Annotated in this window: 41 protein-coding genes and 1 riboswitch (2 of these 42 running past the window's edge); of the genes, 17 read left to right on the forward strand and 24 right to left on the reverse strand. The window is 42.0% G+C overall.

What is annotated here, in order from left to right; genetic code table 11:
* Together hemB and HCZ11_RS09005 are read left to right on the forward strand one after the other, a co-directional pair.
* Nucleotides 1-59: the 3' end of a porphobilinogen synthase gene (gene hemB / locus HCZ11_RS09000; RefSeq protein WP_130050243.1), read on the forward strand. Its footprint begins 952 nt before the window's first position; the window shows 59 of its 1,011 coding nt (coding positions 953-1,011); its start codon lies beyond the left edge, outside the window; it ends in the stop codon at nucleotides 57-59.
* Between the two features lie 132 nt (nucleotides 60-191).
* Nucleotides 192-2,960, forward strand: a complete 2,769-nt coding sequence (locus HCZ11_RS09005) for an ExeM/NucH family extracellular endonuclease (protein ID WP_130050242.1) — start codon at nucleotides 192-194, stop codon at nucleotides 2,958-2,960.
* 51 nt (nucleotides 2,961-3,011) lie between these two features.
* On the opposite strand, the gene HCZ11_RS09010 is transcribed toward HCZ11_RS09005, so the two are convergent.
* The 13 genes from HCZ11_RS09010 to HCZ11_RS09070 all read right to left on the reverse strand — a co-directional run bounded on the left by HCZ11_RS09010 (nucleotide 3,012) and on the right by HCZ11_RS09070 (nucleotide 17,791).
* Complete coding sequence (locus HCZ11_RS09010; protein ID WP_130050241.1) at nucleotides 3,012-3,410, reverse strand: hypothetical protein; 399 nt, start codon at nucleotides 3,408-3,410, stop codon at nucleotides 3,012-3,014.
* 566 nt (nucleotides 3,411-3,976) lie between these two features.
* Nucleotides 3,977-6,064, reverse strand: a complete 2,088-nt coding sequence (gene fusA, locus HCZ11_RS09015) for an elongation factor G (protein ID WP_130050239.1) — start codon at nucleotides 6,062-6,064, stop codon at nucleotides 3,977-3,979.
* A gap of 209 nt (nucleotides 6,065-6,273) precedes the next feature.
* A complete protein-coding gene (locus tag HCZ11_RS09020) occupies nucleotides 6,274-7,002 on the reverse strand; it encodes a response regulator (protein WP_166341214.1) in 729 nt (242 codons plus the stop codon).
* Between the two features lie 37 nt (nucleotides 7,003-7,039).
* A complete protein-coding gene (locus HCZ11_RS09025) occupies nucleotides 7,040-8,662 on the reverse strand; it encodes a sensor histidine kinase (protein WP_130050237.1) in 1,623 nt (540 codons plus the stop codon).
* Between the two features lie 14 nt (nucleotides 8,663-8,676).
* Nucleotides 8,677-10,215, reverse strand: coding sequence for a tripartite tricarboxylate transporter permease (locus HCZ11_RS09030; RefSeq protein ID WP_167658247.1), 1,539 nt, complete (start codon nucleotides 10,213-10,215; stop codon nucleotides 8,677-8,679).
* Nucleotides 10,216-10,218: 3 nt separating this feature from the next.
* Nucleotides 10,219-10,683: a tripartite tricarboxylate transporter TctB family protein gene (locus HCZ11_RS09035; protein WP_063700962.1), complete on the reverse strand. Its 465-nt coding sequence runs from the start codon at nucleotides 10,681-10,683 to the stop codon at nucleotides 10,219-10,221.
* A 9-nt stretch (nucleotides 10,684-10,692) separates the two neighbouring features.
* On the reverse strand, nucleotides 10,693-11,658 hold the full coding sequence (locus HCZ11_RS09040; protein ID WP_130050235.1) for a tripartite tricarboxylate transporter substrate binding protein: 966 nt from the start codon (nucleotides 11,656-11,658) through the stop codon (nucleotides 10,693-10,695).
* Nucleotides 11,659-11,670: 12 nt separating this feature from the next.
* Nucleotides 11,671-12,912: an OprO/OprP family phosphate-selective porin gene (locus tag HCZ11_RS09045; protein ID WP_167658248.1), complete on the reverse strand. Its 1,242-nt coding sequence runs from the start codon at nucleotides 12,910-12,912 to the stop codon at nucleotides 11,671-11,673.
* Between the two features lie 226 nt (nucleotides 12,913-13,138).
* Complete coding sequence (locus tag HCZ11_RS09050) at nucleotides 13,139-13,798, reverse strand: 3-oxoacid CoA-transferase subunit B (protein ID WP_130050233.1); 660 nt, start codon at nucleotides 13,796-13,798, stop codon at nucleotides 13,139-13,141.
* An 11-nt stretch (nucleotides 13,799-13,809) separates the two neighbouring features.
* Nucleotides 13,810-14,517, reverse strand: a complete 708-nt coding sequence (locus HCZ11_RS09055) for a CoA transferase subunit A (protein ID WP_130050232.1) — start codon at nucleotides 14,515-14,517, stop codon at nucleotides 13,810-13,812.
* 9 nt (nucleotides 14,518-14,526) lie between these two features.
* Nucleotides 14,527-15,288: a 3-hydroxybutyrate dehydrogenase gene (locus tag HCZ11_RS09060; RefSeq protein ID WP_130050231.1), complete on the reverse strand. Its 762-nt coding sequence runs from the start codon at nucleotides 15,286-15,288 to the stop codon at nucleotides 14,527-14,529.
* A gap of 4 nt (nucleotides 15,289-15,292) precedes the next feature.
* Nucleotides 15,293-16,480, reverse strand: a complete 1,188-nt coding sequence (locus HCZ11_RS09065) for a homoserine O-acetyltransferase (protein ID WP_167658249.1) — start codon at nucleotides 16,478-16,480, stop codon at nucleotides 15,293-15,295.
* A 9-nt stretch (nucleotides 16,481-16,489) separates the two neighbouring features.
* Nucleotides 16,490-17,791, reverse strand: a complete 1,302-nt coding sequence (locus HCZ11_RS09070) for a GntP family permease (RefSeq protein WP_130050229.1) — start codon at nucleotides 17,789-17,791, stop codon at nucleotides 16,490-16,492.
* Between the two features lie 294 nt (nucleotides 17,792-18,085).
* On the opposite strand from HCZ11_RS09070, the gene HCZ11_RS09075 reads away from it, so the two are divergent.
* From HCZ11_RS09075 to HCZ11_RS09125, 11 genes are all read left to right on the forward strand, one after another.
* Entirely contained in the window at nucleotides 18,086-20,377 is a 2,292-nt protein-coding gene (locus HCZ11_RS09075) for a TonB-dependent receptor (protein ID WP_130050228.1), read from the forward strand.
* 112 nt (nucleotides 20,378-20,489) lie between these two features.
* Nucleotides 20,490-21,152: a response regulator transcription factor gene (locus tag HCZ11_RS09080; RefSeq protein WP_130050227.1), complete on the forward strand. Its 663-nt coding sequence runs from the start codon at nucleotides 20,490-20,492 to the stop codon at nucleotides 21,150-21,152.
* A 161-nt stretch (nucleotides 21,153-21,313) separates the two neighbouring features.
* Nucleotides 21,314-22,819 carry a serine hydrolase gene (locus tag HCZ11_RS09085; RefSeq protein ID WP_167658250.1) on the forward strand — a complete coding sequence of 502 codons (1,506 nt, stop codon included), beginning with the start codon at nucleotides 21,314-21,316 and terminating at the stop codon, nucleotides 22,817-22,819.
* Nucleotides 22,820-22,980: 161 nt separating this feature from the next.
* A complete protein-coding gene (locus HCZ11_RS09090) occupies nucleotides 22,981-24,258 on the forward strand; it encodes an efflux RND transporter periplasmic adaptor subunit (protein ID WP_167658251.1) in 1,278 nt (425 codons plus the stop codon).
* Nucleotides 24,255-25,007 (forward strand): ABC transporter ATP-binding protein, encoded by a 753-nt coding sequence (locus HCZ11_RS09095; protein ID WP_130050224.1) that lies wholly within the window; start codon nucleotides 24,255-24,257, stop codon nucleotides 25,005-25,007. Before HCZ11_RS09090 ends, HCZ11_RS09095 begins: the two co-directional genes overlap by 4 nt.
* Nucleotides 25,007-27,457, forward strand: coding sequence for an ABC transporter permease (locus HCZ11_RS09100; RefSeq protein WP_167658252.1), 2,451 nt, complete (start codon nucleotides 25,007-25,009; stop codon nucleotides 27,455-27,457). Before HCZ11_RS09095 ends, HCZ11_RS09100 begins: the two co-directional genes overlap by 1 nt.
* A gap of 57 nt (nucleotides 27,458-27,514) precedes the next feature.
* Nucleotides 27,515-28,891, forward strand: coding sequence for a sigma-54 dependent transcriptional regulator (locus tag HCZ11_RS09105; RefSeq protein ID WP_167658253.1), 1,377 nt, complete (start codon nucleotides 27,515-27,517; stop codon nucleotides 28,889-28,891).
* On the forward strand, nucleotides 28,892-30,172 hold the full coding sequence (locus HCZ11_RS09110; RefSeq protein ID WP_167658254.1) for a PAS domain-containing sensor histidine kinase: 1,281 nt from the start codon (nucleotides 28,892-28,894) through the stop codon (nucleotides 30,170-30,172).
* Between the two features lie 100 nt (nucleotides 30,173-30,272).
* Entirely contained in the window at nucleotides 30,273-31,442 is a 1,170-nt protein-coding gene (locus tag HCZ11_RS09115) for a DUF547 domain-containing protein (RefSeq protein ID WP_167658255.1), read from the forward strand.
* A gap of 181 nt (nucleotides 31,443-31,623) precedes the next feature.
* Nucleotides 31,624-32,790 carry a DUF547 domain-containing protein gene (locus HCZ11_RS09120; RefSeq protein WP_167658256.1) on the forward strand — a complete coding sequence of 389 codons (1,167 nt, stop codon included), beginning with the start codon at nucleotides 31,624-31,626 and terminating at the stop codon, nucleotides 32,788-32,790.
* A 144-nt stretch (nucleotides 32,791-32,934) separates the two neighbouring features.
* Nucleotides 32,935-35,907, forward strand: a complete 2,973-nt coding sequence (locus tag HCZ11_RS09125; protein WP_167658257.1) for a DUF3857 domain-containing transglutaminase family protein — start codon at nucleotides 32,935-32,937, stop codon at nucleotides 35,905-35,907.
* Here HCZ11_RS09125 and HCZ11_RS09130 read toward each other — a convergent pair.
* From HCZ11_RS09130 to HCZ11_RS09150, 5 genes are all read right to left on the reverse strand, one after another.
* Nucleotides 35,904-39,353 carry a PAS-domain containing protein gene (locus HCZ11_RS09130; protein WP_130050218.1) on the reverse strand — a complete coding sequence of 1,150 codons (3,450 nt, stop codon included), beginning with the start codon at nucleotides 39,351-39,353 and terminating at the stop codon, nucleotides 35,904-35,906. The genes HCZ11_RS09125 and HCZ11_RS09130 overlap by 4 nt on opposite strands.
* A gap of 416 nt (nucleotides 39,354-39,769) precedes the next feature.
* On the reverse strand, nucleotides 39,770-40,723 hold the full coding sequence (gene ylqF / locus HCZ11_RS09135; RefSeq protein ID WP_138558098.1) for a ribosome biogenesis GTPase YlqF: 954 nt from the start codon (nucleotides 40,721-40,723) through the stop codon (nucleotides 39,770-39,772).
* Nucleotides 40,724-40,831: 108 nt separating this feature from the next.
* Nucleotides 40,832-42,058 (reverse strand): HAMP domain-containing sensor histidine kinase, encoded by a 1,227-nt coding sequence (locus tag HCZ11_RS09140; RefSeq protein WP_175580415.1) that lies wholly within the window; start codon nucleotides 42,056-42,058, stop codon nucleotides 40,832-40,834.
* Nucleotides 42,058-42,735, reverse strand: coding sequence for a response regulator transcription factor (locus HCZ11_RS09145; RefSeq protein WP_205987940.1), 678 nt, complete (start codon nucleotides 42,733-42,735; stop codon nucleotides 42,058-42,060). Before HCZ11_RS09145 ends, HCZ11_RS09140 begins: the two co-directional genes overlap by 1 nt.
* 36 nt (nucleotides 42,736-42,771) lie before the next feature.
* Entirely contained in the window at nucleotides 42,772-45,156 is a 2,385-nt protein-coding gene (locus tag HCZ11_RS09150; RefSeq protein WP_167658258.1) for a TonB-dependent receptor, read from the reverse strand.
* Nucleotides 45,157-45,428: 272 nt separating this feature from the next.
* Between HCZ11_RS09150 and HCZ11_RS09155 the strand changes: the two genes are divergently transcribed.
* Both HCZ11_RS09155 and HCZ11_RS09160 read left to right on the forward strand, forming a co-directional pair.
* Nucleotides 45,429-45,965, forward strand: a complete 537-nt coding sequence (locus HCZ11_RS09155) for a YaeQ family protein (protein WP_138558096.1) — start codon at nucleotides 45,429-45,431, stop codon at nucleotides 45,963-45,965.
* An 8-nt stretch (nucleotides 45,966-45,973) separates the two neighbouring features.
* Complete coding sequence (locus HCZ11_RS09160; RefSeq protein WP_130050212.1) at nucleotides 45,974-46,579, forward strand: alpha/beta hydrolase; 606 nt, start codon at nucleotides 45,974-45,976, stop codon at nucleotides 46,577-46,579.
* A gap of 4 nt (nucleotides 46,580-46,583) precedes the next feature.
* Here the strand turns inward: HCZ11_RS09160 and HCZ11_RS09165 are convergent, their stop codons facing one another.
* Nucleotides 46,584-46,793: a hypothetical protein gene (locus tag HCZ11_RS09165; RefSeq protein WP_054562952.1), complete on the reverse strand. Its 210-nt coding sequence runs from the start codon at nucleotides 46,791-46,793 to the stop codon at nucleotides 46,584-46,586.
* A 364-nt stretch (nucleotides 46,794-47,157) separates the two neighbouring features.
* Between HCZ11_RS09165 and HCZ11_RS09170 the strand changes: the two genes are divergently transcribed.
* Nucleotides 47,158-47,631 (forward strand): Dps family protein, encoded by a 474-nt coding sequence (locus tag HCZ11_RS09170; RefSeq protein WP_167658259.1) that lies wholly within the window; start codon nucleotides 47,158-47,160, stop codon nucleotides 47,629-47,631.
* Between the two features lie 58 nt (nucleotides 47,632-47,689).
* On the opposite strand, the gene HCZ11_RS09175 is transcribed toward HCZ11_RS09170, so the two are convergent.
* The 5 genes from HCZ11_RS09175 to HCZ11_RS09195 all read right to left on the reverse strand — a co-directional run bounded on the left by HCZ11_RS09175 (nucleotide 47,690) and on the right by HCZ11_RS09195 (nucleotide 55,726).
* Nucleotides 47,690-48,091 carry a hypothetical protein gene (locus tag HCZ11_RS09175; protein WP_167658260.1) on the reverse strand — a complete coding sequence of 134 codons (402 nt, stop codon included), beginning with the start codon at nucleotides 48,089-48,091 and terminating at the stop codon, nucleotides 47,690-47,692.
* 67 nt (nucleotides 48,092-48,158) lie between these two features.
* On the reverse strand, nucleotides 48,159-50,237 hold the full coding sequence (locus tag HCZ11_RS09180) for a S9 family peptidase (protein ID WP_130050209.1): 2,079 nt from the start codon (nucleotides 50,235-50,237) through the stop codon (nucleotides 48,159-48,161).
* A 275-nt stretch (nucleotides 50,238-50,512) separates the two neighbouring features.
* Nucleotides 50,513-51,082, reverse strand: a complete 570-nt coding sequence (locus tag HCZ11_RS09185) for a chitin-binding protein (RefSeq protein ID WP_167658261.1) — start codon at nucleotides 51,080-51,082, stop codon at nucleotides 50,513-50,515.
* 105 nt (nucleotides 51,083-51,187) lie between these two features.
* Nucleotides 51,188-51,271, reverse strand: a riboswitch (cyclic di-GMP riboswitch).
* A gap of 135 nt (nucleotides 51,272-51,406) precedes the next feature.
* The gene (locus tag HCZ11_RS09190) at nucleotides 51,407-54,544 is read right to left on the reverse strand and encodes an efflux RND transporter permease subunit (protein WP_167658262.1); all 3,138 of its coding nucleotides are present in this window, start codon (nucleotides 54,542-54,544) and stop codon (nucleotides 51,407-51,409) included.
* A 9-nt stretch (nucleotides 54,545-54,553) separates the two neighbouring features.
* On the reverse strand, nucleotides 54,554-55,726 hold the full coding sequence (locus HCZ11_RS09195; protein WP_167658263.1) for an efflux RND transporter periplasmic adaptor subunit: 1,173 nt from the start codon (nucleotides 55,724-55,726) through the stop codon (nucleotides 54,554-54,556).
* A 265-nt stretch (nucleotides 55,727-55,991) separates the two neighbouring features.
* On the opposite strand from HCZ11_RS09195, the gene HCZ11_RS09200 reads away from it, so the two are divergent.
* On the forward strand, nucleotides 55,992-57,671 hold the 5' portion of the coding sequence (locus HCZ11_RS09200) for a zinc-dependent metalloprotease (protein ID WP_167658264.1). Its footprint extends 831 nt past the window's final position; 1,680 of the gene's 2,511 nt are visible here — the first part of the coding sequence; its start codon is at nucleotides 55,992-55,994; its stop codon lies beyond the right edge, outside the window.

The following is a 57,671-nucleotide window of genomic DNA, read 5'->3' on the forward strand; positions in this document are numbered from 1 at the left end:
CAGATGGCATCCTAACTTATTTTGCAAAACAAGCAGCAGTTTGGTTAAAAAATAACTAATCTAAAGTAAATGTTCTAAAAATTGGAAATTATTCCTATTTTATTAACATTTTGCATTTAATTTGTCATAGATTTTTCTTAAAGTACTGTGTCCCATATTGGGACTTTAAAAATACATACACGGGAAAAATAATGATAAATACAAAATTAACGCCGCTCGCGCTTGTTATTGCAAGCCTGAGCGCGCCTGCTTCTGCCAACCTAATCATCTCTGAATACGTTGAAGGAAGCTCCAACAATAAAGCGGTAGAACTTTACAACAACTCTGGCGCTGAACTATCGCTTGATGGTTACACTATCTCTTTATACTCAAATGGTAATGGAGACCTAGCAGATCCAAACAACAGCTTAGCTTTAACAGGTACACTTGCAGCAAATGCGACCTACGTTATTGTTAACGCTGGTTCTGTTGATGAATTGAAGACAAAAGCCGATATAGAATCAACAATTACTTACTTCAACGGTGATGACGCGCTAGTCCTAACTAAAGACGGTGAAATAGTTGATAGCTTTGGTCAACTAGGTGTTGATCCTGGTTCAGCATGGGATGAAGGTGGTGTAACAACAGCCAATAAAACACTACGTCGCAAAACGACTGTGACTTCAGGTCGTACTGATGCAACATCAGCATTTAACCCTAGCGAAGAGTGGGAACAATTCGACCAAAATGATTTTAGCAATATTGGTCAATACGGTGAAAGCACAGAACCAACTCCTGAGCCAGAGCCAGTTACTCCGCTTGAGTGTGGAGCAACAAAAACATTAATCAACGCAATTCAAGGTGAAGGCGGCGACAGCCCACTTATTGACACTGAAGTTGAAGTTGAAGGTGTAGTGACCGCAGACTTCCAAGGTGATGATCAGCTCAAAGGCTTCTTTATTAGCTCACTTGCTGCTGATGCTGATACAAACCCACTTACTTCTGAAGGTGTATTTGTTTATTTCGCAGATACTAATGTTGACGTTGGTGATCATGTACGTGTTAAAGGTAGCGTAGCTGAATACTACAGCGCGACACAGCTAGGTGATGTAAGCCAAGTTGAAATCTGTGCTACAGGCCTATCTACAGATCCAACCGTTGTTACTTTACCAGTTGCTGAAGTTGCAGACCTTGAAGCCTATGAAGGTATGTTAGTAACCATAGATCAACCTTTAGTTGTCAATAACAACTACGGTCTTGGCCGTTATGGTGAGGTTGACTTAGGTACTGAGCGTTTATACCAAGGTACTCAAATTGCACTACCGGGTGATGCAGCAAATGCTGTTGAAGCTGAAAACCTGAAAAAACAAATCTTACTCGACGATGGTTCAACAAAACAAAACCTTGATCCAATCGCCTACCCAGGCACAGGTCTTGATGCCTATAACACATTACGTTTGGGTGACACAGTAAACACTGTTACAGGTGTGATGGGTTACAGTTTCAACCGTTACCGCATTCACCCTACAGTGCAACCTGAGTTTACAGCAACAAACCCACGTACCGATGCGCCAGAGCTTAACGAAGATGCAGATCTTCGTGTAGCGAGCTTCAACGTATTAAACTATTTCAATGGTGATGGCCAAGGCGCAGGTTTCCCAACTAGCCGTGGTGCAGACAGCGAAGAAGAGTTTATTCGTCAGCAAGCAAAAATTGTCAGTGCAATTACAGCTATCAATGCTGATGTCATTGGCTTAATGGAAATCGAAAACGATGGTTTCGGTGAAAACAGTGCTATTGCAAGCCTAGTTTCAGCACTTAATGACGAAGATGCAGAAAACACTTACGCATTTGTTGATTTTGATGTTGAAAAAATTGGTACTGATCAAATCACAACAGCTTTAATTTATCGCTCAAATAAAGTATCAGAAGTCGGTAAGGCAGCTCATACAACTGCTGAACCTTTTGATTACAGCAATCGTCCGCCTATTGCCCAAAGCTTCCAATCTCTTGAAAGCGAAGAAATCTTCACAGTTGCAGTTGCCCACTTAAAATCTAAAGGTGGCTGTGGCAGCGCTGAGGGTAATAATGCTGACTTAGGCGATGGTCAAGCCTGTTGGAATGAAATCCGTGTTGCGGGTGCTAATGCTTATGCAGATTGGTTAGCAACTTACCCAACTGAAGTTGAAGATGAAGATATCATCCTAGTGGGTGACATGAACTCTTACGCGATGGAAGATCCTATTCGTGCATTTGCAGACAAAGGTCTTAAGAGTGCGGTTGCTGAACTAGACGGTGATACATTAGGTTACTCTTATAGCTTCTCTGGCCGTATTGGTAGTCTTGACCACGCGCTAGTAACTGAATCTATGCTTGATAAAGTTGTTGCTGCGACTGATTGGCATATCAATGCCGATGAGCCAATCAGCCTAGACTACAACCTTGAGTATAAGTCAGCAACACAACAAGCAGGCCTTTATGCAGATAATGCATATCGTGCATCTGATCACGATCCTGTGATTATTGATATTCAATCTGCAGAGCCTATTCCTGAGCAACAAGCACCTATAATCGAAGCAGATCAAACATTCGAAATCGTAGAAAACAGTGAAATTGGCGCAGTTATAGGCCAATTAGTTTTCTCTGATGGCGATGCTGATTACACACCTGTAGTAAGTTTTAGTATTGTTGGTGAGCATGCAGATGCGATTGCAATCAGTGCCGCAGGTGAAATCACAGTTGCTAAAGAGCTAGATTTCGAAGAAGAAGACAAGCTTACGCTGATGATCCGTGCACAGGATAGCGCAGGCAACTTATCAGAAGCGCAACTGCTATACATCAACATTACTAACGATGAAGCAGATGATGTAACTGAAGAAGATGAAGCAGAGAAAGAGTCTAAAGATGATGATTCTGGTTCACTTGCTTGGTTAAGCTTACTAGCTTTACCATTTGCACTGCGTCGTCGTCTAAAGAAATAAACGACACAATATGAATAAATGGCCGCTTTCGCGGCCATTTTATTTGTATCGTTAAGCGATTTGTTCTTCTTTATTGTCAGGTTGGTAAAGTGCTGTTATCGAGCCCTGTTGCTGCTCATCAATTTGCCAATTAATAAACCTTAATACTTTGCCATTTTTAAGGAAAACCCTAAAAACAGTCAAAAATGCCACCGATTTAAACTCAATTTCCTTAATGTCCTCAGCATTTATATAACGCTTTCCTAAGCCTAATGAGTAACATATCCCTGCCTTATAACAATATAAAGAGCGCATCCCTAAATAGCTCAGCACAAGAAATATAAGTAATACAGGCAAAATAATAATTAATAATGATGTTCCAAAGGAGTTGGCAACTAATGCAATAAGCATAGCCAACGCGATCTTGATTCCTTGTAAAATCCAGTTTGGACTTAACTTGATCATTTTCATAAATATAAATCTTAATTTGATAGCTTTAGAAAATTAATACTAAATAACTAAAAATGGTTGTTATCACGATTCTACATTGCTGAAAATAGGTACACAAGTGAATAAAAATACTTTATAAGTGCATTTCAATATTTGGATTGCAACCTGCTAAAAACACAGTCTTTTATGAAATATTAATTTTGTATGAAAATAACACTTAAAAAACCAACACCAAGACTTTAAGCTTAATGTTAGAGATATATAGATACTAAAGAATGAGATTATTGGATTGCGACAATTAATACCAATCCGCTTAATTAAGTAGTCTATTTTGAGGCAATTAAACCTCGTTGATAACAAGGCAAAAATTTCGTTATTTAGTTGTTCTAAATGAGAAATTTTTAACGCAGTTAGCGACAGGTTTAATCCCTCAAAATGATTAAGTATTATTGCGGGTTGGTATAAGAAGGACTGAACAAAAATCAACCATTTACATTGAATAGTTTTGTTTATATCAATTAAATATCTTTTTAGAATATAAAAAACCCGCAACTAGTGCGGGTTTTTTCAAAGAATTAAAAGGCTAATTACTTAGCAGCTTTTTTCTCTTTTTCTGCAGCGATTACTGTTTCAGCAACGTTTGCAGGACATGGTGCGTAGTGTGAGAACTCCATAGAGAACTGACCACGACCTGACGTGATTGTACGTAAGTGGCCGATGTAACCGAACATTTCAGAAAGTGGTACATCACCCTTGATGCGAACGCCCATTGCGCCAGCTTCTTGGTCTTTGATCATACCACGACGACGGTTAAGGTCACCGATTACGTCACCTACGTTGTCTTCCGGAGTGAATACGTCAACTTTCATGATTGGCTCAAGAAGTTGTGCACCCGCTTTAGGGATAGACTGACGGAAAGCGCCTTTAGCAGCGATTTCGAACGCGATTGCTGATGAGTCAACTGCGTGGAAAGCACCGTCGAAAAGTTCAACTTCAACGTCTAATACTGGGAAGCCAGCTAGAACACCTTCTTGCATCATTGATGCGAAGCCTTTCTCAACTGCAGGCCAGAATTCTTTAGGTACGTTACCACCAACAACTGATGAAGAGAACGTGAAGCCTGAGTTTTGCTCGCCTGGCTTGATGCGGTAATCGATCTTACCGAATTGACCAGAACCACCAGATTGTTTCTTATGCGTGTAGCTATCTTCGATTTCTTTCGTGATAGTTTCACGGTAAGCAACCTGAGGTTGACCAACAACTAGGTCTACGCCGTAAGTACGCTTAAGGATATCTACTTTGATATCTAAGTGAAGCTCACCCATACCTTTAAGGATGGTTTCGCCTGAATCTTCGTCAGTTTCAACTTGGAATGAAGGATCTTCTGCAACCATCTTACCGATCGCGATACCCATCTTCTCGTTACCGCCTTTGTCTTTAGGAGCAACAGCGATTGAGATTACTGGATCAGGGAAGATCATCGCTTCAAGTGTACATTCGTGCTTAGGATCACAAAGAGTGTGACCAGTTTGAACGTTCTTCATACCAACAACAGCGATGATGTCACCCGCTTGTGCTTCAGTAAGTTCGTTACGCTCGTCAGCTTGCATCTCAACCATACGGCCGATACGCTCTGTTTTACCAGTTGCTGAGTTAAGGATTGTGTCACCTTTCTTCATGCGACCAGCGTAGATACGGATGAACGTAAGTGCACCGAAACGGTCGTCCATGATTTTGAACGCTAACGCTTTAAGTGGCTCATCTGCAGAAACAGTTGCTACTTCACCAGTAGGCTCACCTGTTTCAGGATCAGTTAGAGGTTGTGGGTCAACTTCTGTAGGCGAAGGTAGGTAATCTACAACCGCGTCTAGTACTAACTGCATACCTTTGTTTTTGAATGCAGAACCACAGTATGTTGGGAAGAACGCAAGATCACGAGTACCTTTACGGATACAACGTTTGATGTCTTCTAGAGAAGGCTCTTCACCTTCCATGTAAGCCATCATTAGGTCTTCGTCTTGCTCAACAGCAGACTCAACAAGCATTTCATGGTATTCATCAACTTTGTCTACCATGTCAGCTGGAACGTCTTGTACTTCGTAGTTTTCAGGAAGACCAGTCTCGTCCCAAACGTATGCTTTTTTCTCAAGTACGTCTACAACACCACAAAATTGGTCTTCGATACCGATTGGTAAAGTCATAACTAGTGGGTTAGCACCTAGTACTTTCTCAACTTGACCTACAACGCGGTAGAAATCAGCACCCATACGGTCTAATTTGTTTACGAAGATTACACGTGCAACTTCTGATTCGTTCGCATAACGCCAGTTAGTTTCTGACTGCGGCTCAACACCACCAGAACCACAGAATACACCGATACCACCGTCTAGTACTTTAAGTGAACGGTATACTTCTACTGTGAAGTCAACGTGTCCCGGAGTATCGATAACGTTTAAGCGGTGGCCTTTCCACTCACAAGTTACAGCTGCTGATTGGATTGTAATACCGCGCTCAGCTTCTTGTTCCATGAAGTCAGTAGTAGACTCACCGTCGTGTACCTCACCAGTCTTATGAATTTTACCCGTAAGCTTAAGGATACGCTCAGTGGTGGTAGTTTTACCCGCGTCAACGTGGGCGAAAATACCAATATTTCTGTACTTCGATAAATCTGCCATTATTTTACTCTTAATAAAGTCGAAAAATTATTCGGCGGGAGTATAGCATTACTTAAAGCGAACATCACCATCGAAGTCGCTTAAAATGCAATCAATTTTATAAAATTTTTCTATGCTCAGGATAAGCGGCACTTTTTAACGTGCCGAACAGTGAGTTTATGCTACTAAAATCGCTAATTTAGAGCTGATTTGGCAATTAAATGATGCGATTAGCTGCTTGTCATTTTATAACAGCGCTCAGGTCGCCCGATACTTCCGTAGCTCTGATCAGCACTGACTTGCTCAGCTTCAAGCAAGTATTCGAGGTAACGACGGGCTGTTGAGCGGCTTACGCCCACTAAATCCCCCATTTGCTGAGCAGTAAAAGCCGTGCCAATATTCGCTTTAAAAGCTTTTAAGATCTTTTGCAAAGTAAGCTGATCCACCCCTTTTGGTAGCCTTACTGGCGTTTTTAACTGTTCTTGCGATCCAAATAAAGTATCGACCATAGATTGGGTTACTTCATCGGCATCTGACAAACATTGCTGCCTTGCTTCAAATCGCGCTAGCGCTTGATCTAAGCGATTTAGCATTAATGGTTTGACTAAGAAGTCACAGGCACCAAGCTGCATGGCTTTTTCCAGTGTTTCTACTTCTTTTGCTGCGGTTAACAGCATTACTTCGCTTTTCATTTCTTCGCGGCGTAATTCATTAAGTAAATCAAGGCCATTACCATCGGGTAAATGAATATCAAGCAAAATTAAATCGGCATTAATAGCCGATAATAGCGCTTTTGCAGTGGCAAGATTGCCTGCAATACCCACAACCTGATATTGCCCCTGACGCAGTGTTTGCCGCGCCCCTTGTTGGCCAGCAACGCCATGAGGAAGTAATAAGTATTGCGCCAATAATTGGGCTACTTCAACTTCGTCTTCAACAATGACAACTGAGTAAGTCATGTTCTTTACCTTTTATTTATAGGCTGATCATTTTTTATTATTTTGGAATGTAGACACTTAAGCGTGCCCCCATCAGATCAGACTCACCTATTTCTAAACTACCACGACACGAATCTAAGTTGGTTTTAACTAAATAAAGGCCGATACCATGCTCAGCCCCTGACTTAGAACTGTATTGTGGTGTAAATATCACATCCTTGTCATCGCCTAAACCAAAACCACTGTCTTCAACATCAAACAATAATGTTTTACTGGTTTCATCAACCGTAACACGAACCTTAGGGGTACGTGTATCGCTAGCTCGAATAGCGGCTTCAATTGCGTTATCAATCAAATTGCCAAGTATCGAGACAACCCGTTCCAGCATATCTTTACGGGTGATTGATCCCAATAAGCTATCTGGATTAAGCTCAAGTATTACGTTTAATTCACGGGCTTTATGGTATTTACCAACAAGTAACCCAGCAAGTACCGGATCTTGGATCCTTTCGAGTAAATGATGGATCTGTGCTTGCGAGCCCTTGCTTTCTTGTCCAATTAACTCAATAGCCTGCTCAGTTTGTCCCATTTGAATTAATGCACCAATCAAGTTTAGCTTGTTTGAGTAATCATGAGTTTGTACTCGTAATAGCTCAGCAAAAGCTTGCACTTTAGTTAATTGCTGCGATAAATACTCAAGCTCATCCGCTGGGCGCATACTCAATAAAATCCCATCAGCCTGATCTTGCACTTGCAGTGCATATCGCGACAACACAATGCGTTTATCTGCAGCAAATAATTCAAAACCTACAATCGGACGCTGTTGGTTATGCATCAAAAACTCAGTATGTTCAGGAAGTAAATCTTCAAGCTTAAGTGGCTGATGAATGCAGCTGATCGGTTTACCAAGGATTTCGCAAGCACGTTGGTTTAAGTTACGCACGTTACCTTCTGGATCGAGGGCGATAATGCCGCTACGAACAGTATTCAAAATAGCATCTTGCTCTGAGAACAGCCTTGCAATTTCGTCAGGTTGTAAACCAAAAATAGCATTACGAACCCGTTGCCCGATATACACCGCAGCCAAAATACTTAAACCGACTAACAACAAGCCCCAAAGCATGATTTCAGCACTACGAGCACGAATGAGCGGTTCAATTGATTGTACTAAAAAGCCAACCGATACCAAGCCGATGACTTCGCCTTGTTCTGAGAGTACAGGGACTTTGCCACGGATAGACTCGCCCAAACTCCCCTTTGCAATCGACACATAACGCTCACCACGTAGCGCCGCTTTACTATCCCCACCCACCATAGGTTTACCCAGCTTGTCAGAGTCGGGGTGAACAATGCGACGGGTATTCCTATCACCGATAACAATAAAACTAGCTGCGGTTAGTTCACGAATATGCTCTATTTGCTTATTTAACTCATTAAGCCCTTGCTTCGTTTGTAATGCGTTTAGCACGTCATCTCGTGAAGCAATACTGGTTGCTAGCGAAAGCGCTTTATCACCCATGTGGTTATGTAAGCTTTCTGCAGTGATCTGATACACCAAAGCGCCAAACAACACAGCCTGTAAAACACATAGACCGGTAACCCAAATGATGAGCCGCGTTTCTAAGCGCTTTGGTTTTTTAACCACATGCTGAAATGGGTTTAGCTTATTGGTGTATCTCATATCAGTGCCTTGTACTACGCATGTTGCCCTGTTTGCGTAGCTGCTTTGTCTTTACGACGTTGGACAATATAGTCTTTCAGTGGGAACAACAACACTAAGATCGAAATCACAAAAATACTCAGTGTTAATGGGCGGTCCCATAAAAAGCTCAGCGAGCCATCTGAAATCATCATCGCACGGCGGAAATTTCGCTCAATCATATCACCGAGGATAAAGCCAAGTAATAAAGGCGCCATCGGGAAAGCTAACAATCTAAGCACCAAGGCCACCAGCGCAAAGCCCACCATCATAAATAAATCAAAGGTGTTAAATGACACTAAATACACGCCAATTAAGCTGAAGAATAAAATCATTACTGTCAGCACAGATTTAGGCATTGCCAGCACTTTGGCAAAATACGGGATCAACGGCAAATTCAAAATAAGCAGTACAATATTGCCAAAGTACATACTGACAATTACCGCCCAAAACACACTTGGATTTTCTTGCATTAGCATAGGACCCGGCTGAATACCGTAGGCAATTAATGCACCTAGCATAATCGCAGTAGTGCCCGAACCCGGAATACCTAAAGTCAGTAATGGTACAAATGAGCCCGTACAAGCAGCATTATTAGCAGACTCAGGTGCGGCTAAGCCACGCATTGAGCCCTTACCAAATTTATCTTTCAGTGCCTTTGGAGCAAGGTTCCGCTCAGTGGCATAGGCCATAAAGCTGGCAATGGTTGCCCCTGCGCCCGGTAAAACACCGACAATAAAGCCAAGTAAAGATGAGCGGCCAACCACAGGAGCCATGTCTTTTACTTCTTCTTTAGTCAGTTTTGTTGAGCCAATTTTTGGCGTATCAGGATCATCAATTTTTTTATCTGGTTCAGCTTCAGGGCGTGCCACATTAATCAGAGCTTCAGCCAACGCGAACGTTGCCATTGCTACTAATAAAAAGCTAATACCATCTAATAAATCAGCTTGGCCAAAGGTAAAGCGCTCGGTACCTGAAGAGGGATCAATCCCTACTGTTGCCAGCATTAAACCAAATACCGTCATCATCATGGCTTTTAGAAATTGCCCTTTATTAGAGAACGCGGCAATGGCCGTTAAGCCTAAAAACATCAGTACAACATAATCAGGCGATTGGAAACTTAATGACACTTTTGCTAATAAAGGCGCAGCCACCATCAGTAAAATGGCCCCAATCGTACCGCCTATAAAGGATGAATAAGCTGCAATCGCAAGGGCTTTACCTGCCTTCCCTTGCTTTGCTAGCGGGTAGCCATCAAACGATGACGCTACCGTCCCCGCCACACCCGGCGCATTAATCAAAATAGAAGAAGTAGAGCCACCAAATATAGCCCCGTAGTAAACACCGGCCATTAAAATCATGCCCGAATCAGCACCGATGCTGTAAGTGATCGGGATCATCAACGCAATCGCAGTAATTGGACCTAGACCAGGTAACATACCGATGAACGTGCCAACAAAGCAGCCTACAATCACATATAACAAGTTGTTCCAGTCGAGTACGGTCGACAAACCTAACATAATTCCATCAAGCATAACTTAACTCCACAGATTGCCAGGTACTAAGTAGATGCCCAGTACTTGTGTCATTAAAAACCAAAAAACCACGGCCACAGGCACTGAAGCAAACAACAACACCTTCTTACGGCGTTCACCCATAATAAAAAAGCCAGCAATTAAAAATGCACTGGTGGCAATTAAAAAACCAAACGGTTCAAGCATGGCGCTATAAGCAACCATTAAAACCAACAGTGCAAAGGTACGTAGTAAGTTGCCTTTACTGAGTAGCTCTGCTTTTTCTGCAGGCGCCTGCTTTAATAAGTTGGCACCAATCGAAAGTACACACACCACGATACCGAATACTGCATACACTTTTGGTAAGGTTGCTGAAGTAACACTTTCGTACTCTTCAAATGGCATAAGTGGAATTTGCCAAGCCACAAGGGCGTAGAGGGTAAAGAGGACCAAGAATAAACTTGGTCCAATTAGTTCACGGTTTAACATTGTCTAACCTTAGCCTCGGATAAAACCAAGTTCTTTCATTACAACGCGTAATTGCGCTTCTTGCTGCTCAAGTGATTTAATAAACGCGTCTTTTTCTTGAAACAGATTTAGCCAACCATTACGGGCACGAACCGCTTCCCACTCAGGGGTTTGTTGCAGCTTACGCAGCTTTTCTGTGTACTCTGCTAGCTTATCTGCAGGTAAATCTGGGGTCGCAAAAAAGCCGCGCCAGTTTACGAACTCCATGTCGTAACCTAGCGACTTTAAGGTTGGAATTGCTGGGTAATCAGGAAGTTTATCTGCAGAAGTCACCGCTAAAATCCGTGCCTGACCGCCATTAGCGACTTCGAGTGCCTCACTTAAGCCTGTCGAAAGTAAGTTGACCTCACCCGACAATAAACCTGCTTTCGCTTTACCACCGGCATCGTAAGGAATGTAACGTAATCGACGACCATCAATACCCGCTGCTTTCACCGCTTGTGCTGCTACTAAGTGATCCATGCTGCCGCGCGCTGAGCCACCCGCTACTTTTACAGAGCCAGGGTCTTTTTTCATTGCATCAATAACGTCTTGCCATGTTTTAAAAGGTGAGTCATTACGGACAACAAACGCACCATAATCAGCAATCATGCTGGCAACTGGCGTTAAATCGCGATAACTGTAAGGGATTTTTCCTGATAATGCGCGCAGTACGATAGGCGTTGAGTTAACCATCAACATATCGCCTTTTTTAGTGCCCGACTCAATCAAATAAGCAATCGCACGGCCACCGCCGCCGCCCGACATATTCTGAAACGATGCATTATCTTCAATGCCCGCTTTCACCATTGCTTCACCGACACCACGTGCTGTGGTATCCCAACCGCCACCAGGGCCACCCGGTACCAAAAAGTGTAAGTTTGCCAATGCTAGCGGGCTGGTTACTAATAACGAAACTGCTAAAAGAGAGCTTTTTAATGATTTAAACTTAGTCATAATGCACGACTCCTAAAATAAGTACTGCATACGAGCACTGATGCCCATACCTGAATCTTCATCACCTACCAGCGTAGAAGCACCGGCACCATCAACATCGCTGTAAATCAGGTTGCCCATAAATTTGATATCGCTGCTTAGGTAATATGATGTGCCTACTGTGTAAGTGGTTACGTCGGTACCTTGCTGTTTGCTGCTGGCGTTCATTTGTGACACACGTGCAACAAGCTCCCATGCATCTTTAATCCCTTTTGGTTGCACAAATAATGCTGAACCTGCTTTGTAACGGCGCTGCTCACCGCCTAAGAAATAACTTGCCGAAACATGAAAGCCATCAAAACGCTCTCCATCAAGTTCATTGCTGCTATCAACCGTATCGAGATAACGGCTGGCATATTCAGCCTCTAGAGTGAATGCATTCGCTTGGTAGGCAAATTCAAGACCGCTTTGCGACATACTATCAAGCGCAGCCGTTTCACCACCGACCGCGTAATCCACTAAGCGAACATTGGTTTCACGCACTTCACCACGGGCAAAACGAGCGCTTAAATCATTACCACCCATATCACGATAAGAGTGCCAAGCACCTACATGAATCACATCACCTGGTGCTGCACTAGACCACGTTAAGCGACCTGTTACAGCCAATGTCAGTTTGTCATCTTCGTCGTGGCCTGAGGCACCAAACGCATCGTTCTTGTAAACACCCACGGCATAACGTAAACCTGAGTCTTTAAAGTATTGATAAGCCGAGATACCCCAACGGAAGAAAGGTGAGAAAGAATTAGCAAGGGTGCTGCGCTCAATAGTATTAATATGTTTTGAACTGGTTAGTGCATTGAGCGACATATCTTCGCGGATTTTACCGGCTTTTACTTTTAAGCCGTTGTCGAATGCATAACGTACACGCGCTAACACGATTTCAGCCGTGCCTTCAGCAAATTCGAGTAGTAGTTTGTGATCCCACTTGCCATGTTCACTTTCAACATAAGTACGGATACGACGAGGGAAGAATTCACTCCCCCCTGTACCTTCATTATTGGCATTGTAGGCACCATCAAAGTAGTTGTAGTCAAGTTGAACGCGACCGCCAAACTCTAAGTTAAAGCTACTTGATGCTTTCAATGAGTCCACTTCTTTTTGAAGTGCGTCGAGTTGTTGCTGTAATTGTTCAGTGTCGCTTTGTGCGAATGCTGATGTACTTGCTAACGCCGCTACAAAGGCTAAAGCGAGCTGTGTGTTACTTGCTTTCATGAATTACTCCACACCAGATTATAATTATTTGTTGTCGTTGATCGGCCTACTGCAAATGGCGATCTGGTTTGGAGCATAGTGTTAACGATAGATTAACGAAATGTTTAGGGGGTAAGTTGCATTGATGGTGATAAATGGCTTTTTGTTCATAAAAGTCATGAACAAAAAGCACATTATTGGGGTTTAGTATAAATTCTAGGCAAATTAACGGCTTAAAGTCGTAAAACTAGCTAAAAGTCATCTCAGGAATGTCGCCAGAGACAATAAGCTTGCCCTGTGTCTTAGCAATAATCTCATCAACCGAGACACCCGGGGCACGCTCTAATAAATGAAATGCACCGTCTTTAATTTCTAAAAGTGCCAAATCGGTGATCACTTTATTGATACAACCAACACCTGTTAACGGCAAACTACATTCGGTCAGCAGTTTTGATTCGCCATGCTTGTTGGCATGGGTCATGGTGCAAATAATGTTTTTAGCACCGGCGACTAAATCCATCGCACCGCCCATTCCTTTAACCAACTTTTTCGGGATCATCCAACTGGCAATATTGCCGTTTTGGTCCACTTCAAACGCACCCAGCACGGTTAAATCAACGTGGCCGCCGCGGATCATGGCAAAGCTTTCTGCGGAGCTAAAAATAGCCGCTCCCGTTGCAGCGGTGACCGTTTCTTTACCTGCGTTGATCATATCGGCATCAACTTGGTCTGCACTTGGGTATGGCCCCATACCGAGTAAACCATTTTCAGATTGCAGCATCACTTCGATGCCATCAGGGACATAATTAGCGACCAAGGTTGGAATACCTATACCCAAGTTAACGTAGTAACCATCCTGTAGTTCCATCGCCACGCGTTTAGCGATTTGTTCTCGTGATAATGCCATCAGCGTGCTCCTTATTGATTCTCTTGCTTAGTGGTAACTTTCTCGATGCGCTTTTCAAATTCACCCTTAATCACCCGATCAATATAGATACCCGGCGTGTGAATTTGGCTTGGCTCCAGCTCTCCTGGCTCAACAATTTCTTCAACTTCAAGAACCGTAACTTTGCCTGCGGTTGCTGCCATCGGATTAAAGTTCATCGCCGTATGACGATAAATGCAGTTACCGTAGCGATCTGCTTTCCACGCTTTAACTATCGCGAAATCGCCAGTAATGCTTGGCTCTAATAAATAATCGCGACCATTAATATTGCGGGTTTCTTTACCGTCAGCTACCGGGGTCCCCACCCCTGTTGCGGTATAAAATGCAGGGATGCCCGCCCCGCCAGCACGCATTTTTTCAGCTAAAGTGCCTTGCGGTGTTAGCTCAACTTCAAGTTCACCATTTAATAGCTGCTGCTCAAATAGTGCGTTTTCACCAACGTAAGAGGCAACCATCTTGCTGATCTGTTTGTCTTCAAGCAGCACACCTAAACCAAAACCATCAACGCCACAGTTATTCGATACCACAGTTAAATCACGGGTGCCTTGACGTTTAATTTGTGCAATCAGACCCTCAGGAATACCGCATAAACCAAAACCACCCGCTATCACTGTCATGCCATCTTCAAGGCCTGCCATCGCTTCGCTGTAACTTGTAACTACTTTATCAAAACCTGCCATTGGCTCCTCCTATTGTGCAGTCCAACCGCCATCAATGGCGATTGCTTGGGCGGTAATATTGCGTGCTGCATCGGCCATTAAAAAGCTAACGGTATGCAGGATCTCATCTAAACCGATAAATGCTTTTTTCGGCATTGGTGCCAGCATAATCGTGTCAATCACTTGTTGCTCTGAAATACCGTGCTCTTTTGCTTGTGAGGCAATTTGTTGCTCCACTAGCGGCGTTTTTACATACGCTGGGCACACAGTGTTAATAGTGATATTGGCATCGCCAGTTTCCAGTGCCATAGTTTTAGCAAAGCCGATTAAGCCATGCTTCGCAGCGATATAAGCTGACTTATATTTGGACGCCACCATGGCGTGGATTGAACCAATATTAATGATGCGACCAAAGTCTTGTTCACGCATTCGTGGTAGCACGGCTTTGGTCATCATCGCCGGGCCAACGAGCATAACTTGCTGTAAAAACTGCCACTTATCAGCCGGAAAATCTTCAAGCTTTGCAACGTGCTGAATACCCGCATTATTAATAAGCACATCAATCGGCTGATTAAGCTCATTGAAAAACTGCTCTATTGCATCACTATCTGCCACATTAAGTGCATACCCTTCGGCGCTACCACCTTGCTCAACAATACCTGCTGCCGCCTGTTTTGCAGCTTGCTGATTTAAATCAGTGACAATAATAGTGTGGCCTTGCATCGCTAGTTGCTGGGCAACATATAAACCAATACCACTGGCTGCACCAGTAATTAAAACTGTTTTGCTCATCGGGCTACTCCTCTAAAAACTCACTGATAAGCTGCGCTTTAGGGGCGATTGAGAAAATGCCATCAAGGTGTCCCCAGCCCCCTTCAATTTCTGAAATCTCAACGTCTTTACCTGCTGCTTTCATGGTGTCAAACACGGTGCGCATGTTTTCAGGGCGAAGCAGTAAGTCGTTCGTTGCGGGTAGTAATAATGTTTTGGCAGATACATTTTTAAGTGCAGTTGTTAAATCGCTTTGCATGCCAGCGGTAAATAGTTGTGATGCCCGGACCAAATAAAGTACATGATTTGCATCTTGGGTTTTCGCACGCGCCATTGCACGTTGTGCTAGTACTTGGTTTAACTTAGGCAAGGTACGAATGTCTTTTAACGCGCCTTCATCAAGCACGTTAAAGTCAGGAAAGCTCGCGTTATAAATAATTGGATGCATCGCATCTTGCGTAATATTAAGCATGGTTGCCGCTAAGCCATCTAACGGACGCTCTTTGCCGTAATAATTACCTTGCTGCCAGTTTTTATCTAAACGAATTGGTAACGCCCATTTTTCAAGTGCTGCGACTGTCCATGCATCCATCGTTGCAGCGCCAATCACATGAATTAAACGCTCAACTTTATCTGGGTAACGCGTTGCCCACTCAAGTGCTTGAAACGACCCCATTGATGCGCCCATCACAGCATGTAACTTAGTGATACCTAGGCTTTCAAGTAAACGCTTTTGCACATTCACAAAATCAGTAATCGTAACCACAGGAAAATCTAAACCATAAGGTTTGCCTGTTTTAGGATTAGTTGATGCAGGGCCTGTGGTGATTACATTTTCATCATGCCAGTTGGCATTCACTAACGTATCTGAACTAATCACATAATATTTATTCGTATCGATAGCTTTGCCTGGGCCGATAATCGCATCCCAATAACCCGGTAGGGCATCATCCGCTTTATATTTGCCTGCGGCATGAGAAGTGCCAGAGAAATAATGAGTAATTAAAATCACGTTATCTTTATTGGCGTTTAGTTTTCCGTAACTTTCCCAGCCAATATCCACTTGCTCCAAGGTCACGCCAGACACAGTGGTAAAATCCTTTGTCGTAAAATGCTGTTTTTCCACTAGCATGGTTTCGGCTTTGTTTTCGGCGCCAAACGCAGTACTACTAAATACAACCAGCCATAGCAAAATTATTAATTTGGTTTTCATTGCTGTTCCTTAAAAGAAAATAAAGAGTCCAAGTGCCAATGCGACACCGATAAGCGGAACGACCGCAGTAAGTGCTGCCATTGACCAATACGCTCGTTGATGCGTTTCTTTACAGATAGCGCGTATTGTTGTCACTACATAGCCATTATGCGGCAAGGTATCGAGAGCTCCAGAACTAATTGCCACCACGCGGTGCAGCTGTTCAGGATTAACTCCCATATCTAAATAACCCGGTGCTACAAGTGGTAATGCAATAGCTTGCCCGCCAGAAGCAGAGCCCGTTAAACCAGCAATTACACTCACTGCCACTGCAGCGCCAACCAGCTCATTCCCAGGCATATGAGTCATCACATCTACTGCTGCGGTAAATGCCGGTGATACTTTCGCTACAGCTCCAAAACCAACCACTGCTGCAGTATTACCGATTGCCACTAAAGCGCCTGTTGTACCAACATTAATTGCATTTCCCATATCGTGAAAATGCTTGAAGTTGATAATCACAATACTCAATACGCCACCAAGCAAGGCTACAATAAGTGCTGTTTGCTGCAGTACATCATGTAGAGTAAATGATAAAAGTAACACCACGATTAGCGGGATCACACCAGTAATTGGGTGCGGACGACGACGCTCAATAATGACAGGATCATCATCACGAGCTTCAAAAGTTTCACCATTGGCAACGGCTTTTTTGATCATCTTGTTTAACCAAAAATAACCTACTGTTGCCATGAAAATGGCCACCACTAAGCTCACTTCCCATGCTGCATATGGCGACGTGCCAAGGTGCTTAACCGGGATCCAGTTTTGAATTTCTGGCGAGCCTGCCGAAGTCATGGTAAAGGTCACCGAGCCAAATGCCAGGGTTGCTGGAATAAAGCGGCGCGGTAAGTTTGCATCTTTAAACAAACTTAATGCCATTGGGTAAACAGAAAACGCAACAATAAAGACGCTCACGCCGCCGTAGGTTAAAACTGCACAGGCGATCACCACCGCAAGAACTGCGTGTTTCATACCTAGTTTGCCTACAATATAGCTCGCAACACTGTCTGCAGCACCGGTGTCTTCCATGAACTTACCGAATAAAGAACCCAGCAAGAACATAAAGAACCACGCACTTAAGAAACCAGCAAAGCCATCCATATAGGCGTTAATAAAGTTTGTATCTGCCGATACAGGGAAAATGGCCATGCCACTACTAAGTGCGACTAACAACGCACAGATTGGCGCGGCGATAAATAAATTTACCCCACGCAGCGTTAAAATGATCAGCAGTATTAAACCGCCTAACAGTCCTATCATGCTCAGCATAGACATTCCTATAATTATTGTTATTACACAGATGAGGTGACATCGGAATAATGCTATCAGTCTTACCTTAAGCGCCTAAAAAATACATAACACTAAGGTACTATCTGCTTTAAAAATAGCTTAATTGCTTGATAAATAAAGGGCTGTGGTGGGTATAGCACTATGGTACTAATTCAATTTTTGCAACTATCTTCTACATTAACTGACAGGTGACACGGGCAAACTTATTAAGTCTTCGGCAACATCAACGAGAGTGGCCATAAGACTAATGACAACAATAACAAGGAATACAACATGATAAAGCTTAACCCAAAAGTCGCGCCACTTACTCTGGCTGTATCACTTGCATTAGCAGGTGTCAGTGCTCAAGCGGCAGAACAAGCCGAACCTGCAGCAAAAAAAGGGGAACTAGAACGTATTCAGGTAACAGCGCGTAAAACCGTTGAAAACCTGCAAGAAGTTCCTGTTGCTGTAACTTCAGTTGGTGCTGAAGAGCTTGCAGAAAACGGTATCGTCGTTATGACCGAAGTTCAGCAGTTCTCGCCAAATACCACCTTACAAGCAAGCCGTGGTACTAACTCTACAATTACTGCGTTTATTCGTGGTGTAGGTCAGCAAGACCCATTGTGGGGTTATGAGCCGGGTGTTGGTATCTATATTGATGATGTCTATCTTGCTCGCCCACAAGGTGCGGTGCTTGACCTTCTTGATGTGCAACAAATCGAAGTATTACGTGGTCCACAAGGTACGCTTTACGGTAAAAATACCATTGGTGGTGCAATTAAATACGTCACCAAAGAAATGAGCGGTGATGCAACTTTAAATATACAAGGCACTGTAGGTAGCTATAACCAAAAAGATTTAAAAATTACTGGTCAACTGCCAATTATTGACGAAAAACTCTATGTAGGTTTTGGTTTTGCAACACTTAATCGTGATGGTTTTGGTGAGTTTTTAACATCAGCTCTTGATAACCAAGACCGCGAAAACTACAACAAAGACGTTACCGCAGCTCGTGTTACTTTAGAATACACGCCTACTGATGACCTATTTTTCCGTTTTGCGTGGGATAAAACAGAAGATAAATCTAACGCGAAAGGTGGCTACCGCTTACTTCCTAGCCTACTAACAGATGCACCAGTTCCAGACAGTGTGTATGACTCATACACCAGCTTACCAACATGGAACAAAGTTGAACTAGAAGGCTACAGCTTAACTGCTCGTTGGGATATGACTGACAGCACGAGCATAAAATACATAGGCTCAAGCCGAGAGAGCTACTCACCAACTAATATCGACTTTGATAATACGTCGTTGCCGATTTTCGATGTACCCGCTATTTACGATGATGAACAAACTACTCACGAATTACAGCTAAACCATCAAGGTGATAACTACAAATTTGTATCTGGCCTTTACTATTACGATGGTGAATCATGTGGCCAGTTTGAGGCAATTTTAGGTATCTTAGGTCAAAGCTTAGGCGCTCCTGGCCTCACTCGTGAAGTTAGTGGTTGTAGTAACTCAAATAGTAAAGCTGCGTATATTCAAGGTAGCTATGATTTTAATGATCAATGGTCAATGACATTGGGTGCACGTTACACCAAAGACAAAAAAGAGGCGCTTGTTAACAACGGCCTAATTTTTGACATTGTATATCCAGAATCAGGTTGGATCCCTGGTTATACTCGCCCAGAAGGTCAACTCGTACCAACCGTACTAGATGATGAAGAAGAATGGTCACGCTTCACACCACGTGCTGGTGTTGAATATCAGTATTCAAACGACATCATGTTCTTTGCAAGTTATGCGCAAGGCTTTAAGTCAGGTACTTTCAACCCGCGAGCAACAACCGCAGAGCCTGCAGCAAAACCTGAAATCGTTGATTCATTCGAAATCGGTATGAAGAGTGAGTGGAATAATAACTTACGTGCGAACGTAACCTTGTTCACCCTTGATCATAAAGACCGTCAGTATATTTCGGTGTTACCGGGAGACAGTGCATCTGATCTAAACCAACGCTTAGGTAACATTGGTGAGTCAACATCAGATGGTATCGAACTTGAACTTAACTACGTAGCCACAGAATCACTAAGCTTTGATGCATCAATCGGCTATATAGACAGTAGCTTTGATAACGTAATTGATTACGACCCTGAAACAGGTGAGGCATTCGACAAATCAGATCGCTTCACAGTATCAAACACGCCAGATTTGACCTTCAATCTAGGTGCGACCTATCGCATGTACACAGAAATGGGTGATTTTGTAGTAAATGGTAACTACTACCACCGAGGCGACTACGCTCTATTCGAAGAAGATAGCCTACTCACTCAAGATGCTTACGGTATCTTTAACATGGGTATTACTTGGTACAGCACAGACGGTCACTGGACTGCTGGTCTTTACGGCAAAAACTTAACGGATGAAGAGTACATGATTGGTGGTTACCAATTCGTAGCACCTGATCCAACAGATCCAACTGATACGAGCAAATACACCCCTGGTTTAGGTGGTGATAATACGCTAATCGGTTACTACGGCGACCCTCGCACTGTTGCCTTCACTGTTGGTTACCGTTTCTAAAAAAGAACCTAAATCCTTGTGTGAGAAAGGTTTGTCTGAAACTTCCCTTCAGGCAAACCTTGTTTCAAAGCGCAAAATCACTTATAACATAACGCATTGGAGAATCGAGGGAATGTCTTTAGCTGTGAACACTATAATCGCCGATGATCACCCGTTATTTAGAAGTGCACTGCGTCAAGCCGCCGCGACATCAGTGCCCGAAGAACATATTAAAGAAACAAGTGACATTGATGGCTTGTTCGCACTATTAAATGCACATCCTGAAATTGAACTGATATTCTTAGACCTAACTATTCCAGGTGCAAATGGCCTACAAGCCCTTTCGCAATTACGAAATCACTACCCAGATATCTTAGTGATTATGGTCTCTGCCAATGAAACCCCCGCCATAATCAAACAAGCCATGAGTCTTGGCGCTGCAGGCTATATTCCTAAGTCATCTTCTTTAGATGTCATCAGTGAAGCAATTAGCCATGTATTAAATGGCGACACTTGGCTACCACCCGAAGTTGATTTAACCGATGTAGTGATAAACGACGAACAAAGCGAATTTGCTCGCAATCTTGAAAAGCTTACACCACAGCAATATCGCGTATTGGCGATGATTGCCGACGGTTTATTGAATAAACAAATCGCTTTTGAAATGTCGATTCAAGAAACTACTATCAAGCAGCATGTTTCAGCGATTTTACGCAAGCTTAATGTTTATAACCGCACCCAAGCGGGCATTTTGTTTAATCAACTTTCACAGGTTGGCAAAATCGAAGAAAGCTAATTTAAGCTTTCACTCCCAGTTTTAATTTGAAATTCCCATAAATGGGAATTCCCAAACCAAGAAAAAAATAAAAACTATAAATTTCAAAACGTTAAATATTGGCATACTCCTCGCTTTAGTGCTCACATCAAAACTATCTAAGTAAAAAATAATAGATAAAAATGAACACTAAGGACAACATCGTGTACACAGCTTGCAAAAAACTAGCAAAAAAATTAATTCTTCCGACCATAACACTGCTATCAGCCAGTTTCTGCGCCTTTTCTGCACATGCAGATGAGCTTGACCAATGGGTGGTTGAGTTAATGCAAAAAAGAAATATTCCAGGGCTACAACTCGCCGTCGTTCGAGATAATAAAGTAACTAAAGTTGCCAGCTACGGAGTTGCAAATATTGAAGATAATATCGCCGTTGATGGCAACACTTTATTTGCCATTAATTCTGCAACAAAAGCTTTTGTTGGTGTGGCGCTGATGCAGCTTGTTGAGCAAAAGAAATTAGATCTTAATGCGCCTATTGGCACTTATCTGCCAGAATTGCCAACTGAGTGGCACGCTATAACAACCAGAGAGTTAATGAGCCATACATCAGGCTTACCTGACATAATAAAAGGTGAAGTTGCTGATTTAATCTCAGATCAAGGACCCGATGATGCATGGCAACTAGTTCAAACCAAGCCATTAGAATTCGAAACAGGCACTCGCTTTAAATACAACCAAACAAATTACGTTATTATTGGTAAGTTAATTAACAAACTATCGGGGATGCCATTTCAGCAATTTATCGAAAAAAACCAATTACAGCAGGCTGAAATGAGCAGAACACTTGAAGCGGGCTTTAATAACCTCAACAATGCTGTAAAGCACTCAGCAAGACGATACGAAAATCAAGGCGATGAACTGTTCAACTCAAGAGAAGCCATTTTTTCTGAAATGTTACAAACCGCCGCAGGCATGGCATCAACAGCAGCAGAATTGGCAAATTGGCTAATCGCTTTACAAACAAATCAATTTATTAGTGAAGACAGTATACAGCAAATGTGGACTCCGACTCGCCTAAAAAGCGGTCACACTCAAGGCTTCAATCAACGTTTAAACGGCTACAGTCTTGGCTGGCCTGTTATGGACCGAGAAGAGCATCCTGCATTAGCCGCTGTGGGTGGTAACAGGGCTGGTATCTTTGTTTACCCAGAAGATAATATGTCAATTGTGATCTTAACCAACTTAATGGGTGCAATGCCATCGCAATTTGTAGATGAAATTGCTGGCTTTTATATTCCAGAAATGAAACAAGAGAATGGCTTTGGCCTGCCCAAAAATATAAAACGCTTATGGCAAGTTCTTGAAGTACAAGGCTACGAAAATGCAATTGTGGCTGCGGATCAATTAAGTAAAGAAAAGAAGATTCAATTTGCTGAAAACGATATTAACTTATGGGGTTATTCGCTTATCAACCAAGACAAACTCAATGAAGCATTAGCGGTTTTTAAGCTTAACACACACCTTTACCCTAATAGTTATAATACCTTTGATAGCCTAGCAGAAGCGTACTGGTATCTCGGTAACCTTAAACAAGCAATAGCCAACTATAACCAAGTACTCAAGCTTAAACCTGATAACGCACATGCTAAAAAGCAACTGGCTAAACTTGCAGAATTAACCCAGTAAACACTGCATTATAGTTTGTCCCACTTTTGATTTTATTAATCCCAAAAGTGGGAAAGCCCACCTAATCACAAAATTAAAAAACGATAAAAATCAATAAATTAAACCTTGGCACGTTCCTCGCTTTTGTGTTGCTAAACTTACAACGCAATGAAATATAGCCAATGGATTTAGACAGCACTCTAAAACGTAAACCTCAGCAATCAAAAGCTAAAAAATGGCTTATTGGTGCAGCTATTAGCGTGTCAGCGCTTGGCGCTATAATGGTTTATCAATGGGCGACACCCACCGTGGTTTCTGCAAGCCAATTGCAAATAGCAACTGTAGAACAAGCCGATTTTGTAGTAAAAATACGTGGCTTTGGCCGTTTAAAACCGAAGTATCAACGCTATTTAACCAATACTGACACCGCAATGGTCGAAGCTATCCACGTTTACCCCGGCACTATTGTTAACAAAAACACGGTGATTTTAAGCCTAGTAAACCCTCAGCAAGCGCAGCGTTTATCGGTCGCTCGGCTAGAACTCGCTCGCCAAAAAGCCAGTGTTAATGAGCAAAAAATTAACCAGCAAAGTGAGCTACTTGAACGCCAAGCGAATCTCGCCATTTTAAAAAGTGAGCTACAAAGCGCAGAGCTTAGAGTCGATGCCGAAAGTAAACTGATCGAACAAGGAATTGTTTCAAGCCTAGATTATAAACGAAGCATGCTAAACGTTGCACAGCTTACAGAGCGCGTAAGTATCGAGCAGCAACGCCTCGCTCAGCTCAAAGAAATGCACTTACAACGTAGCAAAATACAGCAAGAGCTATTAAGCCAATTTGAGCTTAATTATCAAGTTGAGCAACACGCTTTTGATCAGCTGCAAATAACGGCAGGTATCGATGGCATGCTACAAGAATTGAATGTTGAACTTGGTCAGAACCTAGTGCCGGGCACCCGCCTTGCAGTGGTTGGCTCAAACAAAGCACTAAAAGCAGAGCTGAGTGTGAAGCAAGCTGATGCCGAAAAAGTGGCACTCAATATGGCAGCAAAAGTAAACACCTTTAGCCAAGCAAGCCACGGTGAAGTTGATGCCAAAGTCACCCGAATTGACCCTATCGTTACCGATGGTCGGGTTATTATTGAACTTGATTTACAAGGCACACTGCCTGCCAATGCCCGCCCAGATTTAAGCATTGAAGGCTATGTTGTTAGCAACATTATTCCCGATGCGTTAACCATTAACGTGCCGCAAAAAGCGCAAGCACACAGCGAAGCCACGCTATTTAAACTTAATCCAAATACCCAGTTAGCAACGCCAACGAATATCGAATTTGGTACACTCAGTGACAATCAAATTCAACTTTTGAGCGGTGCCACCGTGGGCGAACAGCTGATCATTTCTGACCTTTCTAAATGGCAGGATTTGGCAACAATAAAAATCGAACAGGACAGCTTATGAAAACCAACACGCTTATCTCATTAAACAAAATCGCCAAAGTTTATCGCGGCCAAAATGTTGAAACCTATGCATTAAAAGACATCAGCCTGAATATTAACCAGGGTGACTATATTTGCATTAGCGGCCCATCTGGCTGTGGTAAATCGACGTTGCTGTCATTACTAGGCTTACTAGATAGCCCAACTGCTGGCGACTATTTCATTAAAGAAGTCGACACAAAAACCCTCGATATGGATCAGCAAGCTGAACTTAGAAACCTTCACATTGGTTTTATATTTCAGTCGTTTAACCTAATTGATGAATTATCGGTGTTTGACAACGTGGCACTGCCGCTCACTTACCGAGAGCCAGCCATGAGCCCGAGCGAAATAGAGCTTGCGGTAAAACAAGCCCTTGATGAAGTTGAAATGGGCCACCGTGCTCAGCATAAACCAAACCAATTATCTGGTGGTCAACAACAACGTATTGCCATTGCCCGCGCATTGGCTGGCAAGCCAAGCATTTTATTGGTGGATGAGCCAACCGGTAACTTAGATTCAAAAAATGGTGATGCTGTCATGGACTTGCTCGATGAGCTAAATAAAAAAGGCACCACGATTTGTATGGTAACCCATGACTTACGTTATGCCGGGCGCGCTAAAACGCAACTTAAATTGTTAGATGGTGAAATTGTTTCCTACTCTGAAGCTCGCCAAGCACCTAGCAGCGACACTGCTGAGCAAGTTCTCGAAAGCGCCGAGGTGATGTAATGAAATTAACCAAAACACGCGCCCAATTAAGCTTAGCGTGGGCATCATTAATGAATGCACCGGGCTTTGTCACTGCGGTTATCGCAACGCTTGCTTTAACACTGGCCACCTTGTTTGTGGTGCTTAGCCTTGTTAACAGCTACTTTTTAAAGCCTCTTGATGTGTACGATGAAAGCCGCATGGTGGTGGTTGAGCAATCACTTACCTATGATGACTATGATGCTACTGGCTTTCAAAGCTATCAGTCGATGGTGCATTGGCTTAAGCATAATCAAAGCTTTGAACAAAGTATGATGATCAATGCAGGTGAGCAAATTTTTGCAAACCTCGATGGCGAACCGAAAGAGCCTGTGCTGTATGTTGGCGGCAACTATTTTGACTTATTAAACACGCCATTTTTAATGGGACAAGGTTTTGACCTTGGAGAAACACTAGAAACTCCTGATGACCGGGTTGTTATATCTGCTAACTTCTGGCGCAAACATTACAACAGCGACCCGAACATTATTGGTAAAACACTCTCAGTCATGGCTGGTGAAACCGATTATGTTCACCGTATCGTCGGTGTTGTTGATGACTCATTCAGCCCACCTTACATGTTTAAAGCAAGTGATGTTGAAGTGTGGTTTCCATCCAGTGCTGACCGCCGTTTCTTTCACAATGACGATTGGCAAAGCCCATGGACAAACACGTTCAAAAACCTAAAACTAATTGCTGTTTTAAAGCCTGGGGTCACCATAGATCAAGTTAAAGTCGATTTAAAACAGCAAATTGATACGGTTAAATCAGAATGGCTAAACAACGGGGGGATCACCGATGTAAAACCTGAAGTAACCCCTTATCGTGACGTTGAGCTGGGTAATAACGATGACTTAAGCTTGATGATGTTAGCCGGTGCGGTAGGGCTACTGATTATTGCAGTACTTAATGTAAGCACTTTGTTCTTCTCACGCGCTCTTGCTCAACATAAAACCCTCGCCTTGCAGGCGGTGTTAGGTGCAAAACGCAGCACGCTATTTAAAAGTATCTTTTTACAATCACTGATTTTAATGACCTTATCGGTAAGCATTGCGCTGTTTTTATCGGTATGGGGCATACGTTTATTTAAAGTATTGGCAGAAGGGCGTTTACCACTGGTGAATAGCTTAGCCGTTGATACCACGTTAGTTATTGTTGCCATTATACTGTGTATTGCTCTTGCTTATATTTTCTCTGTAATTACAGCACGTTTGGTAAATTACAAAACCCTAAATACGCAAATGCAAAACAGTGGTAAGGGCGGTGTTTCGCAGGTATCTGGCCGCACAGTGCGTATTTTAATTGGCTCACAAATGTTTGTTGCCGCGCTGCTTGTAAGTTTTTCTGTGATGGTAGTCAGTAAAGCCATGGGCACGATTAACCGCCCACTCGGTAGTGATACCGAAAACCTATATTTTGCCAACCTGTTCCAGCCAAATAATCAAATGTCATTGGCTGAACGCTACGAACACATGCTGCAATACAAGCAGGTTTTGCTTGATAGCCAAGGTATTGATGATGTTGCCCTAGGTCACAGCCCTGTTTCGCAAAGACAAAACGCCAACACCTTGACTGATGTAAACGGTAAAAGCTCAGTTTTCTTCCCTAGTCAGTGGGTAGGGCCTGATTACTTTGCTTTAGTTAATACCAAAATTCTCGCCGGCCGCACCTTTACTGAACAAGCAATACGAGGTGAAACCAACGAGATACTGGTATCAGTCAGCGTGGCAGAGAACTTATTACCAGGCCAAGACTATCGAAATATTATCGGCAAGAGCTACCAAGGCTTAGAAGAAAAGATGTATGAAGTGGTGGGTGTAACCGAAGATTTTAATCACCCTAAATACTACGATGAATCGTTTGGTCGTCACATTTGGTGGCCTGCAACACCGTATAGCTACATGTTTACTATCAAAGCCTCTGAAGGCGTTAAGCTGACTAATAAACAAATACTTAATACGCTAAAAGAAAAGAACAGCGACTTAACCATGTGGCAGTTTAATGACCTGCAACAAGAGTACGACAATTTACTGTATATGAGCCGACTGACAGTGGTTCTGTGTAGTACCTTAGCGCTATTTACTCTATTATTAGCAGCAATCGGTATTTTTGGGGTACTGAGCTACAACCTGGGTCTACGCCGTTATGAGTTTGGTATTCGTATGGCATTAGGTGCGAAAAAAGCGCGCTTATTCAAGCTGATGAGTGTTGAAGCTATTATCCCTGTGCTCATTGGCTTTGCGGTTGCTCTCGCCGCGGTAATGGTGGGTTTTTACATGTTACAAGGACAGCTAATGTCATGGCTGATACTTGATGTAAGACTGCAATTACTCGCTTGGAGTATTACCTTATGTATTGCGCTATTCGCTTGCTTTAGACCTTTGGTTTTACTGCTTAAAGCAAAACCTATGGCCGCACTACGTAACGATTAACAGCACAAAATGGTGGCTTAAATTTAAGCCACCTCAACAGGATAATAAGAAAACATCATGGACAAAATCTTAGTCATAGACGATCAAGCTGATGTACGTCTGGCTGCTACTGTTGCATTACAACAACTGGGCTTACATTGCCTTGAGGCCGAAGGCCCTGAACATGCCCTTGAGTTATTAAAATCAGAGCACATTAGCCTGATTTTGCTCGATATGAACTACAAGCTCGACACCACCTCAGGTGAAGAAGGGTTACGCTTTTTAAAGCAACTAAATCAATTAGGATCGACCATACCTGTCATTGTGATGACCGCTTGGGCTAGCATTGATGTTGCCGTTAAAGCCATGCAATTAGGGGCTGTCGACTTTGTTGAAAAGCCATGGAATAACTTACGCTTAACCGCCGTTGTGCAACAACAACTCAAGCTCAAGCAAAGTAATCACGACAACGCGTGCTTAAAGGCGCTTACCAGTGACACACAAGCACATTACATAGCTAAATCAGAAATCATGCAACTGTTGCTTGCCAAAGCTGAGCGCGCAGCAAAAACCGATGCCAGCATTTTAATTACCGGCGAAAATGGTACAGGCAAAAGCTTATTAGCACATTATATTCATAAGCATTCTCTCAGATGTGATAAACGCTATGTAAGCGTGAATATTGGCGCTATTGCGCCAACGCTATTCGAAAGTGAATTATTTGGCCATAAAAAAGGCTCTTTTACTGATGCCAAAGAAGACCGCTTAGGGCGTTTTGAAATTGCCGAAGGCGGCACCTTATTTTTAGACGAAATTGCGACTTTAAGCCTTGAGCTGCAAAGTAAAATGCTCCGCGTGCTAGAAAGCAAAGAGTTTGAAGTGCTAGGCTCAAGCCAAACCAAAACCGCCGATGTTCGCATTATTTCTGCCACCAATAGTGAATTAGCTACGGCCATTGAGCAGGGTGAGTTCCGCCGTGACTTATTATTTAGACTCAATACCATTGAACTGCACATTCCACCGCTTCGCGACAGAAAAGACGACATCGCCCCCTTGGCAGAACACTTATTATTGGTGCATGGTAAAAAATACCAACGTGCAAATATGGCGCTAAGTCCTGATGCTCTAAACGCGCTAAAAAACTACAGCTGGCCTGGTAATATTCGTGAGCTAAGCCACTGCATTGAACGCGCGGTGATCATGAGCGATAACAACAATATTCAAGCCAATGACCTCATTTTAGATCAACCAAGTTGCGAGCAAACGAATAGTAATGCTGAACAAGCCTTGCCACTATTGCCCCTTGAAGAGCTTGAGAAACAAATGATTCAAAAAGCGCTGCTGCAATTTAATGGTAATGTTATCGCCGCAGGAGAATTTTTAGGATTAAGTAAATCGGCGATTTATCGTCGCATTGATAAACATCAGCTCGATTTAAAAGAAGTAGAACGCTAAATGAGTAGCAAGTTGTCGTTAGAGCAGCGTATTCGACGCTATTTTTTTATGGTTATAGCGGTGCTATTTACGCTTGGTATTGCCCTTTCGCTCAGCTTAAAACTAGATTGGTTTGCCAGTATTAGCCTATTATTGCCGTTTATCGGGATAAGCGCTTTTGCTTTAATTAAAAGCTACCGCGTGATCATCGATGTGATTGAACGCTTTGGTCTGCAACTAGATGCACTGGCAAATGACGAAAGTAATAGTTGGCATTTAGCGTCTTATCAAAGTGGACGAGTCGCAGCGCTTAAGCAAGATTTTGCCAAGCTCAGCAATAAAATAGCCAAAAATAAGCGCCATTATATGCAAACAGAAGAGTTTGTGTTTGAGTTTGCCAGCATGCTGGACTTACCCATCGTTATACTAGACCCCCATGGCTTGATTTACTTTAGTAATAAGGCGTTTAAAAACAGTATTATCCATCGCCAGATTGAAGGTAAATCGGCCAGCGACTTAGGCATTGCCCTGCATGATGGCGAATGGCAACAAAACAACGACTCACTGTTTAAACAACGCTTTCAAATCTCATCGCAGACTTTTTGGCGGACCGGCAGAAATTTTGAATTACTGACCTTCTTTTCAATTGAGCAACAGCTTCGCGATAATGAACAACTTGTTTGGCAACGGTTAATTCGAGTGTTAAATCATGAAGTGCGTAACTCACTCACGCCGATTTATTCAATGAGTCAATCATTGCAAACCCTTAAGCGCCAAGGACAAATTAGCAGTAACGATGATCTCGCCCAAGATATGCTGCAAGTAATAGAAAAACGCGCTCAGCACTTGCTTGATTTTGTGGCCAGTTACAGTGCGTTTGCCAAGCTACCACCCGCACAAAAACAGACAATCAGTAGCGAGCAATTAAACACACGTTTAAGCGCTATATTTCCTGAACTAGTAATAAATAGCAGCGAAGAGTTACATGTTAATGCCGACTTAGGGCAGCTAGAACAAGCATTGATCAACTTGATAAAAAATGCCTTTGAAGCAGGCAGCAATTCTGCCCCAACCCTCACTTGGTCAAGGCAAGGTGATAGCTTAAATATTGCAATTAGCGACCAAGGTTGTGGCATTCAAAACCCTGATAACTTGTTCGTGCCATTTTACTCAACAAAAGCAAATGGCACAGGTATAGGGCTTGTGATCACCCGAGAACTTGTGCGCAACCAAGGTTTTGAGTTATCGATAAACTCAAAACCCCAGCAAGGCACAGAAGCTAACATCACCGTACCTACTTAAGCAACGAAAAAGGTTAGTACTTTAAACAAAAACAACAGATTGTTGCGCTTATAAAAAAACCACGCTATGTTTATTTTTTAAACTACGGAAGGTCATAAAAATGAAAAACGCCATAAAACCCATCGTATTAGCAACATCACTTATTCTAGTTACAGCCTGTAATTCAACGGCCCCTATTAATAAAACAGCAACGACAGCTATTAACCAAGAAAAATTTAGCCAATTTCATCAGTACGATGAAAAATCAAATATCACCCTTGAGTACACTGACTACGGACAAATATTAAATGCCTCGGTGATTGATTTAGGTATGTCAGACCGCTATCGCATTTCACAAAACACAACCAAAATTGGCACCCGGTTGTCGTCGAACCCAAAACCGTCGACTGCAACAGAAGCAAACCGCTTTTATTATGATTCGTACAAAAAGAATCCTCAGATGAAGCAAGACTTGCAAATAGTGCAAGAAAATATGGCCGACCTGCCAAACAAAATTAATTTAAGTAACTTACCAAAATCAGAGTTACTCGCTTACTGGCTCAACCTCTATAACGTGACGGTACTCAATGAATTAGTGCAGCAGTACCCTGTTAAAAACCTGACCAAGTTATTAAACGAAGAACCAAATTTTTTTGATAAGCCACGCTTTAACTTTAATGGTAACCAGTATTCATTAAACGATATTGAGTACAACATTGTTGCACCGCTATTTAACAATGACCCGCTATTAATATATGGCTACTACCGTGGCTACATTGGCAGCCCAAACTTGCTTGACCACCCATATACAGCAAAAAATGTGTTTACCGCCCTGACCACCAATGCAGTGCAATTTGTAAATTCAAACCGCGGTAGTGTGATAGGTAACCATAGCACTCGAGTTTCTTCTTTATACCTTGAAAAGAAAAACTATTTTCCTAACTTTGAAGAAGATTTAGCTGACCACCTTCAATCGTTAGTAATTCAAGAGCCAGATAAAGACCAAGTTGTGCAAAACCTCTCTTTTAGTATCGATAACTACGATATTACCGACATTCTAGGTAGCGATGTTGAATATGGTGGAGGTAACGCGACTGTCGCCGATCCGAGTATAGTAGCAGAGGGCTTCGATACTAATTTTGTTACTTATGGTGAAAACTTAACCAAAGAAGTCGGCCATGTAAGCCCGTTACGCCGCGAGATTTTGCAAAAAATCACGCAAAAATACTATGAAGCAAATACTCGCGTTGAAATAAAAGACTTACCAACTAAAGAGTCTGAAGATAAATAATATAAACCTAAAGCGGCTCGCTATGAGCCGCTTTAATCCCCCTGAAATACCCAACTAAAACACTTAGCAAAACCGCAATAGCCAACTTTAAGTCTTGTTTTTTCTGTGTTAATTACCTGGATATTGCCAATTTAAAGTAAAAGTAATATGTTTATTTTCTGTACTAAGGAAGGTGGTAAAAATGAAAAGCGCTATAAAGACCATCGCATTAACAACATCACTTATTTTGGTAACGGCCTGTAATTCAACGGCTCCTATTAATAAAACAGCCATCACAGCAATTAACCAAGAAAAATTTAGCCAATTTCATCAGTATGATGAAAACTCAAACATTACTCTTGATTACGCTGGCTATGGGCAAATATTAAGTGCTTCGGTCATTGATTTAGGCATGTCTGACCGCTACCGCATCACCTCACACACCACGACGATTGGTACACATTTATCATCCAACCCTAAACCTTCAACAGCAACAGAAGCAAACCGCTTTTATTATGATTCATATAAAGACAATCCTAAAATGAGGCAAGCCTTGCAGGTCATACAAAAAAATATGGCCGACCTGCCAAATAAGATTAACTTGAGTAACTTGCCAAAGTCTGAACTGCTCGCTTACTGGTTCAATCTTTATAACGTGACGGTACTCAATGAGTTAGTCCAGCAGTACCCAGTAAAAAACTTATCTAAGCTAATAAACGAAGAGCCAAGTTTTTTTGATAAGCCACGCTTTAACTTTAACGGTAACCAGTATTCATTAAACGATATAGAGTACAACATTGTTGCACCGCTATTTAACAATGACCCGCTATTAATATATGGCTATTACCGTGGTTATATTGGTAGCCCAAATTTACTTAACTACCCATATACAGCGAAAAATGTATTTACCGCCCTGACTAACAATGCAGTGCAATTTGTAAATTCAAATCGAGGCAGTGTTATTGATACTCATAGCACACGTGTTTCTTCGTTATACCTTGAAAAGAAAAACTATTTCCCTAACTTTGAAGAAGACTTAGCTGACCATCTTCAATCATTAGTTATTCAAGAACCAGATAAAGACCAAGTTGTGCAAAACCTCTCTTTTAGTATCGATAATTACGATATTACCGATATTTTAGGTACCGATGTTGCTTATGGTGGAGGTAATGCAATTGTTGTCGATCCTAGTATTGTGGCACTGGGCTGGGATAAAACATTTACGACCTATGGTAACCACTTAACTAAAGCTGGCATCGTAAGCACATTACGCCGCGAGATTTTGAAAAAAATCACGCAAAAATACTATGAAGTAAATAGTCGCGTTGAAATAAAAGACTTACCAGCTAAAGAGTCTGAAGATAAATAATATAACCCTAAAGCGGCTCGCCATGGGCCGCTTAGACTCACCTCTTCCTACGAGACCTACCTATAAATATTTAATTTTTATTTGGCTCATGCCGTGAAATTCAGTAATTTGTCATATAAAACTAAACGTAATTAGAAAACAACAATGAAATGGATGCACTTACAACTTAAGGTACTGGCTGTTTTTTTATTCTTTGTGAGCTACTTTGCAGCCGCTGAAGATTATCAGGTTGCACCTGCAGCTAACTGGGTAAAACAACATAAGTTACTAACCCCTGAGATTCCTCGAGACCAAATAAAAGACGGGACTTTCTACCTGATGCTCGACACTCAGCTTCAGGTATCTGAACAAGCCCCACAGCAACGCTTTAATCGCACTGTAATGCAGGCAGTCAATCAGTCGGGGGTTGATTATATTAGCCAGCTAAATATTGATTTTGACCCAAACTATCAATCTCTTACGCTCAATAGTTTAGGCATTATTCGTGACGGCCAATATATAGATAAACTAAATAGTGCCGAGCTTCAGGTGTTACAGCGCGAGACCGACTTAGCAAGTCGTATATACAATGGCACCTTAAGCCTAAATGTCATTATTGATGATATGCGGGTCATGGATATTTTAGATTACAGCTATACGGTTTCGGGCAGTAACCCGGTTTATCAGCACTTCAGCACCATGCGTACACTTAATTGGTCTGTGCCGATAGTGCAGCAATTTATGCGGGTAAAGTGGCAAAAGCCTACGCCCTTATATATCAACTTTATGAATGGCGAGTCGCCAGTTACTAAAACCAAGTTAGATACGGGTTTTGACTACCAAATTAGCCAACACAATGAGCCGACCCTTAGCTCTGCAAGCGAAGTACCGCATTGGTATTCGCCTTACAAGGAAGTGTATTTTTCTGAAGTAAATAATTGGCAAGAGGTAGTCAATTGGTCGTTACCTTTGTACCAATCTGCCATCGAAGTTAGCCCTGCTATTGAAACAATTGCCCGTCAAATTAAGTTTCAACATGCCGATTTAGAGTCTCAAATTGTGGCTGCCCTGCGCTTTAGCCAAGACGAAGTACGTTATTTGGGCCTAGAAATGGGCACCAACTCGCACCAGCCTACTCCCGCATCAGAAACCTTGGCACTGCGCTATGGCGACTGTAAAGACAAAACCGTCTTGCTCATTTCTTTACTTAAAGCGCTCGGCGTAGAGGCTCACCCTGCTTTAGTTAACACTGAAGACAGAAAACGTACTGCTAGCTTACCGGTCTCCCCTAGTTTATTTGACCATGTCATTGTCACCTTAGAGCACCAAGGTAAACGCTATTGGCTTGATCCAACCATTTCGTATCAGCGCGGCGATTTAGAACATTTAGCTCAACCGAACTACGATGTAGCGTTAATCATAAAGCAAGGTGAGACAGGCTTTACAGATATGTTCACAGAGCCTGCCCTAAAACGCCTACAGGTTTTTGATAGTTATCAGATCCCAGAAGGTATTGATGAGCCAGTTAGTTTCTCAACTCAATATAAATACGGCGACTTTGAAGCAATTAGCCGCCGCAGCTCAATCGCTGAAAACAGCTTAAAAAGCATAGAAGATGATTACCGCGAATATTATCAAGATACCTACAAAGGCTTACAAACAGCCAAACCTATGCTGGTTGAATCTCCAAAGGACACCGGTCAGCTAATTACCAATGAGCACTATACTATTGATAACTTTTGGCGACCTAAGGGTAATGATTTTCAAAACGACTTTTACGCCAGTGAAATTCAAAACTCAGTTTATAAGCCGGAACAGCGAGAACGTAACAATGCACCAATATGGTTTCGTTACCCAAATAATATCGAAACAACCATAAAGGTTACGTTTACGGATACTAAGTGGCAGTTTAATGATGAGCAGGTCACAGTCGACAACCCATTTTTTCATCTCGAAAAACGCGTGACATTTAAAGACTCGGTGTTGACCTTATACTTTGATTACAGTGCGAAACAAGATCATATTCCAGCCGATCAAATAGACCTTTACCTAAGCGAGCGTAAAAAACTCAATAACGCGACCCATTACGGCATCATTAAATACGGCACAAATAGCGCCAAAACCACACCAGCGGATGACGAAACCAACTGGTATAGCGTTTTTATTTTAAGTTACTTGGCGGCAATAATCTTTTTCATCGCGGCTTGGCGTATAGAAGCAAGTAACCGCCCAGTTTTTGCTGAGCAACAGTTCTACCCTGTCAGTAACAGTAAGTTTGTTATTTACAGCTTATTGAGCTTAGGAATATTCATTAACTACTGGAGCTATCGCAACTGGAAAGCGATAAAAGAGCAGCAACAAAGCCATATTATGCCGATTGCTCGAGGGATATTCGCACCACTGTTTTTTATTCCGTTGTTACTTGAACTTTGCAAGCACAGCGAACAAACCTTTGGCAAAAATAAGATCATGCCCGTCGCGGTTGGGTTCGCGTTATGGCTGGCGATTATCATTTCTGAAGTCGTAAGCTATAACTGGGAATATGGTACTTGGCTGTTTTTAGTTATACCTATTCTATGGTTGCCACTGGTTAATTACATTCAAAACCTCAAGCAACCACAGCAGGCTCTTGAGTACCACTCTCAGTGGCGAGCGAGGCAGGTTATGATTTCGATATTCATGTTGCCTTGGCTATTTTATGGCTTAATTTATGAGCTATATTTGTTGCCAAGTTCAACCATAGTAACCGGTGATAAGCTTTGGTCTTATCAAGTTAACTTTTTAAAAAGAAAAGAAATTATTCCTGCTAACGAGAATGTACATTATTTTTATAGTGACGCATTTTTCGATTTTAAAACTGATGGAAACGGCATCACAGAAAACACCATTTTTAGTTACTGGGAAAATGAGCAAGGTGTGCTCGAAAAAGATCAACGCCGCTTTAGTGACATTAAAGAGATCAACGTTGATTATGCTAAAAGCGCCCTACTAACCTCTACGCTAACGGTCATTGACCACAATGGCGATGAAATGCTGTTATTTTTGAGCCATGAAGATGACTTAGATAAGAAGTTTGTCGCTGAGGTAGAGCGCTTAATTAAAGCTAATACCCCAGCAACTGAGCAAAACGCAGATTAAGTCAGTCGCTTAATCATGCGTTTTAAAGCGGGCGCTTTCAGAGGCTTATAAAGCAATGGATAGCCCGCATCTAGCACTAACTCGCGTATTCCTTCGTCATGATTCGCGGTATTAACGATGGCAGGTAAGCGTGTTAGTGCAGCTTGCTCAATCACTTCAAGGCCCGTTACCCCATCATCAAGCTGATAATCAATAATCAACAATTGCGGCAGGGCTTGGCTTGCCTTTAACTGCTCAAGCTCCGCTAAGTTAGTGGCCGTTGATATTTCGCAGCCCCAATTTTCGAGTAACTGCTTTAATGCCTCTAATACGTTTCGGTCGTTATCAAGCAGCCAAATGCGCAATTGCCCCAGCTCTGTTTCTTGTGATGCCTCTGCCCCTTTCGCTTGCGCTGGCGCAGCACTCACTTTACAAGGCAGAGTGAGGGTAAATTGCGTGCCTTTACCAAGCTCAGACCCCATCACTAGGGGTATTTTAAGTAAGTCACATATACGTTTAGTGATTGCCAACCCTAAGCCTAACCCCTCGGCGCTTGGTTTTGCACCAAGCTGTTTAAACTCTTGGAAAATAGTTTGTTGATCGCTCGATGCAATACCGATCCCTGTGTCTTCAACAATAAAGGATACATGGTCGTCGTCGTACTGCATTTTTAAGCGCACTTCACCTTGCTCGGTATAACGAATCGCATTACTCAAAAGGTTACGCAGCACTCGTCGCAGCAGCGCTTTGTCGGTATGCAAGCGCACATCGCAGGTTTCAATAATAAACTTTAAGCCTTTTTCGCGGGCAAGGGCTTCGTAGTCATTACGCAGCGGCTCAACCAACGAGCTGGCAGCAAACTCACTCATTTGTACTTTAAACGAGCCGGAATCGAGCTTAGTTAACTCTAAAATACTCGATAACAACTCTTCGGCACTGCCCAGTGAATTCTTAATATTCATCGCCAGCTCTTTAAGTTCAGTATCTTGGGCTTTTTCATTCATTAAAGAACAAAACAAGCTCGCAGCATTGAAAGGTTGCAGTAAATCATGGCTAGCAGCAGCAAAAAAGCGCGTTTTACTGACCGTTGCTTGCTCCGCCACTTGCTTTGCCATCGACAGCTCTTGGTTTGCTTGGGTCAGAGCTAAAGTGCGTGCCGCTACTTTTTCTTCAAGGCTAACATTTGCTTCGGTTAACGCTTTTTGTTGTTTTACGAACTCGGTGATGTCGGTATAGGTTGTTACAAAGCCGCCACCAGGCAGTGGGTTACCTTGCATTTCAAACACACGGCCATCATTGTGCGAGCGCTGATATTTATAAGCACTACCTTGGCGTAAATAAGCTAAGCGTTTTTCGACTTCGCTGGTCATGCTCTCACCGCTAAATAAGCCGCGCTCGGCATTAAATCGAATAATATCAGCTACTGGGCGGCCAATGTATAAAGCATCGTCAGGATAAGCGAACATGCTTTTATAACCCTGGTTCCAAGCAACAAGACGCAGCTCACTATCAACCACACTAATCCCTTGTTGAATATTTTCGATTGTTGACTGCAATAAATCACGATTAAACTTAAGTACTTGGCTCGCTTCATCAACAAATTCAGCAACCTGCTCTAAAGGCTGACGCTGCTCATTTTTAGCCACATCTAAAATAAGCCGTGCTGATGCTCCCCCAATCACCGCTGACATCTCGCGCTCAACTAATAGCTCTAACTCAACATTGGCAGGACGCTTCCACTTACTTTTATCATCCGGAAAGTAATGATTTACCAAAGACTGTGCAGCTTCTTTTTCGGCAAATCGCTGCATTAGCGCGCCTAAGTCATGGTAACTCAAAGGCTGTAGATGATTACTCACTCGAGAATCACTAAGCTGAGAAACAAACTTATTGCTCTGCAAACGCTCAGCCAAAGTTGCACGACTAAATAACGGCACTAGGAAATACACTAAACAGTTCGCACCTAACGATAACAGTAGCGCCTGGCTGATGCTTTCCATACCTAAAGAGAATAAATCAGTAGGTGCTAACCAGCTTATTCCCCAAGGTCCATTCTCAAGCCATAAGCTATCGCTACCTAAACCTCCAGCGATATTCGGCAGTAAAAGTGTGTAACCCCAAATAATAAAGCCGCTCAAAATCCCCAGTTGCGCACCACGACACGATGCTTGTCGCCACCATAAGCCAATGATCATGGCCGGTGAAAATTGCGCGACTAAGGTAAACGACATCAAACCCACATTTGCAAGGGTTGTGCTTTCACCCAGCACTCGGTGAGTAAAATAACTAAGCAATAAAATCAATACGATAACGATTTTACGAGCATGTAATAGATTGTTTTTATCAAGCCCGCGGCTACTCGATGTAAGTTGAGAGCGGCGTAAAATAAACTGGTTAATAAAGTCATTGGTGATCATCACTGAAAGCACAATTGATGACACTATCACCATACTGGTTGCCGCTGAAAAGCCACCTAAAAAGGCTAATAACGCCACAAAAGCATCATCAGCTGCCATAGGTAAAGCTAATACAAAGGTGTCGTAACCGACTTCTTGGCCTTGAAAGTAAATTAATCCGGCGTATGCAATCGGTAGAATAAACAGATTAATGAGTAATAGATAAATCGGAAATAGCCAACGTGCCGAGGCCAGTTCTTTATCGTTATTTTTTTCGATAAAGCTCATGTGGAATTGTCTTGGCAAACATAAGGTCGCCAAAATACCGAGTAAAGTATGGGCAACATACACATAGGTTGGACTTTGCGTGGCAGCCACTTGCTGATCAATATTTAGATCTCGGGCTTTTTCAAACAGTGCTACAGGACTGTCGAACAAAGCAAAACAAACATACAAACCCACCGCTAAAAACGCCAATAACTTAACCACTGACTCAAAAGCAATACTGGCTATCAGGCCTGGGTTATGCTCACTGGGTTTTAAGCGCCGAGCACCGAACAAAATAGCAAAAAGTGCCAACACGATGGTGATATAAAAAGTACTATCGGCCCACACTTCGTGGCTTTGCATCATTGAGCGGTTAGTTAGTAAATTAATACTTTGTGCAGTTGCACTTAGCTGTAAAGAGATATAGGGCACAATTGCAATCACTGAAATAAGTGAAATTAGCCCAGATAAGCTAGACGACTGACCATATCGCGTAGCGATAAAATCAGCCATCGAGGTTATTTTTTGTTGCCTACAAATATGCGCTATACGGCAATACACTTGCCAACCAAAAATAAATAGCAAAATGGTGCCGGCATAGGTCGGTGCCAACCACCAGCCGTTATACGCAGCTTGTGCGGTAGTACCAAAAAACGCCCATGAAGTGCAATACACCCCAAGAGACAAACCATAGGTTAACCCTTTGAAGGGTAATACTTTTCTTTTATCAGCCCACCCAGCAACCGCAAATAAAATTGCCAGATACACAATTGCAAGAAGGCTTATTGACCAAATTGAGAACATCGTATGTGATTATTTTAATTGTTATAGCCCCCAGCATAGTTTTTATTGCTAGTAATTTACAGCCTAACTTTAGTGCTAATGCACTGTATTACAGAAGGTTAAAAAACAGACACAAAGAAATGAGAATTATTTTCAATTGGGTATTGACAGATATTCAAATCTAATTGATAATCAATATCAACAAGACAACGAAGTACTTGTTCGGAATAAACTGATTTGTTTCTCGACCCTGAAACACGTGTGGCCCACGATAAAGCTAAGATCGCCTGTTGCTAATCGCAACGCCCCTTGATGTTGGCAACAGGTGGTCGCCCTACTATTTTACTTGCTACATTGCTCATATCGGTGACGGTAGATATGAAACTAAAAAAGCCCTTATAGGGCTTTTTTTATGTCTAAAACAAAACGACGAGTTATTAACGGCGGTTTTTACGCGCACGCGCTCGGCGTTGCTTTTTTTCTTCTTCTTTAGCTGCTTTTTTAGCCTCAGCAGCAGCGCGAAGCTGAGCAACCATTTGCTCTTCTTCTTCTCGCATAGCCGGGGTTTCCATGGTAATACGGCCAATAATGCCATCGCGTAATTCATTAATAAGAATTTCAGACATTTTGTAAGTATCGATTTGATTACCACCGCGGATACAGCCACGCTTTTTACCTGCCATTTCAACAAACTCCCAGTCAGACTCTGGTAGCTCATCAATTTTATAACGGCTTTTTAAAAGCTCTGGGTATGCATGCAATAAATATTCAGCGGTGTAACTTGCCACTTCTTCATAATCGATAGCGGTATCACGAATTGCACCGGTTGCACCTAAACGATAACCTGAGTTTTCGTTCTCTACTTTCGGCCATAACATACCCGGCGTGTCGTAAAGCATAATACCATCGTCAAGCTTAATACGTTGCTGCGCTTTTGTTACCGCAGGCTCATTGCCTGTTTTTGCCACAATACGGCCAGCTAAAGTATTAATAAGTGTTGATTTACCAACATTTGGAATACCCATGATCATGGCTTTAATTTGTTTATCGGCACCCACTTTATGAGGCACTAATTTTTTACAAAGCTCATTAATACGGTGCACTTCACCTGCTTTATCATTACCAAAATCAATCGCTTTCACACCACTTTGCTGCTCAAAGTAGTCTTTCCAAGCTTGCGTTAACTTAGGATCAGCCAAGTCCGCCTTATTCATGATTTTGATCACCGGCTTATCGCCACGCAGCGCAGTAACCATTGGGTTTTCACTACTATAAGGAATACGGGCATCAAGTACCTCAATGATCACATCCATCTGTGGCATGATTTCTTTAATTTCGTTGCGGGCTTTGTTCATGTGACCCGGGAACCACTGTATTCCTGCTCTACTCATTAGATTATTAAGCTCTTTATTTTAAAGGCTAACGCCATGGGGATTTTGCTGATAGGTATAGTTTACTACATCAAGCAGGATTGTTTAAAAATAAAATCACGCCTTCCATCACCACGAAAGACGAGCGACTACATGCGCTGTATCTGCATGCAGTGAGAATGACCAACCATTGCGCTCACATAAGCGTTGCACAATACCTAAACCTAAGCCATAGCCGTGAGAAGCTGTTTCAGTCGCCGTATGCTGGGCATCACCGCCACTGAACTGATTGGTGATTAATAATTCATGCTCTTTAATCAAAATTGCAATCGGTACTTGTCCTGCAAGGGTATGCTCAAACGCATTTCGCACCAGGTTATTAACCGCAATAGAAAATGCCTGTGCATGCCCATAAATTATGGGGTTGGCAAGCTCATCAAGTTCAACACCAACGAGTTTACCGTTTAACAAATAGCGTTGCTGCTCTACTGCTTTTCTTACCAGTGGCATTACTAAAAACTGCTCATCATACAAGCCATCATCAGTTTCACGGGCAAGACACAAAAACATTTCGATCATTTTATTCATGTCGTATGTTGCCCGCCTTACACGATCTATCACCTTCATATCGGCAGGAGTCAATTGGCTTTGTTCTAAAAGCTCTAGGGCGCCGGTAATGACTGTCACTGGCGTGCGCAATTCATGGCTTGCTGAGTCTGTAAAATAGCGTTCTCTTGCGATGAATGCACTAACTCGCTCAAAAGCCTGCTCTATTGTACTTGCGAGCATGCCAACTTCATCATTTGTATATCGGTTAGCATCTATACGCTTGTAATCTTCGTTTGATAATTGCTCAGGATCAATGTCGGCCACAGCTTTAGCAAGTTGAGTTACGGGAGCCAAAGCTCGACGCATCACAAAAATTCCAAGCCCAAAGCCTAGTAACCCCAATGTTCCTACAAGGCTGCTAATAATGAATAATAACCACCAATCCTCTGACGAAGAAGCCTCAATCTGCGCGACATCAAACACTACAAACCCATGTGACTGCTCATTACCTGTATCAATAACGGCAACATGTAATTCTTCGCTATCAAATTCATACAACCCAACTGCTGGATTTGTTTGCGCCCACGTTTGAAGTGATTGAGGTAAGTTATCTACTTTATCGTACGCCTTAAGATTTGTAGTAATGGCAGGGTAGTTATCTGATGCAACTTGCAATTGCTGGGTTAGCACTCGATCTTCACTCAATCTTATTGCAGCAAAGAAAGCAAAACCCCATGCAATACTCAGCACAGCCACACACATTGCAAATGCGATAGCGACACGTTTGTGCAAACTATGCCGATACATTATTGGAAGTCCTTTGCAATTCGATAGCCGATACGGTGCACAGTATGAATCAATGGCGTATCAAATGGTTTATCAATTGCCTGTCTTAACTTGTACATGTGCGAACGAAGCGCATCACCATCAGGAGGCTCATCTGCCCATAATAAAGTTTCGAGACTATCGCGTGTAACAACAGAAGGAGATACCTCCATTAACCGCTGCAATAACTTCATACTTGCAGGATTAAGCTCAATAAGCTGGCCAGCACGATATACTTGCAAGGTGGACTTATTCATCGTTAGATCAGACACAGTCAATACTTTGTTGGTATTGCCGTGACTCCGCTTATAAAGAGCTTGCAGGCGCACATGTAACTCTTGCAATGCGAATGGCTTTACCAAATAATCGTCGGCTCCTACTGCAAATCCTCTCAGTTTATCATCAAGCGTGTCTCTCGCAGTGAGCATAAGTACAGGTGTTTCAACGTCAGCTTCAGCTCGCAACTTTTGACAAAAGTGTAAGCCATCCATCCCTGGAAGCATTAGGTCTAAAACAATGACATCAAACTTGTTGTTCATCGCTAGTTGCATTGCACTTATACCGTCATAAGCAAAGTCCAAGAGATAACTGTGCCTTTCTAGATACGCAGCAATATTCGCACTAATGTCACGGTTATCTTCAACAATCAAAGCTCTGATCGGCTCAGTATTCAAAGCATCTAGCATTTTTATTCCTTACCAAGCGTAATCAAATCGCAACCCGATCAGCGGTTCAGCTTCGCTATCGTCAACGACTTCAATTCCTCGGCGGTAATCAAACTCAGTGTCATCAGCTGATGAAGCTGCCGTGACATTTATAACATCAAGAAAGGCGGTAACATCAATAGGACCAAAGGCACGTCGGTAATCTACACGAACATTCAATGAGCCTGATCCTTCTTTGCGGCCAACATTACGCTCTATAATTTCCTTAGAGTAACGTAAAGGCTGTCCTGGCCCCAAAACATCTTCATGTACAATAAATATGTCACCTGGTCTGCCAGAAAGGTATTTATATCGTCCAGCAAGCTTCCAACGGTCACTTATCTCCCATGTCAGCCCTAACGTGGCAACATGTTCACGACTAAATTCAGCAGCTACGTCGCCAAAACCATCCTTTCGGTCTACGACCGCATCATTGTAAGAATAGGTTGCACTGGCGTAAAGACCTTCGAAAATAGTAGCATTAAGCACAAAATCAGCACCATATGAAGTACCATCACCATCATTTGCATAAGTTCCACTGGTACGGTCTAGGTCAACCACTAAGTTGCTAAGCTGCTGATAATAAACTTCCGTTAGTAATGACCAGTTGGCATTAGGGAAATATTTAAAGCCAACACTCGTATGGGTTATTTTTTCAGTTTTAAGATTATTAGTCTCGTTAGCCGCGAGTTCTAAATATCGCGGTGACTGATGAAATAACCCCGCCGTTGCAAAATACCTTACCTTTTGACTTGGCATCCAGTTAATGCTGAATCGAGGTGATATAAAACTTTCATCAGCAAACCCATCTCGTTCAAATCGTAAACCTGTACCAAAATCCCAATCACCCATTTCAAAAATTTGTTCTATATAGCCTGCATAGTTTACTTCTTTCAAAGACGTGACTGAATTAAGGCTTTCAGGTGTTAGTACAATAAACTTTTGCTGTGAGTCAGGTCTATAATCGTCACTATCATAAACAAACCGATTCCATTCACCATCTAAAAATGTGCTGTAATCTAGTTCAATTTGCGTAATTCGGGCACCGACGCTCAACATCCCTAATTGATTTTCTACCTCAAAATCACTTCTCCAACCAATTTCTGTTTCACCTTCAGATATAGTAATAATGTCTTCTCGACTAGGGTATTCAGAAGCTAGCGTTCCCTCGGGCACAAGATCTGGATAAGCCTCACCTTCAGAGCTCAATTTATCACTTTTTCGGTAGTAAACTTTATTAGTCAAAACAGCGGTTTCACCAAGCAACGTGGTCAATGTTAAACCATACAGGTCACTATCTTGCTCGGCATTTTGCAATGCAGTATCTTCAAAATTAGGTGATTCAGAAACATGCTCAACGCCACGAGTATATTTCTCATGCGTATCCATGAGTAACACTTCAAAAGTGTTATTTTGATTAATGGGTATCACTGATTTAAAAATAATATCCCTTAAAACAGGTTCACCAATATCTAGCTCTTCGATAGTTTCAAACAAGGCACCAAAATCTAGCCGCCTTGCAGAAAAAAGCATAGTTGCTTCATCAGTGATATTTATAGGGCCGTCATAACCAACTTCATAACCAGCAAGGTCGTAGCGAAAACTTGCAGATGGGCTAGGGTTACCATCGGCCACTTCTAGTTTCAGCAAAGATCCTGCACGACCACCATAAGCTGCTTGCCACCCGCCGGGGGAAAATTCTGCTCCATTTATTACATTTGGGGCAAATATAGAAAAGCGACCACCGCCTCCTACATCTTCCTCTTCACCTAACGTCGCATCAAAGTGAATAGCTTTATCAAAAGGAAAATCATCAACAAAGAGTAAATTATCTCTTGGGCCTCGACCACGCACACTAAAACTTGCAAATTCACTGTCAGATGCGACACCTGGCAATCCATCTAGAGAAAGTAGTGGATCTGCACCTCCTCCCACGGCACTTCGCAGAGATTCTCTGTCGAGATAGGTGCTAGAACCTGAAGTAAATGTATCAGCTTGTTGGGCTCTTACTTCAACTACCTCTATGGCTTGTTCTCTAAGGTCAAATTCAACCTTCGTATTTTTTCGTGTTACAACGCGAATACTTGGTTCGTATAAAGCCGCAAAACCACTTTTTGTAATCTTTATTGAGTAAAGGCCCGGATCGAGTTGTTCAACAACAATACGCCCTTGTAGATCAGTTTGTAAGGTTTGTATTGCAGAGGTTTCTCGTTTCTTAAATATGACTTGTGCGTTTGGAAGTGGTCGATCTGTAGTCTGATTTTTGACAATAACCGTTATTGCCCCCGGCTCTTCTACTGCGTAAGAGTAAAATGCCAAACTACTCAACAATAGCCATGCAAGTGACCAGAGTATCTGTCTAAATTGTTCTCTCATAATTGCGTCCCTCTTGGCATCAACCATGATCTTGATTTCAATAACTTGCACATACTTTCATCCTCCCAAATAGCCCTAATTATTGAATTCGAGTTAATCAACTTTAGACGTTAGCAAAGTAAATGTGACTAAAATGTCACCGAAGTAATTTAGGTTTACGAATACCGCTTGTGATAATAAATAAGGATTAACCTAGAGTTTCGCTGGAGATATTTAAGTGTCGGTAAGATTAATTGCGCTATAATGACGCAAATTTTTTCAAGTAAGCAATTATGGCTCTTAAATCAACCATTATTAAAGCGCAATTATCGCTAAGCGATATGGACCGCCACATTTATCAAGATTTCAATTTAACACTGGCACAACACCCATCAGAAACCGAACAACGCTTGATGATCCGCTTGTTAGCTTTTGCACTTAATGCTCGTGAAGGCTTAGAGTTTACGAAAGGCTTATGCGCAGATGACGAGCCTGAGCTTTGGCACATTAACTACAGCGAAGAAATTGAATTATGGATTGAGCTTGGACTACCTGACGAAAAGCGCTTGAAAAAAGCCTGCAATAAAGCCAAGCAAGTTGTTTTGTATACTTACGGTGAAAATAACCAAGCAATTTGGTGGCAAAAACATCAGCCTAAGTTGTATGATTTTAAAAACTTGAGTATTTTTAGTCTCGATTATGCTGCTACTCAGGCATTAGCAGAGTTAGCCGATCGCAATATTAAGCTCACTATCACAGTTCAAGATGGCGAAGTATGGGTTAGCTCAGATACAGCAAATATCGAAATTAAACCGCAACAGTTAATGTAAGGAATGCGATGGCAATTAGGCAGGTTGTAGTATTACACGGACTTTATATGTCGGGCTTTGTGATGCGTCCACTGTGCGCGCGCCTTGAAAAGTCAGGTCTAAAAATACTCAATTTGACCTATAACACGCTCTCTCCCGATAGAGCGGCAATTTTCGATAAGATTGATCGCTTTATCGGTGGTAAGCCGACCGCCTTAGTTTGTCATTCTATGGGCGGCTTGGTTGCTCGCGCTTACTTAGAGGCCAATTCTCTTCAAAGTCGCCATGTCGAAAAGGTGATCACCTTAGGCACCCCGCATAAAGGCAGTCATATTGCTAAGCAAATGCAGCAAAAGGGCTTTGAAATGCTGTTAAAAAACAGTGTGGAATTTTTATTATCAGAGAATGGGGATTGGCCGTTTGATGCCAAGCTATATAGTATTGCAGGCGATTTACCAATAGGTCTAATGCCGCTTATTGCCAAAGGTAGTATCTCTGATGGTACGGTGTTGATGGATGAAACTAAGCTCCATGGCATGGCAGAACACAAGGTGTTTCATTTAAGTCACACCAGTATGATCTACTCACGCCAAGTGATGGATTACATTATTAAGCTTATAAATCAAAGTGAGTGATACTTTAATCTTCAGCACTTGCAGCCACTTTATATGAGATTAAAACGATGATCCCTAAGATCAGTGGCACAGGTGCAGCAATGTAGCCAAAGGTATCAAAGTTTGCGAAGCTAGCCCCAGCTAGATGACCTACCAAACCGATAACAAATGCAAGTAATGCAATCACTACAACGACTATTTCAGCTTTGCTTTCTTTAACTGTTTTACCGTCCATTTTTCTTCTCCTGGTTAAATGCGGTAAAGTCATTATGCGCTTCTGGTTCGTTGATTTTTTGACCCAAATCAAATTCTAAATCAGCGTGTTTGTAAGCAGATGCAAACCTTGTTTTAGATCATACTTTCTGCCTAATTTTTGGATATTTATTAAATAAGGTAGATTTTTTGCTCAGTTGCCCCAAGTCTATATAAAAGTAATTCAAAGTTATGTTGATAGTGCATAAATGGACAAAACAAACCTTTGATAGTTAAAACCTATCACTGTGTTCGAATTAAACCATTTTACAGATTAATCAAGATGACTAATACTTAACGTCAAGCACTAGCAAGTTAACATTTAACGGTTTTTTAAGGAGCAATCTATGTCACAGGTAAATGCAATTGGTTTAAACAGCGCAAAAAGTGAAGACATCGTAAATTCACTAAACTCTTTACTAAGCTGCTACCAAATTCAATATATGAACGCACGCGGCTTTCATTGGAATATCAAAGGCCGTAACTTTTTTGAATTACACCTTAAATTTGAAGAAATTTATAACTTACTACTTGAGAAAGTAGATGAAATTGCAGAGCGTATTTTAACGTTAGGTGGTACACCTGTACATGCATTCTCTGAGTACATCGAAGATAGCAAGATTAGTGAAGCTAAAAATATCACTGAAGGTACTGCTGCAGTAGAAAATCTATTAGCAGGTTACAGCACGCTTATCCAAATGCAGCGTGAAATTTTAGCACAAGCAGGTGATGCAGACGACGAAGGTACAGCATCATTAATGGGAGATTACATCAAAGAACAAGAGAAACTTGTTTGGATGCTAAAAGCTTACCTTGATTAATATTCAGAATTGACACGAAAAAGCCCTCAAATGAGGGCTTTTTTATATTCAGAAGGTATTACTTTAACCACTTTCTTAAATTATCGTACTCGGGTCTTGCTTGAAAAAGACTCTCGGCATCTGGGTGAAAATTAATATCCATCTCTACACCTGACCAAACGGTTTCTAACAAATTGCGAGCAATAATATTTGCTTTAATATAGTCAACACGTTTGTAACCCCGCGCTTTTACGGCCTGAAAGTAAGCCCTTGCAATCTCAATACTATCAGCAGTCGCTAATTCAAATTGCTCCAAATTAACCACGGCATACTGAATTGAATGTTCAGGGTATTTCATGATTTCTTGACCAACTTCGATACTAAATGAAGCAACAGCTTCTTTGTTAAAGCTGCCACTAATTTCCACATAAATCACCGGCGGCTCAACAAAATAACGCCAATCACCATGGGCTTTAAACATGCTCACCCCTTTGAAATACAACTAAAGTTTTATGCTTATAGCATCTATTCACTTATTTATCTAAGTCTTAATTTGGTAATAAAGCAATAAAAAATGCCATTTCTAATGCCTTTTCTTCAAGACTTTTAAAGCGACCCGATGCACCACCATGACCTGCATCCATGTCGGTTTTGAACACCAAGATGTTGTCATCGGTTTTAAATTCACGCAGCTTTGCGACCCACTTCATTGGCTCCCAATATTGTACTTGAGAGTCATGGAATCCGGTGGTGACGAGAATATTAGGATAAGCCTGGGGCTCGATATTATCGTAGGGCGAATAGGCTTTAATCACATCATAAAACGCCGGGTCATTTGGATTCCCCCACTCGTCATACTCATTCGTTGTAAGTGGAATACTCTCATCAAGCATAGTGGTTAACACATCTAAAAATGGCACATGGCAACCTATCCCTAAATAAAGCTCAGGCGCTTGGTTGACCACAGCTCCCATTAGCAAACCACCAGCACTACCGCCCGATGCAAATACTTTATGCGGGTGTGCATAGCCTTGCTCAGTAAGCGCACGAGTAACATCAATAAAGTCACTAAAGCTATTTTGCTTATGTTGCTTCTTTCCTTGCTCATACCAATGGCGACCTAGCATTTCTCCACCACGAATATGGGCAATCGCATAAACAAAGCCACGGTCTAGTAAGCTTAATGAGCTACTTGAAAAGCTAGGATCAATGGTAATACCGTAGGCACCATAGCCATACTGTAACAGCGGGTTCGTGCCATTTTTATTAAATTGATCAATACGGTAAACCAATGACACTGGCACTTGCTCGCCATCTCTTGCTCTAACCATTAAACGTTCTGAGCGATAATGCTCTGGGTTAAAATCCCCAAGCACTTGCTGTTGTTTTAATAAGGTTTTGTTTCCTGTTTTTAAATCAACATCATACAAAGAGCCCGGTGTTGTTAAGCTTGAATAATAAATACGTGCAGAGCTCACATTCGGCTCAGGGTTCATTGCAATTGCAGCATAATAACAAGGGTCATCAAACTCTAACGTTAAGCGCTGAGCATGCTGATTGACCACCACAAAACGTGTTTGACCTAGCTCTCGTTCTGTAAGAATAAGGAAATTATCAAAAATCTCGACCCCTTCTAACAACACGTTTTCACGATGTGGAGTATGCTCTTGCCAACGCGTTTTATCGGCAATAGTGCTTTGCGTTGCAGTCATTAAGCGAAAGTTTTTCGCTTGCCAGTTCGTCACAATATAGAAGGTATCACCCAGTTTATCGACATCAAATTCATGGCCTTCTTCGCGTGGCATTAATGCGCTGAATTCACGCTCTGGGTTATTAGCGTCAAGCACCCACATATCATTTGTTTCTGTGGTCGCAAGATCAATAATAATTAGGCTTTCATCACGGCTTTTTCCTAGCCCCATAAAGAAGCTTTTATCTTGCTCTTCGTATACAAGTACGTCATTTGCTTGTGGCGTACCTAAAACATGGCGGTAAACTTGAAAACCCAACAGGGTTTGTAGGTCCTTTTTCACATAAAAAACTGTTTTATTATCATTAGCCCACACCACTTGACCTTCGGTATTTTCGAGAACATCGCTAAACATTTCACCACTGGCGATATTTTTAAAACGCACAGTATAAATACGGCGGCCCTCAGTATCTTCAGAATAGGCAAGTAGCTGCTCGTCAGGGCTAATTGCAACCTCGCCTAGTTCATAAAATTCGTAGTCAGCGGCTAATTGGTTTACATCTAACAATAACTGCTTATCACGCGCTTCAATTGAACTGCTGCGATAATGACGTGCATATTCATCATCGCCTCGTACTTCTGAGTGATACCAATATTTGCCATCTTTAACGGGTACCGTGTTGTCATCTTTTACAATACGGCCTTTTAACTCATTGAATAACTGCTCACGAAGTGGTTTTATGTCGGCTAGTTGCTTATCGCAATAGTCATTTTCAGCATTTAAATGCGCTAATACATCTGTATTTTCACGCTCATCATCACGCATCCAATAATAATTATCGGTGCGCGTCTGTTGGTGAGTAGTTAATTGGTGTGGCTGTTTTTTTGCAACAGGAGGATGCGCTAATAAAGACAAAGAATACGAATTTGACGACACAAGAAAAAACCAAAATAAAAAACGAATTGCTGGCAGTTTATCACAGAATTATACCAATCAGCTTAATTAAGTAGTCTATTTTGAGGCAATAAAACCTCGTTGATAACAAGGCAAAAATTTCGTTATTTAGTTGTTCTAAATGAGAAATTTTTAACGCAGTTAGCGGCAGGTTTAATCCCTCAAAATGATTAAGTATTATTGCGGGTTGGTATTAAAAAAGCCCACTCAAATTGAGTGGGCTAAGCAATGCTAAAATAGCATTTAGGGGGAAACTTTTAATGTGAAACTTGCTGCCAAGCCATAGCCCAGCTTTTTCCTACACCTGGTTCAAATAGCGGGTTGTGTGAATCTTTAACACGACAAAACTCGCTAAATGGCCATGGTTTACACATATAAATATGGCCTGTTTTAGGTTGTAAAACCTTAATTCCTGCACTGTAATCGTTGCATGCTTGAGGATAAACATAGTCATAATCTTGCAGACTATCTTTTACTCGCTCTTCACACTTGGCGATACAATTAAACGCCACTTTTACATGTGTAATGCCCGAGCCTTCAAGGGCATAAATTTGGTTTGAACGGTACGCAACCACTAAACCTTGTTCAGTCATTTTGCCCGCTTTTACTAGCGGAATATGCACGTTTATATGCTCAGCAACAGAACGAGGCCAATTATGAGGCTCACCCTGATCGGAGCTGCTGATCGGGTATTCGAATGATAAATCGACTAGCTCTCCTTGCATGTCATAAAAGGTCACAATCACCCTATCACCAACAAACAGTTGGGTATGATGATTCAAGCAACCAATCGGCAACCACTTCCCGGAGGCCATTGACGTATGCATAAACAAAATATCACCCTAAGAACAACTAATAGGTATTATCCAACAACCGAACAAAAAATACTTTTAGTTTGAGGCAAGTGAACCAAAGCACTAGATTATGTGCTTATCAGCGGCCCCGCTATCATAGTATAAAACCTTAGACCGGAAACTTTGCGTCCTAACCTTTCAGTTAGTTTGCCAAAAACAAGATTGAGTATAATCGTGACCGAATCACAAATCAAACAAAAGAATGTAACCAAACATCTTATATAGCAAATAGTTACTAGAAATGCATGAGATACAAAAAAGCCAACCGCTTGGTTGGCTTTTAAACTGATGAGACTTTTAATCTCTTGCTAGATTTCTTCTGATCACTACTCTGTGGCCTGCACGGAATATATTCAAGAAGCCATTACCTATATCACTCATAACAATATACAAACAAGGTACTAGTACTAAAGTGATTAGGGTTGCAAACATAACCGCAAAACCAAGTGCGACAGCCATCGGAATTACAAATTTAGCTTGCAGACTAGTTTCGAACATAATTGGTAAGACACCGGCAAAGGTTGTAATTGAAGTCAGGGTGATTGCCCTAAAACGCGCACAACCTGCTTCAATAACCGCTTGGCGAGTTGAAATACCTTCGCGGCGTGCTTGGTTCACAAAGTCGGTCATAACTAACGAGTCATTAATTACAACACCCGCTGCAGCAATCAAGCCAAAGCCTGACATCAAGCTAATATCTAAGCCAAACCAGAAGTGGCCCCAAATAGCACCAGTTAAGCTAAATGGAATAACCGACATAACAATAAGAGGTTGTGAATAGCTTTTAAGCGGCACTGCAAGCAAGATATACACTAAAATCATACCGCCTATGAAGAACATGATTTGCTCGTTAGCTTGCGCTTGTTGTTCTTCAATAGAACCACCTAGCTCAGTTTTAACTGATGGGTATTCTTCTTTTAACTGCGGTAATAAGTTCTCATCAACTTGCTTAACAACTTCACCCGGTTCAATCGCTTCTTCATCGATACTGCCGTAGATATACACAGTACGATAGCCACCTTCACGGCGAATATAGCTAATACCAGGTTTTTCGTTCAGTTCAACAACATCACCCAGCATCACCTCTTGGCCGGCAGGCGTTGTAATCACGGCATGCTTTAATGATGCAAACGCTTCACGGGTTAGTTTAGGGTAACGAACCATGACACGCACTTCTTCGCCGCGGCGAATAACACGCTGTGCTTCACCACCATAGAAGCTTGCGCCTACTTGGTTAGCAATATTGGCAAGGTCTAAACCTAGATCGTATGCCACAGGTTTTAAGCTTAATTGTACTTCTTTGCTCGCCGGATCGATGGTCGAACTAATATCAAACAAGCCTTTTTGCTGTTGTAATAGTTGGATAAAACGACGACCAGCATCATTTAAGGTATCGATATCTGGGCCGTACAGTAAGTAACCAAACTCACCATCCATACCACCACCATTCACGTCATCGTAAATTTGCAGTGATTTCACGCCAGGGATACTTGGCATTTGTTCACGCCAACGACGAGATAATTCAAACGCGTTGTACGGACGCAACTCTTCGTCTACCAGCGGAGCAAGTAACTGTGCTTCAGTACGACCTTGGTTGAACACTAAGATATCGCGAATAAGCTTTTGACCAAATTCTCGCTCTGTCTCTTGATCTACTTTTTGCACCATGGCTTCTATGTCACGAATAGCATTGATTGTTTGTATATCAGATGCATTTTCATTCATTTCTAGGCGAATTTGCGGGAAGTCATGAGGTACTTTTGGTGTTGGCACCACTCGCACTTGGTTTGATGAAATTAAGCCAAACGTCAAAATCAATAAACCGATAAATGCAAATAGAACAAACCAACGCCACTCTACACAAAGCTCAATAAAACGTTTATATGGACCATTAACAAAGCTAAAGAAACGTTTGTTAAAACGAGCTCGCCAGCTATTGGGGTTAATTGGTGGAAACTTAGTATGAGCAATGTGAGCGGGTAAAATAAGTTTCGATTCAATCAAACTAAATACTAGGCACAAAATTACCACAACCGCGATACCGAAGAAGAATGCGCTCTCTGGTCCACTTGATAATGTAAATGGTGCGAATACGGCAATTGTTGTTAAAACACCAAATGTTGCCGGGGTAGCAACACGCTTTGCGCCATTTACCACGTTCACAACACCACCGCCTTTTTTCTCAATTTCGGTATAGGCGCTCTCTCCTATTACTATGGCATCGTCGACCACGATCCCGAGTACCATAATAAAGGCAAATAACGACACGATATTAATACTGATACCAAATAATGGCATCATCATCATTGCACCTAAGAAACACACAGGTAAACCAATCATTACCCAAAGTGCTAGCTTAAAGCGTAAAAAGATAGACAACATAATGGCAACCAAGATAGCACCTTGAATTAGGTTGGTTTTCATCATGTCTAAACGTGCGTTAAGGTAGTAGGTCATGTCCATTAATGGCTCTAGACGTAGACCCGCTGGTAACTCTTTATTCTTTTGTTCGATAAACGCTTTAACCGAATCAGCAACCGGGATCATATTTTGTTCTTTGGTTGCTTTTACTGATAAATAAACGGCATTTTCACCATTAAATTTAAAGTAACGCTCACCTTCAATGAATTGGTCTTTGATTACAGCAATATCGTTTAACAGCACTTTAGCGCCATTAGCACCAATTTTTACTGGGATCTGGCGGAACTCATCACCGTTATAATATTGGTTTTCAACGCGCACCGAGATAATACCTGCGTCAGTACGTAATTGACCTGCTGAAATATTAGCAGAGTAACGACGCACAGCACTGGCCACATCACTCAGTGTAAGGTTGTATTGACGCAGTGAGTCAGGATCGATTTCTATCGCAATTTCATCGAGTGGTACATCATTTTGTACAAGTGATACATTTGATAATTGCAGTAATTCATCTTCAATTCTGTTTGCAACTGGCTTTAGCTCAGTAAGCGGAATATCACCAACGAGCGTCATACCAATCACGTCCTGGCGAAATTCAACCTGGCTGATGGTGACAGGCTCCATTCCCGCAGGGAAAGTAGCAATACTGTCTACACGTAGTTTCACTTTATCGAGAACATCAGTAAGTTCTGCGTCCGTGTTGATCTCTAAACTCGCACGGCCACTATTTCGAAACGAGCGATATACACCACGCTTAATCTCGGTAACGTCTTTTAGTGACTCTTCAATTTTGATCAGAATACTTTCTTCAATTTCCTGTGGCGAAGCACCTGGATAATTGGCCTGTACTTCAATATAGTTAATTTCAACATTCGGGAACATCTGGCGTTGAATAGTGAAATAACTAATAATCCCCATGATGATGATAAACACCATCATTAAGTTCGCAGCGACCGAGTTATTGGCAAAATAGGCAATAAGGCCAGACTGTTTTTCTGTGTTTGTATCAGTCATAATGCTACCTTAAAGCTTTTCAACCGCTGCAGTTTCTGCATCGCTTGTCATTTCTTTCATACCAGCAATCTTCACTTCCATACCCTCTTGAGGATACTCAGGTAAAGTAAGAACCAACTGGTCATTCACTTCAAGGCCATCACTAATATAAAAGTACTCACCTTCTTCACGCACTACGGTTACTTTGCGTGGTTCAAGTTTATTCTCATCGTTTACAATCCACACTGTTTGGTTGTTCACCAAAGACTGCGGTAAACGGTAGATGTTTTGTAACGTTGCACCAGCAAAGTTAACTTGTACGTAAGCACCAAATTTAATTGGTTGCACGTCGTGCTTTAAGCCATATGGGTCATCAACACGAACTACTAGGTTGCTCATACGAGTCGCGTTATCAACAACACCTAAGTCACGATCAATTTCAGCTTCACGAGTAAAGCTGTTTAATCCTTTATTGATAATGGTCGCTTTTACGCCTTTTAAGCGTTTTGGTAAAAATACACTATCGAAACCAGCGATTGGTACGATGATTTCTGCGCTTTCAATATTATTAATTTCAGCAACTTGGCTGCCCACATTAATGTATTGACCGACACCTATTTCACGGCTAATCACAAGTGCATCATAAGGTGCTTTCACTTCGCAGCGAGCAAGGTCACGCTCGGCACGTTTTAATGCAGCTTGCGCTGATTTAACAGCGGCTTGCGCGCTTAACACTTGAGGTTTACGTAGGAATAAGTCAGTGCGCTCACGTTCTGGGTAACGTCTTGCTTCATCTTCTGCTACTTTAGCTTGTGCTTGCTCTTCAATCAGTGCCGCTTGAGCACTGGCAAGTGCTGCTTCAGCTTGTAGTACAGCCGCTTCGTAGTTATCTTTTTCGATGGTGAATAACACTTCACCGCGAGCTACGATACCACCAGCAACAAAGTTTGGATGCCAGCTCGTTACTTCACCTGCCACTTGCGAGGCAATCAAAGTACTTTCTAGCGGTTTAACTTCGCCGTAACTGTTAATGATCACTTGATGATCATTGCTTGCTACTGGCTCAACCTGCACCAAAGGACGCACATCAACTACATCCTTGTCTTTAGGCTCTTGAGCAATAGCGTTGATTGCCATAAAACCAGCAACACCAACAATTAATGCAACAAATGGTAAGATCCATTTTAATAAACTTGTGCGCATAACTTACACCTATAATATTTTAACTGGCTCTATCATACCAAAGCTGACAGAAACATTAATGCGACATTTGTAAGGAACTGTTACAAAAACGGTTAAATAAAAAATATAAATCAGAAAAATGACTTAAGAACAATTTGTTACAAACAAAACAAAAGAAATATCAAAAACTTACAACCATACTTTCACACTTGTTAACAAATGACCTTTTATCAAAGAGTTAATTCATTAAACTTGATTGAGAAATAATTAAAGGAACGAGTTAACAATGAAAATAACAAACATTGCGCTGGCACTAAGCCTAGCACTTGCCATGAATGGCCACGCAGCCGAAGCTAAAAAAGAAGAAAAAAAGCCAAAGACGCTGGCTGAAATGATCAAAGATAAAAGCGAGTTTGCTGGTGTTTTCAGCATTTACCAAGATGCGAAAACGGGCGACAACTTAATGGTGATCGACCAATCACAACTAGATACCCCGTTTGTGTATTTTGCTCACACGGTCGATGGTGTTACTGATGCAGGTCACTTCAGAGGGGCATACCGCGAGACAAAGCTCATTGAGTTTCGTAAGTATTTTGACCGTATCGACATTATTAGCAAAACGCCACGCTATAAATTTGATGAAAGCTCTGCCCTAGCACGATCTGCTGATGCCAATATTAGCGAAGCTGTACTTGCTAGTATCAAAATTGAAAAAGAAGAAGATGGTAAAATCGCATTTAATGTTGATAAGCTATTTTTAAGTGAAGCACTTCATAAAGTGTCACCTTGGTCGAACCCAAAAGATAAAAATGCAAGCAAACGCTTTAAACTTGGTAAATTAGATGACAAAAAATCACGAATTGTTAAGCAACGACCTTATCCAAATAATCTAGATGTTGTGGTTGATTACGTATTTTCTAATGCCAACCCAACAGTACGAGGTTCAAACGCCGTAAGCGATCCTCGTAATGTTTCAATTAAAGTACAGCATTCATTTGTCGCGTTACCAAAAAATGATTATCAAGCTCGCCAAGATGACGCGCGTATTGGTTATTTCACTAACGAATTCGACAATATGACATCCGCTGATTGGGCACCTTATGAAGATGTAATCAAACGCTGGGACTTACAAAAGAAAGACCCAACAGCGGCACTTTCTGAGCCAGTTAAACCTATTACTTGGTGGATTGAAAATACCACGCCAGTTGAGTGGCGAGACACTATTCGTGATGCAGTGCTCGCGTGGAATAGCTCATTTGAAAAAGCGGGCTTTAAAAACGCCATTGAAGTAAAAGTTCAGCCTGATGACGCTGATTGGGATGCAGGCGATATTAACTACAACGTATTACGTTGGACTGCATCACCACGCCCACCATTTGGCGGTTATGGTCCTGCTCTTGCGAACCCATTAACTGGTGAGATCTTAGGTTCTGACATCATGTTAGAGTATGTTTTCATGAAAAACCGTTGGATGTACGACACCTTATATACCCAAGGTGCAGCCACGCTTGAAACTAGCCAAAGCAGCACAGAATTACATTGCTCACTAGGTCACAGCATTCAAGAAAACATGTTACTTGCAAAAGGCTTAGGCACAGGTGCAAGCATTGAAGACAAAGAGATTTTACGTCAAGGTTTAACTCAGCTCGTTTTACACGAAGTGGGCCATACCCTTGGTCTTAACCACAATATGAAATCATCTATCTTGTGGGATGAAAAAGAAGTTCACGATAAGAGTAAAACGCAAGGTATCGTAACGGGGTCAGTTATGGACTATGCCCCAGCAAATATCGCCCCTATTGGCATGCAGCAAGGTGATATCTTCCAAACAAAACCAGGCCCTTATGATGATTGGGCAATTGAATATGGCTATAGCCAAGCTTTAGCTGATAAAGCCGCTGAGCAGCAGCGTCTTGAAAAAATTCTCGCTCGCTCGTCAGAGCATGCTTTAGCTTTTGGTAATGAT

Origin of the sequence: Pseudoalteromonas sp. HF66 (genome assembly GCF_011806445.1) — a bacterium.
GTDB classification, from domain to species: domain Bacteria; phylum Pseudomonadota; class Gammaproteobacteria; order Enterobacterales; family Alteromonadaceae; genus Pseudoalteromonas; species Pseudoalteromonas apostichopi.

What these genes read in the sequence shown, in the direction of transcription:
- HCZ11_RS09085 (WP_167658250.1), top strand. Translation starts at nt 21,314, where the DNA reads ATGAACACTAAGGACAACATCGTGTACACAGCTTGCAAAAAACTAGCA.
- HCZ11_RS09070 (WP_130050229.1), bottom strand. Translation starts at nt 17,791, where the DNA reads ATGCTGAGCATGATAGGACTGTTAGGCGGTTTAATACTGCTGATCATT.
- HCZ11_RS09030 (WP_167658247.1), bottom strand. Translation starts at nt 10,215, where the DNA reads ATGCTTGATGGAATTATGTTAGGTTTGTCGACCGTACTCGACTGGAAC.
- HCZ11_RS09130 (WP_130050218.1), bottom strand. Translation starts at nt 39,353, where the DNA reads ATGTTCTCAATTTGGTCAATAAGCCTTCTTGCAATTGTGTATCTGGCA.
- HCZ11_RS09020 (WP_166341214.1), bottom strand. Translation starts at nt 7,002, where the DNA reads ATGACTTACTCAGTTGTCATTGTTGAAGACGAAGTTGAAGTAGCCCAA.
- HCZ11_RS09185 (WP_167658261.1), bottom strand. Translation starts at nt 51,082, where the DNA reads ATGCATACGTCAATGGCCTCCGGGAAGTGGTTGCCGATTGGTTGCTTG.
- HCZ11_RS09010 (WP_130050241.1), bottom strand. Translation starts at nt 3,410, where the DNA reads ATGAAAATGATCAAGTTAAGTCCAAACTGGATTTTACAAGGAATCAAG.
- HCZ11_RS09155 (WP_138558096.1), top strand. Translation starts at nt 45,429, where the DNA reads ATGGCTCTTAAATCAACCATTATTAAAGCGCAATTATCGCTAAGCGAT.
- HCZ11_RS09035 (WP_063700962.1), bottom strand. Translation starts at nt 10,683, where the DNA reads ATGTTAAACCGTGAACTAATTGGACCAAGTTTATTCTTGGTCCTCTTT.
- HCZ11_RS09045 (WP_167658248.1), bottom strand. Translation starts at nt 12,912, where the DNA reads ATGAAAGCAAGTAACACACAGCTCGCTTTAGCCTTTGTAGCGGCGTTA.
- HCZ11_RS09040 (WP_130050235.1), bottom strand. Translation starts at nt 11,658, where the DNA reads ATGACTAAGTTTAAATCATTAAAAAGCTCTCTTTTAGCAGTTTCGTTA.
- fusA (WP_130050239.1), bottom strand. Translation starts at nt 6,064, where the DNA reads ATGGCAGATTTATCGAAGTACAGAAATATTGGTATTTTCGCCCACGTT.
- HCZ11_RS09055 (WP_130050232.1), bottom strand. Translation starts at nt 14,517, where the DNA reads ATGGCAGGTTTTGATAAAGTAGTTACAAGTTACAGCGAAGCGATGGCA.
- HCZ11_RS09005 (WP_130050242.1), top strand. Translation starts at nt 192, where the DNA reads ATGATAAATACAAAATTAACGCCGCTCGCGCTTGTTATTGCAAGCCTG.
- HCZ11_RS09060 (WP_130050231.1), bottom strand. Translation starts at nt 15,288, where the DNA reads ATGAGCAAAACAGTTTTAATTACTGGTGCAGCCAGTGGTATTGGTTTA.
- HCZ11_RS09090 (WP_167658251.1), top strand. Translation starts at nt 22,981, where the DNA reads ATGGATTTAGACAGCACTCTAAAACGTAAACCTCAGCAATCAAAAGCT.
- HCZ11_RS09160 (WP_130050212.1), top strand. Translation starts at nt 45,974, where the DNA reads ATGGCAATTAGGCAGGTTGTAGTATTACACGGACTTTATATGTCGGGC.
- HCZ11_RS09100 (WP_167658252.1), top strand. Translation starts at nt 25,007, where the DNA reads ATGAAATTAACCAAAACACGCGCCCAATTAAGCTTAGCGTGGGCATCA.
- HCZ11_RS09110 (WP_167658254.1), top strand. Translation starts at nt 28,892, where the DNA reads ATGAGTAGCAAGTTGTCGTTAGAGCAGCGTATTCGACGCTATTTTTTT.
- HCZ11_RS09050 (WP_130050233.1), bottom strand. Translation starts at nt 13,798, where the DNA reads ATGGCATTATCACGAGAACAAATCGCTAAACGCGTGGCGATGGAACTA.
- HCZ11_RS09195 (WP_167658263.1), bottom strand. Translation starts at nt 55,726, where the DNA reads ATGCGCACAAGTTTATTAAAATGGATCTTACCATTTGTTGCATTAATT.
- HCZ11_RS09125 (WP_167658257.1), top strand. Translation starts at nt 32,935, where the DNA reads ATGAAATGGATGCACTTACAACTTAAGGTACTGGCTGTTTTTTTATTC.
- HCZ11_RS09140 (WP_175580415.1), bottom strand. Translation starts at nt 42,058, where the DNA reads ATGTATCGGCATAGTTTGCACAAACGTGTCGCTATCGCATTTGCAATG.
- HCZ11_RS09165 (WP_054562952.1), bottom strand. Translation starts at nt 46,793, where the DNA reads ATGGACGGTAAAACAGTTAAAGAAAGCAAAGCTGAAATAGTCGTTGTA.
- HCZ11_RS09190 (WP_167658262.1), bottom strand. Translation starts at nt 54,544, where the DNA reads ATGACTGATACAAACACAGAAAAACAGTCTGGCCTTATTGCCTATTTT.
- HCZ11_RS09065 (WP_167658249.1), bottom strand. Translation starts at nt 16,480, where the DNA reads ATGAAAACCAAATTAATAATTTTGCTATGGCTGGTTGTATTTAGTAGT.
- HCZ11_RS09120 (WP_167658256.1), top strand. Translation starts at nt 31,624, where the DNA reads ATGAAAAGCGCTATAAAGACCATCGCATTAACAACATCACTTATTTTG.
- HCZ11_RS09170 (WP_167658259.1), top strand. Translation starts at nt 47,158, where the DNA reads ATGTCACAGGTAAATGCAATTGGTTTAAACAGCGCAAAAAGTGAAGAC.
- HCZ11_RS09080 (WP_130050227.1), top strand. Translation starts at nt 20,490, where the DNA reads ATGTCTTTAGCTGTGAACACTATAATCGCCGATGATCACCCGTTATTT.
- HCZ11_RS09075 (WP_130050228.1), top strand. Translation starts at nt 18,086, where the DNA reads ATGATAAAGCTTAACCCAAAAGTCGCGCCACTTACTCTGGCTGTATCA.
- HCZ11_RS09105 (WP_167658253.1), top strand. Translation starts at nt 27,515, where the DNA reads ATGGACAAAATCTTAGTCATAGACGATCAAGCTGATGTACGTCTGGCT.
- HCZ11_RS09025 (WP_130050237.1), bottom strand. Translation starts at nt 8,662, where the DNA reads ATGAGATACACCAATAAGCTAAACCCATTTCAGCATGTGGTTAAAAAA.
- HCZ11_RS09175 (WP_167658260.1), bottom strand. Translation starts at nt 48,091, where the DNA reads ATGTTTAAAGCCCATGGTGATTGGCGTTATTTTGTTGAGCCGCCGGTG.
- HCZ11_RS09095 (WP_130050224.1), top strand. Translation starts at nt 24,255, where the DNA reads ATGAAAACCAACACGCTTATCTCATTAAACAAAATCGCCAAAGTTTAT.
- HCZ11_RS09115 (WP_167658255.1), top strand. Translation starts at nt 30,273, where the DNA reads ATGAAAAACGCCATAAAACCCATCGTATTAGCAACATCACTTATTCTA.
- HCZ11_RS09150 (WP_167658258.1), bottom strand. Translation starts at nt 45,156, where the DNA reads ATGAGAGAACAATTTAGACAGATACTCTGGTCACTTGCATGGCTATTG.
- ylqF (WP_138558098.1), bottom strand. Translation starts at nt 40,723, where the DNA reads ATGAGTAGAGCAGGAATACAGTGGTTCCCGGGTCACATGAACAAAGCC.